Below are 57,533 nucleotides of genomic sequence, written 5' to 3' on the forward strand. Positions count from 1 at the left end.
GCGGGCCGTAGTCGCTGGGCTCCCGGAAGTCGCTCTGGCTGGCCTGCACCTGCACGCAGGCGGAGCCGGCCCGGCGCAAGGTGTGCTCGGCGGTGCCGGAGTCGCTCACCCGCCAGTACCGCTCGTCGGCGAACTTGTACGCGTACGCGGCGCGTTCCCGCTCCACCGGCCAGGGCGAGTGCAGGCCCGTCCGGGCGACCACGTCGAACGGGCCGCCACCGACCTTGCGTTCGAGTCGCACCGGATCCTGGGTCGCGATGCCCTGCGCCTCCACCGCGCCCCGGTCCCGGTAGCCGCTGCCGGTGCCGGTGTTCGGTGCGGTCGGGTCGTCGGCGTAGGAGTTGTCGAGCAGGTCGGTGTCGAGGGCGCCCCGCGCTCCTGTGTCGGCGGAGTCCCGGGCCGGTGAGCCCGCGCTGGTCTCCAGGTAGCTCCGCTGCATGCCGGAGACCCACGTCAGCTTCGGGTTCGCGGCGATGTCATGCGTGGCCTGCCCGGTCGCCTCGACGAACGAGGCCAGCGTCGGGTACTGGCTGCCGGCCCAGACGTAGGGCAGCCCGCCGCCCATCGGGTCGATCAGGTTGTAGTCCGTGCTGGTCTGCGGCAGCGACTCCGGGGAGACGGTGATGGCGGTGGCCTCCACCGAGTTCGGGCAGGTGGGACGACGCTGCCGGTCGGTGACCACGATGTTGTTGCGGATCGAGGCGCCCGGCGAGGCACCGGCCAGCTCGATGCCGCGCCGGCACTCGGTCCTCAGGGTGTTGCCGGTGACGGTGAGGCCGGGGGCGTCGGTGGCGACGAGGCCAGAGGCGTCGAGCTGACTGGCGGCGACCGTCGTGTCGGTCACGCCCGACTGGACGGTGACGGACGGGCCCGCGTAGTTGTAGACGTAGCTCCGGCTGAGCGTCACGTCGTCCGAGGCGCCACTGATCCGCACCCCGGCGGGCGCGTAGGAACCGCCATGGACGCTGAGCTTGTCGAGGCGGACGCGGCTGGAATCCTTCACCTCGACGTAGCCGCGGCCGTTCACGACGAAGCCCTCCAGCACCACGTCGTGCACACCGGCGACGTTGAGACTCTGCACCTGCGCCGACTGCCAGGAGACGTTGACCGACCGGAACGTGATCGGAGCGGCCTCGGTGCCGGACCGGGTGAACTTCACGGTCTCTTGGTACTCGCCCGGCTGCACCAGCACGGTCTGACCGGGACCGGCCACCGCCGCCGCCTCGGAAATGGTGCAGAACGGCTTTTCCGCGCTGCCGTCCCGGGTGGCCGGGGTGCCGGCCGGGCACCAGGTCTTGCTGACGTACAGCTCGCCGGCGGACGGGTCCGTGGCGGTGACCGGCGCGGGCGCCGCTACCGCCGCAGGCGCCGCCGGCCCCACCAGGCCCGCACCCGCGAGCAGCGGTACGAGCGCGAGCCGCGCCAGCATCCGTCCGGATGTCATCAACCACCCCCGTGATCAAGTTCTCTGAACGGAGACCGTACACCGACGGGCGCCGATGAGAGCAGCACCCGAAACGGCCACCTGGCCCCACCGTTCGGCGGGGTCCGGCGTTGACGTAAGCAACGACGACGCAGCGCGGTCGAGGGTTGACTGGCGGCGATTGATCGAATCTCCTGGCATTGTTGACGGCATGATCGCGCTGATTCGATCCCGTTTGACCAACTGGACCGTATTCATACCCATCCTCGCGGTCGTGCTGCTCGTCCTCACCTGGGGTCGCGACCTCTCCGGGGTCGCGGTCGCGCTGGTGGCCGCCTTCCTGGCCGGCGCGGTGCTCGCGGCCGTCCACCACGCCGAGGTGGTCGCGCACAAGGTCGGCGAACCGTACGGCTCGCTGGTGCTCGCCGTGGCCGTCACCGTCATCGAGGTGGCGCTGATCGTCACCCTGATGATCAGCGGTGGCGAGAAGACCCAGTCCCTGGCCCGGGACACCGTCTTCGCCGCGGTGATGATCACCTGCAACGGCATCCTCGGGTTGTCCCTGCTGATCGCCACGCTGCGTCGCCGGGTGGCGGTGTTCAACTCGGAGGGCACCGGCGGGGCGCTGGCCACCGTGGCCACCCTCGCCACGCTGAGCCTGGTGGTGCCGAGCTTCACCACCAGCCGCCCCGGGCCCGAGTTCTCCCCCGCCCAACTGGCCTTCGCCGCCGTGGCGTCACTCGCGCTCTACGGGCTCTTCGTCATGGTGCAGACCGGCCGGCACCGCGACTACTTTCTCCCGGTCACCAGCGACGGCACCGTGCTGGACGCCGACGGCGACGGGCACGCCGACCCGCCGTCGACGCGGACGGCATTGGGCAGCCTCGGCCTGCTGCTCGTCTCGCTGGTCGCCGTGGTCGGTCTGGCGAAGACCGTCTCCCCCGCCATCGAGTCGAGTGTCGCCGCCGCGAACCTCCCGCAGTCCTTCGTCGGCGTGGTCATCGCCCTGCTCGTGCTGCTCCCCGAGACCCTCGCGGCGGCCCGGGCCGCCCGGCGCGACCAGGTGCAGATCAGCCTCAACCTGGCCCTCGGCTCCGCGATGGCCAGCATCGGTCTCACCATCCCGGCGATCGCCCTCGCCTCCATCTGGCTGGAGGGGCCGCTGCTGCTCGGCCTCGGCGGCACCCAATTGACCCTGCTGGCGCTGACCGCGGTGACCGGGGTGCTCACCGTCGTCCCCGGCCGGGCGACCGTCCTTCAGGGCGGAGTGCACCTGGTGCTGCTGGCCGCGTTCGTCTTCCTCGCCGCCAGCCCCTGATCGGGCCGCATTACGGCGCAGCGGCCGCGTCCCGGTCGAGGAGACCGGGGCGCGGCCGCTGCGGACCGGCGGTGACCGTCAGCCCGGGGCGATGAAGTACCCGGACTGGTCCACGATGGCATGGGTCGTGCCCGAGCCCGCTGGTCGCGGGCCGGCTCCGGTCAGGGGTACGGGTCAGTACCCGGCGATGAAGTAGCCCGCCTGGTCCACGATCGCGTCGGCGTAACCGGGGCTGTTGTTCCAGACGGCCACCTGGTCGCCCTCGCCCACACCCACCATCACGAGGTTTGCGGCGGTCTCACCGGCGACGAAATTGAGGTTCGACGCCGCCGCCGGGACGACACCGTTCGGGTGGACGGTGAGGACGCCGGAGGCGGTCGGCCCGGTGACCGTCACGTTCGCCACCACCGCGGTCGCCTTCGGCGGGACGTCGCCGCCCATCGAACCGAGGTACGACGACTGGAAGCCGACACGCAGGGTCGGGTTGATCGGATCGCCCGGCCGGGTGTCGAGGATCCGCCTCGGGCTCAGCGGGACGAAGAGTTCGGTGGCGTCCCCGCCGAACCGGCCGAGCAGGTCCACGATCACGTGGGTGCTGCCGGAGCTGGCGTTGTGGACGAGCGCCTTGCCGTTCACCAGCGGCACCAGCACCATGTTCGGGATGGTCTGGCCGGCGACGAAGTTGAGGTTCGAGGCCGTCGGCAGCGACGCCACGTCGTACGGGTATACCTTCAGTACGCCGCTTGCGGTTGGCCTGGTGGCCGTGACGTTCAACGCCACCGCAGTCGTGCCGGACGGAACGCGACCGGTCAGGTCCAGCACCCGGGTGCTGTTCGCCGCCAGCGCCGTGTCACCGGTGCCACGGGTGTCCATCACCCGCAGCGGGGTCGCCGCCTTGAACCCGGAACCAGCGGCCCCGTAGAAGCCCTGGAGGTCGGCGACCACATGCACGGTGCCGGTGCTGGTGTTGCGGATCCGCAGGTTGCCGTTGGACATCGGCACGGTGACCAGGTTCGGCACCGTCTCACCGGTCACGTAGTTGACGTTGGACACGTCCGGCATGGTGCTGCCGTCCGGCCAGAGCCGGATGAAACCGGAGGCTGTCGGCTGGGTCACCGTCAGGTTGAGCACGACCGCGGTGACGTCCGCGGCCGGCACCCCGTTGACGCTCTGCATGGGCAGCACCAGCTCGGCGTTCGCGGCCAGCGGCACCGTGGTGCCCACTCCGATGGCGGCCCGGGTGTCCAGCACCCGGACCGGCGACACCGCGCCGTACCGGGCGCCGACGACCGCGCACCGAGGGGCCGGGGTGAAGATGACCTCATCGATCAGCCGGAAGCCCTGGGTGCTGGCGAACTGCTCGGCGCAGACCACGCCGGCCCGGCGGGCGCGGTGCTCGGCCGGCCCCGCCGGGACGGTGCGGTAGAACGTCTCCCCGTCCCACCGCCGCACGATGGTGCCGACCGGGCCGTCGGTGGGCCAGTCGGAGCTGATGGCGAGCGCCGTGCTGACATCGAACGGGTTGACCCCGCCGGTCCGCTGCACCTCGCCCCCGGTGACCGTCAGCTTGCCCTGGAGTTCGACTGCGCCCCGGTCGCGGAATCCGCCACCCGTGTTCGGCGCGGTCGGCGCGTCGGCATGCGCGTTGAGCAGCAGGTCGGTGGCGGTGGCGCCCTTCGCCGTCGGGTCGGCCGAGTCGACCGCGGGCGAGGTGGGCGCGAGCGGGTACCAGCCCCGCTCGGTGCCCTGCTCCGCCTGGAGCTGCACCGGCGCGGCCAGGTCGTCGGCGCCCTGCCCGGTGGCCGCCTGGAAGGCCGCCAGGTCGGTGTGGTCGGTGCCGGCCCACGAGTAGAGCGCACCGCCGCCGGCCGGGTCGATGAGGTTGTGATGGGCGGTCGACTGCGGCACCGAGTCGGCGGAGACGCTGATCGCCGTCGCGGCGGCCGGGTCGGCGCAGGGCTGCGGCTCGGGGACCGGCCCGTCGCCCGTCCGGACCAGGTTGTTCGCGATGGCGGCACCCGGCGAGGCGCCGGTGATCCGGATGCCCGCCGTGCAGTCGGTGACCACGGTGTTGCCGGTGACGACGGTGCCCGGCGCGTCGGTGACCAGCAACTGGCTGGTGCGGAACGTGTTGGCGGTGACCACCGTGCCGGTGACACCGGCGTCGACCGCGACGCCGGCGCCGCCGGTGCCGGCGAACCAGCCGCGGCTGACCGTGACGTCGCTGGACCCGCCGGTCACCCGGACCACGGGTCGGGTGTTGGCCATGCCGGCGACGCCGTCGAGGGTGACCCGACGCGCCCCCTCCACCCGGGCGACCTCCGTGGCGGGGGACCCGCCGAAGAGGGTGAGCCCCTCCACCCGGACGTCGTGCACCCCGCTGAGGGTCAGCGCTGGACCGTTCCAGAGCGGCCCGCTGAAGTTACCGACCCGGACCGTCTTGCCGGGCTCGTTGACCGCACGGAACACGATCGGCGCGGCCTCGGTGCCTGAGCGGGTCAGCTGCACCTTCTCCGGATAGCCGCCGGCCGCGATCCAGACGGTCTGGCCGGGCTGCGCCACCGCCGCAGCGGCCGAGATGGTGCAGAGCGGCGACTCCTGGGAGCCACTCCCGTTGGGCTTGCAGGTCGACTTGCTGGTGACGTACAGGTCGGATTCGGCGGCTGCGGCGGAGGGCGCCGCCAGGCCGGGCGCCGCCGGTGCCACCAGCGCTGCGGCACCCAGCAGCGGTACGACCGCCAGCCGCACCAGTCCAGATCTTCTCTTCATCGATCCCCCGTGACGTGTCTGTCGTCCGATGGTGCGGGCGACAGATTACAGCGACGACTGCTGATGCGGGTGCCGCCGATCGGGTGACCCGGCACGGCTGGAAGACGCGACCGGCCACCCGCCGCCGCCGCGTCCCGGTCGTGGGACGCGGCGGCTGCCGAGCGGTGTGCCGGTCAGGCCGGGGCGATGAAGTACCCGGACTGGTCGACGATCGCGTGGGTGTAGCCGCTGCTGTTGTTGAACGCCGCGACCTGGCCGTTGGCGCCGACCTTGACCACGGCCAGGTTCGAGGCCGTCTCGCCGGCGACGAAGTTGACGTTCGACGCCGTCGGCGCCGCCTCGTCCGCCGGGTACGCGGTCAGCACGCCCGCGGCCGTCGGGGCGGTGACGGTCAGGTTCAGCACCGCGGCGGTCGGCCGGGGGCACTCGCCGGAACAGCCCGTCTCGCCCTTCACCGCGAACGGTGCCTTCTGGTACCTACTGAGCTGGCCGGCGACCACCTTCATCCAGCCCGAGTCGTCCCGGGTGTCGGCGATCCGGGTCGGCCCGTACGGCACGTAGACCTGGTTGGCCCCCGAAGCGGCCGAGCCGAAGTAGCCGGCCAGGTCGGCGACCACGTGGGTGGTGCCGGAGCTGGCGTTGCGGATCATCACCTTGCCGGCGACCACCGGCACGATCACCAGGTTCGGGATCGTCTGCCCGGCCACGAAGTTGAGGTTCGAAGCCACCGGCACCGGCGAGCCGTCCGGGTAGACCTTCAGCACGCCCGCCGCGGTCGGCTTGGTGACCGTCACGTTCAGGATCGCCGCCGTCGCGTCGGCCGGAAGCCGGCCGGCGAAGTCCAGCTGCCGGTCGGCGTTCCCGGCCAGCGGCGTCGACGTCCGGGTGTCCAGCACCCGCACCGGGCTGAGCGGCTTGAAGCCGGAGCCCTGCCGGCCGTAGAAGCCCTGGAGGTCGGCGACCAGGTGCACGGTGCCGCTGCTGCTGTTGCGGAAGCGGATGCCGTCGCCCATCGGCACGGTGACCAGGTTCGGCACGGTCTCGTTGGCGACGAAGTTGACGTTCGACGAGCTTGGCGGCCAACTGTTGTCCCGGTTCGGGTACACGGTGATGAAGCCCGACGCCGTCGGCTTGGTGACCGTCACGTTGAGGACCAGCGCGGTGATGTCCCGGGCCGGCACGCCGGCGACGCTCGGGACCGGCAGGACGACCTCGCCCTTCGGCGGCACGGCGGTGGTGGTGGCGGTGCCGATCGCCGCCCGGGTGTCCAGCAGCCGGGTCGGCGCCACCGGCGTGTAGGGCGCACCGACCGTCGTGCAGTGGTAGTAGCTGTACTCCGGCGTGATCCGGAAGTCGGTGAAGCTGGTCCTGGTGAGGACACAGCTACGGCCACCGCGGCGGAAGGAGTGGTCGCGGGTCCGGTCGGTGGTCACCCGCCAGTAGCGCTCGTCGTCGAACTTGTACGCGATGGAACCGCCCACGCCGTCCGTCGTCCAGGCGTACTGCGGGGCGGCGATCGCCGTCACCGCGAACGGGTCGTCGCCGCGCTTGCGCTGGATGCCGACCTGGCCGCCGTTCACGCCGCCCTGGACCTCGAAGGCACCCCGGTCGTGGTACCCGATGCCGGTGCCGGTGTTGGGCACGGCCGGGTTGTCGCTGTGCGGGTTGCCGAGCATGTCGGTGGGGGTGAGCCCCTTGGCGGAGGCGTTCGCCGAGTCGACCGCGGGCGACGTCGCGCCGATCGGGCGGTAGTACCGCAAGAAGCCCATGAGGGATCCGATGATCGGGTCAGCGGCGATGTCGTGCTGCCCCTGACCGCTGGCGGCGCGGAAGGACGGCAGGTCGAAGTAGTCGGTTCCGCCCCATGAATAGAGGGCCCCGCCGGTGATCGGGTCGATCAGGTTGTAGTCAGCGATCGCTCCGTCGGCCGACTCCGGCGACACCGTGATCGCGGTGGCCGGTCCCGGAGCGGCACAGGCCGCACGGAACGGGTGGGTACGCACGATGTTGTTCTGGATCTGCACCCCGGGTGCGGTCCCGGCCACCGCGATCCCCTGCGTGCAGTTGGTCATCACCGTGTTGTTGGTGATCGCGGTGTCGGGGGCGTCGGTCACCAGCACGCCGCTGTTGAAGAGCTGGTTATGGACGACCACCGTGCCGGTGACGCCGGGGTCGACCCGTAGGGAGGGGCTCTGGGCAGGCGAGTTGCTGAGGTAGTTCCGACTGACGGTGACATCCCGGGAGGCCCCGGTGACGTGCAGCGTGCTTGTGGTGCGCGACGAGGACGCCCCGAGACCGTCGAGGGTGACCCGGGTGGACCCGTCGATCACGAGTGGCGTCCGTTCCGGCGTGCTCACCACGTAGAACCCCTGCACCACCACGTCGTGCACGCCGGAGAGGGTGATGACGGCGCCGATGACGTTGGTGGCGTCGACGTTGCCGATCCTGACCCGGCCGCCGTCCGGTCCGTTAACGGCCCGGAAGGTGACCGGCGCGTCGGCCGTGCCGGAGCGGGCGACGCTGAGCGCCTCCGGGTAGTCGCCCGGCTGCACCAGCACCGTCTGGCCGGGCTGCACCACGGCCGCCGCGGCGGAGATGGTGCAGAACGGCCTGTCGATGCTGCCGTCCCCGCCGGTCACGCAGTCCTTGTTGCTCACGTACAGCTCGTCGGCCACCGCCTGGGTGACCGGCGCCGGCGCGGCGACCGCCGCGGGCGCCGCCGGACCCACCAGGCCCGCGCCGCCGACCAGTGGTACGACCGCGAGCCGCATCCACGCACGTCTGTTCATCAACCGCCCCCGTGACAAGTCGATCATGTTGTGCGCGGAGCGTACCGTGACGCCGACCGATGTGAGCAGCGCCGATCGGTCAATGCCCCCGACCGTTCGTCCCGTCGTCAGTCCTGTCGTTCGGTGCGTTCGATCTCGGTGAACGCCGCCCCCAGGTAGCCCTCGACCGGCCGCCCGGTCACCGCGAGCAGGTCGGCGACGAGCAGCGGGGCGTGCCGGGCGATCGCCGCCGGATCGGGCGCGGAGTCGTCCTCGCCCGGGTCGTACACCCCGAGCGCGGAGGCCAGCAGGACCAGCACCACATGCGGGTCGACCTCGGGCCGCCACGGGGCCGCCGCCCGGACACAGTGCTCCAGCACCTGCCGGACGTCGTCGCCGTCCAGCCCGTCCGGGTGGGTCTCCTCCAGCAGCAGCCGCACCACCGCGCCGAGGACCAGGCCGGAGCGCTCGGCCCCGCCGAGCCGCCCGGTCGCCGCCTCGTACGCCGCACCGTCGCGGGCCTTCGCGGCCTCGACGGCGTCGGTGGCGGCGACGGCGATCTCGCGGGCCGATGCGGGCAGGTGTCGCCAGGTCACGCTCACCGGGCCAGCATGGCAGAGCCGACCGACACCGCCCGTGGACGTGCGCTTGATCACGTGGCAGGCGCGAGCGGCGGCAAAATGCGTCGCGACCTGTCAGACCCGGTGGAAAGAATCGCGGCATGCTGCGCCGATCCCTCCCCCGCCGTCCGGAAGCCCGACGCATCCTGCTCGGCACCCTGCTGTCGGCGATCGGTCGCGGCCTCACCCTGCCATTCCTGTTCATCTACCTGACCGACGTGCGCGGGCTCTCCGATCCGCGCGCTGGCCTGGTCATCGGCTGGTACGGCGCGGTCACCCTGGCGCTCTCCCCGCTGGGCGGGACGCTGATCGACCGGTTCGGCGCCCGCCGGGTGGTGCTGCCGTCCCTGCTGATCGAGGCGGTCGGCACCGGGTCGCTCGCGCTGGTCGACTCGACCGCCTCCGCGTTCGGGGTGGCCACGGTGATCGCGATCGGCAGCTCCGCGATCTGGTCGGGGCAGAACACCATCCTCGCCTCGCTCACCGCCGACGACGAGCGGCAGCGGGTGTACGGGCTGAACTTCGCCCTGCTCAACCTCGGCATCGGCGTGGGCGGCCTGACCTCCGGCGCCATCGTCGACGTCGCCCGACCGGCGACGTTCCAGGCGATCTACCTGCTCGACGCGCTCAGCTACCTGACGCCGGCGGTCATCCTGCTGACCCTGCCGCACGTCGGGCACCGGCTCGCCGCCAGCGCGGCGGGCGCGAAGACGGGCGGCGGGGGTTACCTCACCGTGCTGCGGGACCGCCCGTTCCGCCGCCTGGTGATCTTCGGCTTGGTGCTCACCACCTGCGGGTACGCCCAGATCGAGGTCGGTTTCACCGCGTACGCCATCCGGGTGGCCGAGGTGACGCCGCGCGTCGTCGCCTGGGCGCTGGCCGGCAACACCCTGATGATCGTGCTCTCCCAGCTGCTGGTGATCAGGCGGATGGAGGGGCGCAGCCGCACCGGGGCGCTCGCGGTGGTCGGCGCGGTCTTCGCGACCGCCTGGCTCACCCTCGGCGCGGCCGGGCTGATCGGCGCCGGCAACGCCCTGATGGCGACACTCGGCGTGGTGGCCTGCGCGGCGATCTTCGGGTTCGGCGAGACCATGCTGTCGCCGGTGATGCCGGCGCTGACCAACGCGCTGGCAACCGACGAGCTGCGCGGCCGGTACAACGCGATGAGCTCGATGATCTTCGGGATCAGCGGGGTGATCGGTCCGGTCACCGCCGGCCCGCTGATCGGCGCCGCCGACGGCAAGGTCTGGGTCGCCGTCGTGGTGGGTGGCTGCCTGGCCGCCTCGCTGATCGCCCTCTCCCTGCGCCCCCTGCTCACCGCCATCCAGGACGGCCGGCCCGCCCCCACCACCGACCGCACCCCCGAACCCACCCCCGCCTGACCACTCCCACTCCCACCCCGCCACGCGCCCACCCCGCAAGATCCACGCACTTTCACGGAAAGAGTGGCTATGGCGCGTTCCATAGGCCCGCTTTCCGTGAAAGTGCGTGCGCGGCGGGGCGGGGCGCGGCGCGGCGCGGAGACCGGGGGCGGAGACGGGGACGGGCCCCGGAGCGGCTGCTCCGGGGCCCGTTCGTGGGCGGGGTCCTGCCGTCAGGCGGCGGGGACCTCGGCGGTGGTGCGGATGCGGTCCAGGGCCGGCGCGCTGACCGGCGAGGACGCGGTCAGGTACGCCACGAAGGCATCCAGGTCGATCATGCCGGTGACCTGGTTGGTGCCGCTCTTGAGCGCGGTGAACCCGTCACCGCCACCGGCCAGGAAGTTGTTCACCGTGACCCGGTAGGTGCCGGCGTCGGTGACCGTCACGCCGCCGAGGGTGAGGCTGCCCCGGACGACCCGGGTACCGGCGCACGGGTCGGCGGTGGTGCCGGTGGTGCCGTTCACGTCGACCGTGTATCGGACCGTCGAGGACGGGTAGAGCGTCCGGCCGACGACGAACTGCTGCTCCAGCACGCAGTAGAGCTGCGCGCCGGTGAGGTCGAGCGTGACCAGGTTGTTGGCGAACGGCTGGACCGTGAACGCCTCCTCGTAGGTGACCTGGCCGGCGTCGAGGTCGGCGCGGACACCACCGGGGTTCATGAACGCGCCCAGCGCGCCCTGCTCGTTGTCGGTCGCCGCGAACTGCGCGTCGGCGATCACGTTGCCGAGCGGGGACTCGCCCTTGGCCGTACCGAACAGGGTCTCCTGCACGCGGTTGAGCGGCTCGGCGGTCTCGCCGACGACCTTGGTGGCGACCGGGCCGAGCGCCGTCTTGTAGCGGGTGATCAGCTCGGTCTGCGCCGCGTCCTTGGTGACGTCCCGGGTGACCACGACGTTGTTGGCCTTGGCGGTCAGCACGTCGCCGGTCTTCCGGTCGATCTGCAGGTCGATGTCGGTGACCAGGCGACCGAACGAGCTGGCGCTGGTGACCAGCTTGCCGTTGATCTCGCAGTTGTACGCCTGGTGGGTGTGCCCGCTGACCACCACGTCGATCGACGGGTCCATCCGGTTGGCGATGTCGACGATCGGGCCGGTGAAGCCCTTGCAGTCGTTGATGCCGCCGGTGGCGTCCTGCTGACCGCCCTCGTGCAGCAGCACGACGATGGTCTGCACGCCCTGGGAGCGCAGGATGCGGGCGTACTTGTTGGCGGTCTCCGCCTCGTCGCTGAAGGTGAGGCCGGCGACGCCCTCCTGGGAGACGATCTGCGGGGTGCCCTCCAGGGTCATCCCGATGAAGCCGACCTTGACACCGTCGACCTTCTTGACCGCGTACGGCGGCAGCAGCGGCTGGCCGGTCGCGGTCTTGAACGCGTTGGCGGAGAGGTACTGGAAGCCGGCGCCCTTGTACGGGGTGCCGTCCGCGCAGCCGTCGACCGGGTGGCAGCCGCCGTTCTGGATGCGCAGCAGCTCGTTGGCGCCCTCGTCGAACTCGTGGTTGCCGACGCTGGCGAAGTCCAGCCCGGCCATGGTGAGCGACTCGATGGTCGGCTCGTCGTGGAACGCGGCGGAGAGCAGCGGGGAGGCGCCGATCAGGTCACCGGCGGCGACCGTGATGGTGCGCTCCTGCTCCTCCTCGGTGGCGCCGCGCAGGGCGGCGAGCTGGGTGGCGAGGTATTCGGCGCCACCCGCGAGCTGGCCGGCGATGGTGCCGCTGGAGCCGGTCGGCGGTTCGAGGTTGCCGTGGAAGTCGTTGAGGGCGAGCAGCTTGACGTCGACCGGCTTGGGGCCGGCCTCGGCCTGGCTCGGATTGACGGCGACCGTGCTCAGCGCGGCCGCGGCGAGTGCGGTCAGGCCGATGGCGGCCCGACGCATCCCGGGGACGGACATGGAACTCCTCGTGAGGTTCGGCGTTGGACGCGGCACGAGCGATGGTTCGCCCGGCCACCCTGATCCGTGCCGTGACAGGGGGCGATCGCGGATGGCGGCGGTCGGGGGTCGCCGCTCCGTCAGGAGACAGCCTCTCATCTCCGCCCCCGCCGGTCGACTGGGGAAGTCGAACAGACCTGCGGATACGTGAGGTGACCCGGCCTGGACGTTCGGACCATTCCGACATGACGGGTAGGTGACAGCAGTCCGGCGGTCGGCGTCGGATTCGCGTCGGTGGCACCGACCAGGATGGGGAGACGACGACGAGGAGAGGATTCACGGATGACCGACGCGACCCTGGTGGTGGGCACGGTGCGCTCCGCCGACGGCACGACCATCGCGTACGAGCGCAGCGGCGACGGGCCGGCGATCGTGCTGGTGGGCGGCGCGTTCAACGACCGGACCACCACCCGCGCGGTGGCCGCCGCGCTGGCCGGGGACTTCACCGTGTTCGGGTACGACCGGCGCGGCCGGGGCGACAGTGGCGACACCGCCCCGTACGCGGTGCAGCGGGAGATCGAGGACCTGGCGGCGCTGATCGGGGCGGCCGGTGGCGGCACGGCGTACCTCTACGGGATCTCGTCCGGCGCGATCCTCGCCGCCCTGGCGGCCGCCGCCGGGCTCCCGGTCGCGGGGCTGGCCCTCTTCGAGCCGCCGTTCCGGGTCGGGCCGCACGACGGGTCGGGCGCGGCGCTGGCGCCCCGGCTGGCCGAGCTGGTTACGGCGGGCCGGCGGGGCGACGCGGTCGAGTGCTTCCTGCGCGACGCGGTGGGCCTCCCCGACGAGCAGGTACGCGGCATGCGTGACCAGCCGATGTGGCCCTGGCTGGAGATGATGGCCCCGTCCCTGGTCCACGACGCCACCGTCAGCGGGGACGGCAGTCTTCCCGCCGACCGGCTCGCCACCATCACCGCGCCGACGGTGGTGCTGGACAGCACGGGCAGCCCGCAGTGGCTGCGCGACGCGACGGGCGCGACCGCCGAGGCGGTGCCCGGTGGCCGGCGGGTGAGCCTGGAGGGCGGTTTCCACGAGGTGCCCGCCGACCGGCTCGCCGCCGAGCTGCGCCGCCTCCTGCTCGGCTGACCGGCCACAACGACGGCCACCGGCCGGGTGATCGCCGCAGACGTGGTCGACCGCCCCGGGCAGGGGCGGCGGCTCCCGGTGCGGAGGAGCCGGCGCCCGCTGCCCGGGGCGGTCGGATGGCGTGCCGGATCCCGCCCCTTTTCGGGATGCCGGCAGCCGGGCCCGCGTGCGGGTCGGTGGCCCGCCCGGTGGTTGATCAGCAGTCGGGCCGACCTCAGGGGGTCGGCCACGGAGTGGGCCGAGGCTATCGATGGGGTGGGGAAATTGTGGACCGTGAAACCTCTGCGGCGGCAAACAGATCTGCGAGTCCGGTGGGTCGAGACTGGACGGTGATCTGGGCCGACGCGATCGTCGGCCCCGGAGCAGCCCTTCCGCTGACGCCCGCCCGCCGACCGGCCGGCGACACGGCCCGATCGGCGCGCCGTCCGCCGGCTGCCCGACGGCGATCAGGTCATCGTGCCGGCGCGGCCGCCACCAGGTCGGTCAGGTCGGCGCGGGTCCAGTGCCCGGTCACGCCGGGGCGGTCGGCCAGGTAGGCGACGGTTTGCGCGACCGACCAGCCGTGCGCCGCCCGCAGCCCGGCCGCGATCATCCCCAGGTAGACCGGCGCCGGCGCGGTCCACGCCACCTCGCCCGCCCGCCAGGGCGCGGTGAAGGTCAGCATCGGCACCCCGTCGCGCACGCCGACCCGCAGCAGCGTCTCGTACCGGCCAGGGCCGAGGGTGGCCCGCCCCGCCTCGACAGCCACGGCGATCAGGTCGAGGTCGGCGCCGGGCGGGCGGTACATCTCCTGCGCGGCGATGTCGGCGAACTGCCCGGCGGTGAGCAGGTAGCCGCGCGCCGCCGCCGTGCCCGGCAGCTCGGGGTCGTAGAACGCCATTCCGCCCGTCCAGGCCCGGGACTCCCCGGCGAAGTAGACGCCGCCGGGGACCAGCACCGCCTCCGTCCGGCGCGGTGGCCGGCAGTCCCGACACCCGGGGTACGACCGCAGGCCGCCGGGTGGCCGGCCGCCGGAGAGGTACCAGCGGAGTCGCCCCGGGTCCATGTTCGACCCGTACGCGACGTACCAGAGGAGCTGCACCCGGCGAAGATCAGTAGCCGCAGGTCTGGCCGGCGGCGTGGCTGACCTGCACGGTGTGGGTGACGCAGCCGCCGTCGTCCACCGCGTGCAGCAGGAAGGCGGTCGGCTCGTCGACCCAGCCGATCTCGTCGTCGGCGCTCATGGTCAGCGACGCCTGCCGCCAGGTGCTCGGCGCGACGGTCAGCACGGTGCCGGCGTACGCGGTGGTCACCGGGCGGTGCAGGTGACCGGCGGCGACGCGTACCACGTGGGGGTGTCGGCGGACGACCTCGGCGAGCGCGTCACCGTCGGCGAGCCGGACGGCGTCGGCGGCCGGGACGCCGACGGCGACCGGCGGGTGGTGCAGGCAGACCAGGGCGGGTACGTCCGGGCGGCCGGCCAGCACCCCGTCGAGCCAGCCGAGCTGGTCCTCGCCGAGCCGGCCGCCGCCCTCCCCCGGGGTCAGCGAGTCCAGCACCACGACGGTCACGTCCGGATGATCGACGTGGTAGTACGCGGAGAAGCCACCACCCAGGTACGGGGTGCCGCCGAAGGCGTCCAGCAGTGACTCCCGGTCGTCGTGGTTGCCGGCGACCAGGTGCACCGGCAGCGGGTACCGCCCCATCACCTCGCGCAGCGTCGCGTACTCGTCGGGGCGACCCTGGTCCACCAGGTCGCCGGTGATCACCACGCAGTCCGGGCGGGGGCGCAGCGCCAGCACCCGGCCGAGCGCGCGGTGCAGACCGGCGGCAGGCACGGCGCCGAGGACGCCGGTGGTCAGGTGCGGGTCACTCAGCTGGGCGATGAGCATGGCTCCTCCACTGCGACCGGGACCTTCACGCTAACCCGGCGAGCCGTCGCGGGCGGGCCCGTCGCCCAGCCCACAGGCCGTGTCCACAGCCTGTGGATGGCACATGTGTACGAACGGCAGATGATCTTTCGCGTGGCGGACCGCCAGCGGCTGAGTACGCTTGATCGCAGCCCCGGCACCGGCCGGGCCCGCCCCCACCTGGAAGAACGTGGATCACGAGCGAGTCGTCCGCGACGTCACGGTCCGCCTGCCGATGGCGTCGACCGCCGTCGAGGCGTGCCAGTGGGTCGTGACCGCGCTCGCCCGGTACGCCCCCGCGACGATCTCCGTGCTGCTCCAGGTCCACGACCGGCTGCGCTGCGTCGCCGCCACCGGATCATGGCAGGTCTTCTCCACCGTGCCGCCGAAGTCCGGCATCGTCGGCCGGGTCTACGCCTCCGGCGTGGGGGCCACGGTGCCCGACGTCACCGCCGACCCGGACTACCTCCCGCTGCGCCCGGACGTCACCGCCGAGATCTGCGTACCGGTGCTCGACCCGGCGGGCCGCCCGATCGGGGTGCTCGACCTCCAGTGGAGCGGGCCGGCCGAGCTGGGGCGGTGGCGGCAGACCGCGGAACGGCTGGCCGGCCGGCTGGGCGCGCGGATCGTGGCCCTCGGCGGGCCGCCGGCCGAGAGCCGCAGCGAGAAGCTGCTGCGCCACGCCACCGCGTTCACCGCCGCCCCGACCGGCCGGGACCTGATGGCCGCGGCCCTCACCGCGGCCCGGGACGTCTCCACCCTCTCCTGCGCCGTGCTGGTGCTCGCCGGCCGGGGCGGCCCCCGCCTCGTCGACCCCACCGGTGCGCCCGGCGAGTTGGAGTCGCGCATCCGGGCCGAGCTGACCGAGGCCGGCGCCGGGCCGCTCAGCCGGATCGTGACCCGAACCCATCGGCACGGCACCGCGTACACGCTGGGCGAGGCGGGTCATCCGCCCACGGACGAGTACGCGCCGCTGGCCCGGGCCGGAGTACGCACCCTGGTGTCGGTGCCGGTCGGCCAGCCCGACGCGGGCGGGGTGCTGCTGGTCGCCGACGAGCGGCTGCTGCGGCCCGACCCGACCACGGTGAACCTGATCGAGCTGCTGGCCGGGCAGGCCTGGGGTGCGCTGGACCGGCTCCGTACGCTGGCCCGGCTCCGCGAGCAGGCCAGCTCCGACCCGCTCACCGGACTCCGGCACACCGGGCCGTTCGGCCAGCGGATCAGGGCGGCCACGCCGGGGCGTACCGCCCTGCTCGCCATCGACGTGGACGGGTTCAAGACGGTCAACGACACGTACGGCCACCAGGCCGGCGACCGGCTGCTGGTCGGACTGGCCCGGGCGCTGGAGGGCGCGCTGCGCCAGGGCGACGAGCTGTACCGGGTCGGTGGCGACGAGTTCGTCGCGGTGATCGAGGTGAGCCGCCCCGAGGAGGCGGTCCGGATCGCCGAGCGGCTGACCGAGGCGGCCCGACGTACCGGGCGCACCATCAGCGTCGGGGTGGCCCTCCCCCAGGCCGGCGAGTCCCCGGAACTCACCCTCCGCCGCGCCGACCAGGCCCTCTACGCGGTCAAACGCCACGGCCGCGACGGCGTCCGCCTAGCCGCCGCCTGACCAACCCCCGCGACTCCCCGCCGCACTTACAGAGAAAGAGGCCCTATCCAGGCGCGGATAGGGCCTCTTTCTCTGAAACTGGCCGCCCTTGGGCGGGGGGTCCGGTGGGCGGGGTGCCCGGGCGGGGTCAGGGGCGGGTCAGTTCCTTGGCGAGGAGTTCGGCGATCTGGGCGGTGTTCAGGGCGGCGCCCTTGCGGAGGTTGTCGCCGGTGACGAAGAGGTCCAGGGCGCGCGGGTCGTCCAGGGCGCGGCGGATCCGGCCGACCCAGGACGGGTCGGTGCCGACCGCGTCGATCGGCATCGGGAACTCGCCGGCGGCGGGGTCGTCGACCAGGATCACGCCGGGGGCGTTGCGCAGCGCCTCCCGGGCGCCCTCGGCGTCCACCTCGGTGGCGAAGACCGCGTGTACGGCCACCGAGTGGCCGGTCACCACCGGCACCCGTACGCAGGTCGCGGAGACCTTCAGGTCGGGCAGCCCGAGGATCTTGCGCGACTCGTTGCGGATCTTCAACTCCTCGGACGACCACCCGAAGTCGCCGAGCGACCCGGCCCACGGCACCACGTTGAGCGCCAGCGGCGCGGGGAACGGGCCGAGCTCGTCGCCGACCGCCTGCCGCACGTCGCCCGGGCGGGAGCCGAGCACCCGGTCCCCGGCGATCTTGCCGAGCTGGAGGTGCAGCGCGTCCACGCCGGCCTGACCCGCCCCCGACACCGCCTGGTACGAGGCGAGCACCAGCTCGCGCAGGCCGTACTCGCGGTGCAGCGGGGCGATCGCCACGATCATCGCGAGCGTGGTGCAGTTCGCGTTGGCGATGATCCCCTTGGGCCGGTTGCGTACCTGCTCGGGGTTGATCTCCGGGACCACCAGCGGCACGTCCCGGTCCATCCGGTACGCGCCGGAGTTGTCGACCACGACCGCCCCGCGGGCCACCGCGACCGGCGCCCACCGGACGGAGACGTCGTCCGGCACGTCGAACATGGCGACGTCGACGCCGTCGAACGCCTCCGGGGTGAGCGCGCCGACGGTCAACTCCTCGCCCCGGCAGCGCACCTTGCGCCCGACGGAGCGTTCCGAGGCCAGCAGCCGGATCTCGCCCCAGACGTTGCGCCGGGAGGAGAGCAGCTCGCACATCACGGTCCCGACGGCGCCGGTCGCCCCGACGACGGCGAGCGTGGGCTGCGCCGACACGGGCGCTACCGTCCCGTCCCCGCGTAGACCACGGCCTCGGAGTCGCCGCCGAGCTCGAACTGGTCGTGGATGGCCCGGACCGCCTTGTCGAGGTCGGTGTCCCGGCAGACCACGGAGACCCGGATCTCCGACGTGGAGATCATCTCGATGTTGACCCCGGCCGCGCCGAGCGCGGCGAAGAAGCCGGCCGCGACACCGGGGTGCGACCGCATGCCGGCGCCGATCAGCGACACCTTGCCGACGTGGTCGTCGTAGAGCAGGCCGCGGAACTTGACGGCGTCCTGGATCTTGCTGAGCGCAGCCATCGCGGTGGGGCCGTCGGTCTTGGGCAGCGTGAACGAGATGTCCGTGCGACCGGTGCCCTCGGTGGAGACGTTCTGCACGATCATGTCGATGTTGATCTCGGCGCCGGCCACGGTGTCGAAGATCCTGGCGGCGGCACCCGGCTCGTCGGGCACGCCGACAATCGTGATCTTGGCTTCACTGCGGTCGTGGGCGACCCCGGTGATCAGTGCCTGTTCCACGGGAAGGTCCTCCATCGATCCGGTGACCATGGTGCCGGTGTTGGTCGAGTATGACGAACGGACGTGGATCGGCAACCCCGCGCGCCGCGCGTACTCCACGCTGCGCAGGTGCAGCACCTTGGCGCCGCAGGCGGCCAGCTCCAGCATCTCCTCGTAGGTGATCTGCTTGATGTGCCGGGCGTTCGGCACGATCCGCGGGTCGGCGCTGAAGATGCCGTCCACGTCGGTGTAGATCTCGCAGACGTCGGCGCGCAGCGCGGCGGCGAGCGCCACGGCGGTGGTGTCCGAGCCGCCCCGGCCCAGCGTGGTGACGTCCTTGGTGTCCTGCGAGACGCCCTGGAAGCCGGCGACGATCACCACCGCGCCCTCGTCGAGCGCGCCCTTGAGCCGGCCCGGGGTGACGTCGATGATCCGCGCCCGCCCGTGCACCGAGGTGGTGATGACACCGGCCTGCGAGCCGGTGAAGGAGCGGGCCTCGTACCCCAGGTTGTGGATGGCCATCGCGAGCAGCGCCATGGAGATCCGCTCGCCGGCGGTGAGCAGCATGTCCAGCTCACGGCCCGGCGGCAGCGGGCTGACCTGGTTGGCCAGGTCGAGCAGCTCGTCCGTGGTGTCGCCCATCGCGGACACGACCACCACCACGTCGTCGCCGGCCTTGCGGGCGGCGACGATCCGCTCCGCCACCCGCTTGATGCGCTCGGCGTTGGCGACGGAGGACCCGCCGTACTTCTGCACCACGAGTGCCACGACGGTGCACTCCCTCCCAGCGACGACCCTGAGCGTGCCGACGCCGCCGGCCAGATGGTCCGGCGGCGCGTGTCAGACCTGTCCAGGGTATCGGGCGGTACGCGAGGACGGGTCGGGTGATCCCACCATCCGGCGGAAGCGGCCGGTCGACGCCCTGCCCAGGGCGGTTGCGCCGACGCCCGCCGACACGCCGGCCGTCGGCGGCGGCACGGGTCCGTGGGCGGCGGGCGGGCGGCGCAGAATGACCTGGTGCCTGCCCATCTGCGCGCGACGTGCCGGTCCACCGGCGTCCTGGTCCTGCTCCTGCCGGCGCTGCTCACCGCCTGCACCGCCGACCGGCCTGCCCCGCCACCCACCGCCGGGTCCGCCGACCCGGCACCGGCCGAGGTGGACGCGGCCCGGGACGAGTTGGCCGCGTTGGCGGCGGCGGCGCGGGACCGTCACCTGACCGCCCGCTACACGCTGACCGGCACGGACGGGCCGGCCCGCGACGTCACGGTGACCAGCGCGGCGGACGGCACCTGGCGGGTCGACGTCCCGGGGGGCGCGCTCGGCGGCACGGCGGACGTCTCGCTGGCCACCACCGCCGACGGGCTCTTCCAGTGCGGCCTGCCGTCGGCCGGCCGCCCCGAGGCGGCCAGCTGCGTCCGCCTCGGCGACCGGGACGACGTGGTGCCGCGCCGGCTGGACCCCCGGGTCCAGCACCCGTTCACCGACTGGCTGGAGGTGCTCACCGACCGGCGCACGCCGCTCGCGGTCTCCCCCGCCACCGCGCCGGCGGGCGTGACCGGCACCTGCTACGCGGTGGAGACCACCTCCGCCTCGCTCAACCCGCCGCTGGACGTCGGGATCTACTGCTACGAGCCGGACGGGACGCCCACCTACGTCCGGACCGCCCTCGGCACGCTCACCCTGGCCGGGCCACCCGAGCCGGGGCCGGCCACCGCGCCGCTGGCCGGGCCGGTGGTGAACGCCGAGCCGCTGGGCCTGGAGGCACCCGAGCCGAGCGCCAGCACGGGCGCGGGAACGTCCTGACCCGGCGCGGCGTTACGGGTGCGATTGACCACATTTGCCCCCACCCGCCCCTCGGGGCGAATCGCTCATACGGGACGCTCTTCGCATGGTCGACCTCACCCCGCTGCTCGCCTTCCGCTGGAGTCCCCGGGCCTTCGACCCGGCCGCCGAGCTGACCGGGGAGGAGGCGTCCTCGCTGCTGGAGGCCGCCCGCTGGGCCCCCTCCACGGGCAACGCCCAGCCCTGGCGGTTCGCCCTCGGCCACCGCGACGACGAGACCTGGAAGCGGACCCTGGTCAGCCTCCCGGAACCCGACCAGCGCTGGGCCCGGCACGCCGCCGCCCTGGTGGTGGGCGCACACGCCGGCACCGACCCGGAGCGGGCCGCATACGACCTGGGGCAGGCGATGGCCCACCTCACCGTGCAGGCCACCGCGCTCGGCCTGTACGTGCACCAGCTCACCCGCTTCGACCGCGCCGCGCTCTGCGCCGACCTCGACCTGCCGCCCGCCGTACGCCCGCTGGTGGTGGTGGCGGTGGGCCGACTCGGCGACCCGCTCGACCTGCCCGAGGAGCTGCGGCGGCGGGAGACCGCGCTGCGCCGCCGACACCCGGTGCACGCCCTGCTGCTGCGCTGAGCCGTCCGGCGCCACCCGCTGGCCGGTCGAAGGGAGAACCGCCGTCGGGCGTCACTCTCCCCGGCTGGCCCGCAGCAGTACCGCCGCCACGTCGGTTCCCCGGTAGAGCACGTGCCGCCCCTGCCGGACCCGGGAGACCAGCCCGGCGGCGTGCAGCGCGGCCAGGTGCTGGGAGACGTTTCCCGCCGACATCCCGGTCCGCCGGGCCAGGTCGCTGGTGGTGGCCGCGCTGTCGAGCAGCTGGAGCAGCGCCGCCCGGCCCGACCCGATCACCCGGGCCAGCGGGTCGCCGGGCGGTGCCGGGGCGGCCTCCCAGAGGGTGGCCACCGCCCGCACCGGGTACGTTCCGCCGGGCGGCGAGTCCTCCAGCAGGTTCCACAGCACCCGCTGGGGCGTGAAGACCCCCGGGTTCAACGCGATACCGCGACCGCCCAGGTGGAAGTCGAGCCGCCACGGGTCGTCGCTGACCACCCGGTCACCGGCCCAGCGCACGGTGGGGTGCAGCCCGGCGAGGGCCAGCCCGGCACCGCCCCCGGCGAGTTGGCTGCCCCGGTGCGCGATGTCCGCCTCCAGCAGGGCCCGCATCCTCGGCCAGTCCGGGGCGATGGCCACGTCGTGCCAGACCCGCAGCGCGATGACCAGTGCCGGCAACATCGCCTTCGGGTCGGTACGCAGCGCCTGGCCGAACGGACCGAGCGGCCGTTTCGGGGTGGTGGCCAGCAGGTCACGCACCACCACCGCCGGCGGCGTCGCCCGGACCTGCTCGAGGTTCTCCTCGAACTCGACGTCCGGGCCGGACGGGGGTGGCGTGAGGAAGTCGGGCAGCCAGGCGCGCGGGCGGGTCAGCTCCCGCAGGGGGCCCACCGCGACGGCCACCTCCGGGCGTGCGACGAACGTCCGGGCCCGGTCGATCCAGGGCAGGTGCAGGGCGTTGCGGATCGGGTCCCGCAACACCCACAGGCTGGAGACCGTCTCCCACACCGGAGAAACGCCGAACCGCACCCCGGCGACGTCCGCCGTCTCGAACCGCAGCTGCGACATCCTCCACCCCCGTCGAGAATTCGGCTCAGCCTAAAAGGCTCGACCGGTCAGCGGGGGGCACGGTTGGCTCACCGGCCATGGGAACCAGGGACACCATCCACACCGCCGTCCGGCACGTCGTGCCACCCGCCGGCCTGACCCGGGCCCTCGCCGTGCAGGCCATGGTCTACGCGGTCGGGAACGGCCTCTTCCAGGCCGGCAGCGCCGTCTTCTTCACCCGGGCGCTCGGGCTCAGCGCCACCCAGGTCGGGCTCGGCCTGTCCATCGCCGCCGGGGTGTCGCTGCTCGGCACCGTGCCGCTCGGCGGGCTCACCGACCGGTACGGCCCGCAGCGGGTCTGGCTGGCCGGCCTGGTGCTCGACGCGGCGCTCTTCGCGGCGTACCCGCTCGTGGGCGGTTTCGCTGGGTTTCTCGCGGTGGTGGTGACGCTGGCCGCAGTGGACGCCGCCACCGGAGTGGCCCGGCAGGTCTACTCGATCAACGCGCTGCCCCCGGCCGAGCGGGTCACCGCGATGGCGTACCAGCGCTCGTCGCTGAACGTCGGATTCGGCCTCGGGGCGGTGATCAGCGGCGTGGTGCTCGCGGTGGACACGATGGCGGCGTACCGGGGGATGGTCTGGTTCATCGCGGCGGTGTTCCTGGTCACGGCGGTCTTCGTCCGCCGGCTGCCCCGGCTGCCCGAAGTGGCCCGGCCGGCGGAGCCGATGAGCCGGCTGGCCGTGCTCCGGGACCGCCCCTTCATGGCGGTGTCCCTGCTCTCCGGGCTGCTCACCGCGCACCAGACGCTCTACCTGACGGTGATGCCGTTGTGGATCCTGAGCCACACCGACGCTCCGAAGACGGTGATCGCCGGGCTGGTGCTGCTGAACACGATCCTGATCGTGCTGCTCCAGGTACGGGCCAGCCGGGGCGCCGACACCACCTCCGGCGCGGCCCGGGCGTCCCGCCGGGGTGCCCTGCTGATCGCCGGTTTCTGCCTGGTCCTGCCGCTCTCCGGGCTCACCCGCGGCACTCTCACGGTGGTGGTGCTGGTGGCCGCCGCGACGCTGCTCATCGTGGCCGAGTTGATCGAGTCGGCGGGCGCCTGGGGGCTGACCGCCACCCTGCCGCCGGCCGCCCAGCGCGGCGCGTACGTCGGGGCGTTCCGGCTCGGCACGCAGTTGCAGTACCTGATCGCACCGGCCGGGCTGACCGCGCTCGGCGTCGCCACCGGAGGTTGGGGCTGGTACCCGACGGCGGCGCTCTTCGTGATCATCGGGTTGGCCGTGGTACCTGTGGTCGCCTGGGCTGAGCGGACCCCCCGCCTCGGGGAGGCCGCGTCGGAGCCGGCGGTGGGCACTGCGACTCCGGTCTCATAGTCCGGACCTGCCTTCCCACCCCCCGTCTCACCACGTAGGGTGACCCTGTCATGTGGCAGGCGTACCTCCTCCTTGGTCGCCGCGACGAGGCCTGACCGGCCGGCACCTCGTCGCGGAGTCGAACCGCGCCGTCCAGCACATCCGAACTTCCCCTCGGCACCGCCCGGGCACCGTCGCCCGGCACCCGCCGACACCTTCCGATTGCTGACGCCCGACATGACCCACGGGAGCACTCCGCCATGGCTCAACCCGCCACTGACGCCGAGACCGATCCGATCGCCCGGCAGCGCCCCAGCCGGATGCCGTTCCACCGCTACCAGCCGTACCAGCAGCAGTTCCGGATCGACCTGCCGGACCGCGCCTGGCCGACCCGGCACGTCGACGTCGCGCCCCGCTGGTGCGCGGTCGACCTGCGCGACGGCAACCAGGCCCTGATCGACCCGATGTCCCCGGAGCGCAAGCGCCGGATGTTCCAGCTGCTGGTGCAGATGGGCTACAAGGAGATCGAGGTCGGCTTCCCCTCGGCCAGCCAGACCGACTTCGACTTCGTCCGGCAGCTGATCGAGCAGGATCTGATCCCGGAGGACGTCACCATCCAGGTGCTCACCCAGTGCCGGGAGCACCTGATCGAACGGACCTTCGAGTCGCTGCGCGGCGCGCGCCGGGCGATCGTGCACTTCTACAACTCCACCTCGACGCTCCAGCGCCGGGTGGTCTTCGGGCTGGACCGCGACGGCATCACCGACATCGCCACCCAGGGCGCGCGGCTGTGCCAGAAGTACGCCGAGATCCACACCCCGGACACGGAGATCCACTACGAGTACTCGCCGGAGTCGTACACGGGCACCGAGCTGGAGTACGCGCTGGAGGTCTGCGCGAAGGTCATCGAAGTGGTCGACCCGACCCCCGACCGCAAGCTGATCGTCAACCTGCCGGCCACCGTCGAGATGGCCATGCCGAACGTGTACGCCGACTCGATCGAGTGGATGCACCGGCACCTGCCCCGGCGGGACAGCCTGGTGCTGAGCCTGCACCCGCACAACGACCGGGGCACCGGGGTGGCCGCCGCCGAGCTGGGCCTGCTGGCCGGCGCCGACCGGATCGAGGGCTGCCTGTTCGGCAACGGGGAGCGCACCGGCAACGTCGACCTGGTGACGCTGGGCCTCAACCTGTTCTCCCAGGGCATCGACCCGATGATCGACTTCTCGAACATCGACGAGGTCAAGCGGGCCGTCGAGTACTGCAACCAGCTGCCGGTGCACGAGCGACACCCGTACGCGGGCGACCTGGTCTACACCGCCTTCTCCGGCTCGCACCAGGACGCGATCAACAAGGGCTTCGACGCGCTGGCCGCCGACGCGGCCGCCGCCGGGGTGCCGGTCGACCAGCACCAGTGGGCGGTGCCGTACCTGCCGATCGACCCGAAGGACCTGGGCCGTACCTACGAGGCGGTCATCCGGGTCAACTCGCAGTCCGGCAAGGGCGGCGTCGCGTACATCATGAAGACCGAGCACCAGCTCGACCTGCCGCGCCGGCTCCAGATCGAGTTCTCCGGCGTGGTCCAGCACGTCACCGACCACGACGGCGGCGAGGTCGACCCGGGCACCATGTGGGAGATCTTCGCCCGGCACTACCTGCTCGACCACCAGAGCGACCCGGCCGTCACGCTGTCCGGCTACACGATCGGCACCGTCGACGGCAAGGTCGAGATCGAGGCCGAGGTGGAACTCGGCGGGGAGCGCCGCGCGCTCGCCGCGGTCGGCAACGGCCCGATCGACGCGTACGTCAACGCGCTCCAGTCGGTCGGCGTGGCGGTACGCGTGCTCGACTACCACGAGCACGCGCTCTCCTCCGGTGGTGACGCGCAGGCCGCCGCATACGTCGAGTGCGACGTCGACGGGCGGACGGTCTGGGGCGTCGGGATGGACGCCAACATCGTCACCGCCTCGGTGAAGGCGGTCACCAGCGCGGTCAACCGCGCCCGCGACTGAGGCGCCACGGCAGGGTCCGGCTCCGGCCGGGCCCTGCCGCACGCGCCCGGTCAGACCGGGGTGACCCCGGCCGACCAGCCGGCACCGAGCACCACCGCCTGGGCGACGACGACCCGCTCGCCGTCGAAGGTGATCGCCGGGGAGCCGTGCAGCCGGTAGCCGTCGGCCAGCGCCTCGCTGACCCGGCGGCAGAAGTCGGCGTCGTCCGGCCCGGTCAGCAGCCGGTAGCGCAGCCGGTCGTCATGATCGTCCACCCGCCGACCGTAGCAACCGACCCGTCACCGCTCGGGCGGGGTCGACGCGGGCAGCGACGGGCAGGGCTGGGACGGCGGGGCCTGCCGGGGCGGCCGGTGCACGAGCAGACCGGCCGTGACCGCGCCGGCCAGCAGCAGCCCGGCGCACCAGGCCAGCGCCCCCCGGTACGCGTGGGTCAGCTCGGCCCGCTGCTCGTACCCGCTGCCGGAGAGGCCGACCAGCAGCGGCAGCGCGGCCACCGCGAGCAGGCCGCCCACCCGGGACGCGGCGTTGTTGAAGCCGCTCGCCACCCCGGCGAACCGGTCCGCGACGGCGGCCAGCACCGACGCGGTCAACGGCGCCACCACCAGGGTCAGCCCCAGCCCGAAGAGGAGCACGCCGGGCAGCACGTCCACCCAGTACGACGCGCCCGGGCCGACCCGGCGCAGCAGCAGCAGGCCCGCGGCGGCGATCACCGGGCCGACGGTCAGCGGCAGCCGGGGGCCGATCCGCGCCGACAGGGCGCCGGCCCGGGCCGAACCGACCAGCAGCAGCACGGTCATCGGGACGGTGGCCAGCCCGGTGCGGACCGCCGACCAACCGACGACGTTCTGGAGATAGACGGCGAAGAAGAAGGTGAAGCCGCCGAGCGCCGCGTAGACCACCACGGTGAACAGGTTGAGCGCCGAGAAGAGGCGGCTGGTGAACAGCCCGATGGGCAGCATCGCCGCCTCCCCCCGGCGTCGCTCCACCAGCACGAAGGCCACCCCGCCGAGGACGCCGACCAGCGCGGCCAGCAGCACCGGCATCGAGCGCAGGCCCCGCGCCGGGGCGTCGATCAGGGCGTACGTGACGCCGGCCAGGCCGAGTGCGCCGAGCAGCGCCCCGGTCACGTCGAACCGCTTCCCCCCGCTGCGCGAGGCGTTTTCGTCGCGGCTCTCCGGCACCCAGCGCAGCGCGGCCAGGATCACCGCGACCGCCAGCGGGAGGTTGATGAAGAAGATCCACCGCCAGGAGAGCGCGTCGATCAGCCAGCCACCGATGAAGGGGCCGAGCGCGGTGGTCACGCCGGCCAGCCCGGACCAGGCGCCGATGGCCCGGCCCCGGTCGTCGGGGTGGAAGCTCGACTGGAGCACGGAGAGCGAGCCGGGGGTGAGCAGCGCCCCGCCGGCGCCCTGGAGGAACCGGGCGACGACCAGCCAGCCGGTGTCCTGGGCCAGGCCGCAGAGGACGGAGGCGACGGCGAACCAGACCACCCCGAGCAGCAAGATGCGCCGCCGGCCGAAGCGGTCGCCCAACGCCCCGCCGAGCAGCACGAACGCGGCCAGGGTCAGCAGGTAGCCGTTGATCGTCCATTGCAGACCAGCGACGGTCGCCTCGAGTTCGGCGCCGAGCCGGGGCAGTGCCACGTTGACCACTGTGCTGTCCAGGAAGACCATTCCGGAGGCGAGGATCGCCGCTGTCAGCGTGCCCCGACCCGCGCCGCTGCGGAGCCGGAGCGCGTGGGCGGGTGCGGTCATGGGTACCAATCTGCCCGCGCCGCGTGGGAGATTCCACGAAACGCCGAAACCGTGCCCGGGTACTGTGCGGGATCGCCGGGAGCCCGCAAGCTGGAGAGGTGTCGTCTGTGCGTACCAGATCAGGAGCCCGTGGGACGGTGGCCGTCGCGCTCGCCGCGGTGCTCGCCCTCGGCGTGGGCGGTTGCGAGGTCTCGCTCGACGAGCCGGAGGCGCCGCCGAGCAGCGCCGGCAACGTCGGTGAACAGCTGGCCGAGCTGACCGTCGCGAAGGCGGGCTCGATGCGGGGCTACAGCCGCGAGCGGTTCCCGCACTGGCGGGACACCGGCACCAACTGCGACGTCCGGGACAGCGTGCTCAAGCGCGACGGGGAGGACATCCGCCTCTCCGGCTGCAACGTGGTCGCCGGCCACTGGGAGAGCGTCTACGACGGGCGCACCTTCACCGATCCCTCCGACGTGGACGTCGACCACATGGTGCCGCTGGCCAATGCGTGGCGCTCGGGGGCGAACGAGTGGGACGACGCCAAGCGCGGGGACTTCGCCAACGATCTGACCCGACCGCAGCTCATCGCGGTTTCCGCGACCTCGAACCGGGCAAAGGGTGACCAGGACCCGTCGCAGTGGAAACCGGCGAACCGGTCGTACTGGTGCAAGTACGCGGAGGGCTGGGTGACGGTCAAGCATCACTGGCGGCTGACGGTGACCAGCGCCGAGAAGGCCGCCCTCAGCGACATGTTGGAGGGTTGCACATGGGCGAACAAGCCGTGACCGGCGCGGGGGCGACTCCCGCGCCGGAGCAGATACCGGACGCTGGCGGCACCGGCACGACGGCCGCGACCGCCGGGATGACCGCGGACGGCCACCCGGCGGCGCCCGCCGCCGTGCCGGGGGCCGGGATGAGCGCCGACGCCCGGCCGGACGCATCACCCCGGGAGCTGACCGCCGACCTGGTGGCCGGGCCCGGCGGGGTGATGACCGACGAGGCCGGCGTGGTGACCGGCGAGCTGACCCTGAAGACCCGGTACACCGACGGGCAGGTCACCCTCTCCGTGCAGTACAAGGACGCCGACGAGTGGTACGCGGTGACCGGCGGGAAGGCCGCGCTGGCCGACCCGGCCGGGCTGGACGCCGTCCACGCCGTCGCGGTCGCCCTGCTCAACCGCCCGGAGGGCTGAGACACGCCGAGGCCCCCGACCCCGCGCGGGGTTGGGGGCCTCGGCACGTGCTCACGGCGTCGGGATCAGCTCACCGGTGTCCGGCGCCCCACCGTCGTCCGGCCGGACCAGCTCCGGCTCCACCTCGTGCGGACGGATCCGGCCGGCCGCGATCTCCTCGGCGTAGTGGCAGGCGACCTTGTGCCCGCCGACCACCTCGCGCAGCGCCGGCCGTTCGTCGGCGCAGCGGGTCGGCTGCGCCCACGGGCACCGGGTGTGGAAGCGGCATCCGGACGGCGGGTTGGTCGGCGAGGGCAGGTCGCCGGCGAGCAGGATCCGCTCCCGGCGGTCCTCCACCAGCGGGTCCGGCACCGGCACCGCCGACATCAGCGCCCTGGTGTACGGGTGCATCGGCTCCCGGTAGAGGTCGTCGCTGGACGCCTCCTCCACCAGGCCACCCAGGTACATCACGCCCACCGTGTCGGCGATGTGCCGGACCACCGCCAGGTCGTGCGCGATGATCAGGTACGTCAGGCCGCGCTCGTTCTGGAGGTCCTCCAGCAGGTTGAGCACCTGCGCCTGGATGGACACGTCGAGCGCCGACACCGGCTCGTCGGCGACGATCAGCTCCGGGTTGAGCACCAGCGCCCGGGCGATGCCGATGCGCTGACGCTGGCCGCCGGAGAACTCGTGCGGGTACTTGCTCAGCGCCGACGCGGGCAGGCCGACCGCCTCCAGGGTGTCCCGCAGCCGCCGGTTCGTCTCCGCCTTGTCGTTGGCGAGGCCGTGCGCCTTGAGCCCCTCGACCAGCAGCGACTCCACCGACTGCCGGGGGTCCAGGCTGGACAGCGGGTCCTGGAAGATCATCTGCATCCGGCGGCGGGCCAGGCGCATCTTCTCGCCCTTGAGCTGCCGGACGTCGGTGCCGTCGAAGAGGATCTCGCCGTCGGTCGGCTCGACCAGCCGCAGCAGGCCCCGGCCCAGCGTCGACTTGCCGCAGCCCGACTCGCCGACCAGCCCGTACGTCTCACCCGCCCGGATGGCGAGCGAGACGCCGTCGACGGCGTAGACGTACCCGATGGTGCGGTCGAAGAGCAGGCCGCTCTTGATCGGGAAGTGGACCTTGAGGTCGCGCAGTTCGACCAGTGGTCCGGTCCGCTCGGTCACGGGACCGCCACCTCCTCGGAAACGGGGTTGTTGCAGCGAAGGTCGCCGCCGGTGGCGGTGGGCTCCAGCGGGGGCGGGCCCTCCAGGCAGGCGTCCACGACGTTGTCGCAGCGGGGCGCGAAGGCGCACCCCTCGGCCCACGGGATGTTGTCGGCCACCGAGCCGCGGATGGCGTGCAGCCGCTCGCCGCGCGGCGAGTCGAGCCGGGGCACCGAGCTGAGCAGCCCGTGGGTGTACGGGTGCCGGGCCCGGGCGAACAGCTCGTGCCGGGCCGCCCGCTCGACCACCTTGCCGCCGTAGAGCACGTTGACCGTGTCGCAGAGGCCGGCCACCACACCGAGATCGTGCGTGATCATGATGAGCGCGGTGCCGGTCTCGTCGACCAACTGCTTGAGCAGGGTGAGGATCTGCGCCTGGATGGTCACGTCCAGGGCGGTGGTCGGCTCGTCCGCGATCAGCAGCCGCGGCTTGCAGGCCAGCGCGATGGCGATCAGCGCGCGCTGCCGCATGCCGCCGGAGATCTGGTGCGGGTACTCCTTCAGCCGCCGGTCCGGGTCCGGGATGCCGACCGCGTCGAGCAGTTCCCGGGCCTCCCGCAGCGCCTTCTTGCGGTCCATCCCCTGGTGCCGCTCCAGCACCTCGGCCACCTGCACGCCGATCGGGATCACCGGGTTCAGCGAGGAGAGCGGGTCCTGGAAGATCATGCCGATGTCCCGGCCACGCCGGTCCCGCATGTCGTCCGGGCGGAGCGTGAGCAGGTCGGCGCCGTCGAAGAGCACCTCGCCGCTGACCTTGTTGCCCCGCTTGGGCAGCAGGCCCATGATCGCGAGGCTGGTGACGCTCTTGCCGCAGCCGGACTCGCCGACCAGGCCGACGGTCTGGCCCGGCTCCACGCTGAAGCTCACCTTGTCCACGGCGGTGAACGGCCGCTCGCCCCGCCGCTGGAACACCACGCTCAGGTCGCGTACGTCGAGCAGGCTCATCGGGTCACTTCCTCACTGCACTTGTCCTTCGCCCGCGACTGCGGGGCTCGCAAGGTCACTCCTCGCGCCCGCCGGCGGCTGACGCCGTCCGTGCTGGTTGGCCGCACCGCCCTCACCGCCGGTTCTTCGGGTCGATGGCGTCGCGCATCGCCTCGCCCAGCAGGGTGAAGCCGAGCGCGACCACGATGATCGCGAGCGCCGGGTAATAGGCCAGCTCGGGGCGGGCCTCGAAGTAGTGGACGCCGTCCACGCCGAGCATCAGGCCCCACTCGGCGCGGTTGATGTCCGGGTCGCCGAGACCCAGGAAGGAGAGCGCCGCCGCGTCCAGGATCGCCACCGCGAAGGTGAGCGTGGCCTGCACGATCACCGCGGTCAGCGAGTTGGGCAGCATGTGCCGCAGCACGATGTTGCGCTCCTTGACACCGAGCGCCCGCGCGGCGAGCACGTGGTCGCTCTCCCGCTGGGCGAGCATCGAGCCGCGCAGCAACCGGGCGAAGATCGGCACGCTGACGATGGCCACCGCGAAGATGACCGTCCACTGGCTGGACTTGCTGGCCATGGCGACCAGGGTGATCGCCAGCAGCAGGCTGGGCAGCGCCAGCATCACGTCGGTGAGTCGCATCAGGACGACGTCGACCCAGCCACCGAAGGCGCCCGCGATCGCGCCGAGCAGCACGCCGAGGGAGAGACCGATCAGGGTGGCGAGCACGCCGACGAAGAGGGTCTGTCGGCTGCCGTAGATGAGCCGGGAGAGGAAGTCGCGACCCAGCGGGTCGGAGCCGAGCGGGTGCCCGGCGGTGGCCCCCGGGATGTTCTCCACGGTCAGGTTCTTGGTGAGCGCGTCGAACTCCTGCGCCGGGTCGTGCGGCGCGATCAGCGGCGCGAAGACCGCCACGAGGATGAACAGCCCGACGATGACGGCGCCGACGATGGCGACCGGGTTGCGCCGGAGCCGCCGCAGCGCGTCGCGGAAGAGGCTGACGCCGCCGTTGTCGGCGGTGGCCCGGGCCAGCTCGTCCAGCCGCGCCTTCTTCCGGTCGCCGAGCAGGCCGATGTTCCGCTCGCTCACGCCGCCCGTGCGCTCGTCACCGGTACGGGGCGCCGGCGCCGTGGCGCCGGCCTGGGTGGTCGGATCGGTCATCGGACACGCACCCTCGGGTCGATGAAGGCGTAGGAGAGGTCGACCAGGAGGTTGACCACCACGAAGACCAGGGCGGCCAGCAGGATGATCGCCTGGAGCACCGGGTAGTCCCGGCCGCCGGTGATCGAGTCGACGATCAGCGTGCCGAGTCCACCCCAGTTGTAGACCTTCTCGGTGAGCACCGCGCCGGAGAGCAGCGCGCCGGTCTGCAGGCCGATGGTGGTGACCACCGGCAGCAGGGCGTTGCGCAGGATGTGCCGGCCCCGGATGGTGCGGTGCCGCAGGCCCTTGGCCTCGGCGGTGCGCACGTAGTCCTCGTTGAGCACGTCGAGCACGCTGGCCCGGGTGATCCGGACGATCACCGCCAGCGGGATGGTGGCCAGCGTGACCGCCGGCAGGATCAGGTGCCAGAGCGCGTCGGCGCTGGCGTCGAACTCCCGGGTCAGCAGCCCGTCGAGGACGTAGAACCCGGTGACGTTCGTGTTGTCCAGCCCGGTGGTGACCCGCCCGGACGGCGGGAACCAGTGGATGTTCTGGGTGAACACGTCCTTGAGCAGGTAGCCCAGGAAGAAGATCGGGATCGAGATACCGACCAGGGTGCCGGCGATCGTCAGGTTGTCGAGGGAGCGACCGCGCCAGCGGGCAGCGAGGTAGCCGAGCGGGATGCCCAGGCCCACCGCGATGATCATCGCGGCGAGAGCCAGCTCGATGGTGGCGGGGAAGGCGCGCCCGATCACCTCGCTGACCGGGTCACCGGTCCGGATCGAGTTGCCGAAGTCGCCGGTGAGGACTCGCTGCATGAACTTGCCGTACTGCACCAGGATCGGCTGGTCGTAGCCGAGCGCCTTGATCAGCAGGGCGCGGCGCTCGGGGGTCGCCCGCTCGCCGAGCAGCGCCTCGACCGGGCCGCCGGGCAGGTTCCGCAGCCAGATGAAGATCAGCGCCGACAGCGCTATCAGCGTCACCACCAACTGCAGCAGGCGGCGGACTATGACTCGCAACATCTCTCACACACCAGACTCTCGATGTTCGCGGAATCGGCCCGGGCCGGGATGGAGCCCCGGACCCGGGCCGATACGCGCCTACGGCGTCAGCCGACGTACGTCACTTGGTGACGCTGACCGTGTTGAACCGCTCGTCGGTCAGCGGGCTGGCGACCAGACCCTTGACGTCCTTGGTGACGACGATGGCCGGCGGGGCGTGCCAGACCGGCACGGCCGGCAGCCACTTGCTGGCGATGTCCCGGTTGACCTGCTCCCAGGCCGCCTTCTTGGCCGCCTCGTCGACGGTGCCGTCGGCCTTGGCGATGGCGTCGAACATCTCGGTCATCGACTGGTCGCCGAACTCGACCTTGCCGCGGCCGAAGAACGTGCCGACGAAGTTGCCCGGGTCGTTGTAGTCACCGGTCCAGCCCAGGATGTGCAGGTCCTGCTTGCCGAACTGCTGCACGTCGTCCTTGAAGCCACCGTTCCACGGACGCGGCACGCCGTTGACCTTGATGCCCACGGCCTGCAGGTCGTTGGCGAGGATCGTGAAGATCTCCTGGGGGTTCGGCATGTACGGCCGGGAGACGTCCGGCGGGTAGTAGAAGTTGAGGGTCAGACCCTCGGCGCCGGCCTCCTTGAGCAGCTGCTTGGCCTTCTCCGGGTTGTACTCGTACTTCTGCACGTCCGGGGCGTAGCCGAGCACGGTGTCCGGCATGAACTCGTCGGCGACCTTCGAGCCACCCGGGCCCTTGGTCTGCACGAGCTGCTGACGGTTGAGGGCGTAGGCGATCGCCTGGCGCACCCGCAGGTCCTTCAGCTTCGGGTTCTTCTGGTTGATGCCCAGGTAGAGGATGTTGAACGCCGGCCGGGCGACGACCTGGAAGCCCTCACCCTCGAGCGCCTTGCGGTCGGCCGGGGCCGGGAAGTCGATGCCCTGGACGGTGCCCGCGCGCAGCTCCTGCTTGCGGGTGTTCTCGTCCTTGATGATCTTGATGATCAGCTTGTCGACCTTGGCCTTCTCCCCGAAGTAGTCCGGGTTCCGGTTCAGGGTGACCTCGTTCTTGGCCTTGTCCCAGCCGCCGAACGTGAACGGACCGGTGCCGACCGGGCCGCTGGTGGCGAACGAGCTGTACTCGAACGAGTCGCCGTTCTGCTTGACCGTGTCGGCGTCGCCCTTCTTCAGGGCCTCCGGGCTGGCGATCGAGAGCGCGGTCAGCGCGAAGGCGCCGGGGAACGCACCCTTGTACTGGTTGAGGGTGATGACGGCGGTGCCGTCGTCCTTGGCCTCGCACTTGTTGTAGACCGGCTTGCCGGCGTCGGGGCTCTCGTTCTTCGCAAAGCCGCCGAAGACGTCCATGTAGTAGATCATCTGCGACTGGGCGGCGGCGCCCTTCATGTTGTACCAGCGGTCGAAGTTGAAGCAGACCGCCGAAGCGTTGAAGGCGGTGCCGTCGTGGAACTTCACGCCCTGGCGCAGCTTGAAGGTCCAGACCTTGCCCTCGGGGTCGTGCTCCCAGCTCTCCGCCAGGCCACCCTGAAGCTCCGCCGTGCCCGGCTTGTGCTGAATGAGGGTGTCGTACATCTGCCGGATCGGCCGGAACGACTCACCGTCGTCGTTGAAAATCGGGTCGAAGTTCTTGGGGTCACCGGCACCCGCGAAGATGAAGGTGCCGCCCGTCTTGGCCTCGCCGCTGTCGCCGCTGCGGTCGCTTTCCGCACAGCCGGCCGCGCCGACCGCCAGGGCTGCAACGGCCGCGAGGGTCACGGCCGTTCTAAGCCTTCTCGCCTGCATCTCTCACCTCTGTCATCCGCGTGACCACGCCGGTTTCATGGCCGGTCCGTGAGCGGGAGGCTATGACAAGGACTCACCGAAGCGGAACGGCCGTTAGGCAATCGCTATCAAGCCGACACCAAGCGGCCGCGTCTGACAGCCTCGGATCCGTCGACAAACGGACCTGTCACACCCTGCACCCCGCCCCGGACCGATCGCGCACCGCCGGCCAGAGGCCACCAAAGCACCGCAAACCACCCTCCGGACCACCGCCCGGCCCCGCCGGCTTCTTTTCGAGTACGCGGACACCCGCCCCACCTGCCGTCAGGCGGACGGATCGGGCCCGCCACCGGGGCGGGACGGTCCGGCGCGATGTCCGGTTCGTGCCCGGATCGGGCGCGCAGTCCCGTGACCGGCGGCACCCGCACGCCGGAGTGGTGGCCGGCCCGGGCTCGTTACACCACCTGGACGATCGCAGCAGCACCCGCTGGCCTGGCCCGAACGCGTGGCCGGCCCGGGATGCGGGCCCCCGGAATGATGGCGGGCCGCCGGTCGTTACACCTGGACCCGGCGCCCCCCCGCTCGTGAAGCCTGCCGGGCAGAGACTTTTTCCCTTGATCTTTGAGCGCCTGCTCGTGGTGCTTACGCCGCCTGTCACGTCGATCCCCCGGTCGACCGGCGGCGTCAACCCCCTGAAGGAGCTTCCCCCATGAACACCACCATTCTGCGTAAGAGCGTGCTGGGTATCGCTGGTCTGGCCTTCGCCGGTGGCGTCTTCGCCGGCCCGGTCACCGAGGCCCACGCCGCCCCCGCAGTCGACGCCAAGTCGGTTGCGGTGGTGCAGGCCGACAAGCCGGGCGTGGACAAGGGCAAGCTGATCCCGCACGGCGTGCAGGGCAAGCAGTCCCGCATCGACCTGGACAGCGAGCAGACGAAGAACGTCAAGGCGATCATCGCCGCCACGAAGAAGTCGGGCATGGACGAGCGGGCCGCCGTGGTGGCCATCGCCACGTCGCTGCAGGAGTCGAAGCTGGAGAACCTGGGTCACCTGGGTGAGCGCAACGACTACGACTCGCAGGGCCTGTTCCAGCAGCGCCCGTCCTCGGGTTGGGGCACGGTCGAGCAGATCACCGACCCGGAGTACTCCACGATGGCGTTCCTGAAGGGTCTGAAGCAGGTCGACGGGTGGAAGGACATGCCGCTGACCGAGGCCGCGCAGACCGTGCAGGTCTCGGCCTACCCGGACCACTACGCCCAGTGGGAGCAGCAGGCCGCCGACCTGGTCGCCAAGCACTGGAACAGCTGACCCACCTGAACGATCAACGCTGGCCGGCACCCCGAGCGGGGTGCCGGCCAGCGGCGTTTCCGCCCGGGAACCAACCCCCGTCCGACCGAATCCGTAGGAACGGCAACTGCCCAAGATCGCCCCGGGCCAGGGGGATGCCGCCGGGGGCAGGGTCCCGGGCGCGCTCTGATGGTGCGCCGGCGCCCCAGGGAACGCCGACGGGTCCACGCCTGTTCGCGTGGACCCGTCGGATACGACTCGGCCGTCCGTACGACGGCTCAGACCGCGCGGCGGCCCTCGAAGGCGCGGCCGAGGGTGATCTCGTCGGCGTACTCCAGGTCACCGCCGACCGGCAGGCCGCTGGCCAGCCGGGTGACCGAGATGCCCATCGGCTTGACCATCAGCGCCAGGTACGTCGCCGTCGCCTCGCCCTCGGTGTTCGGGTCGGTGGCCAGGATCAGCTCCCGGACCGTCCCGCCGCTGAGCCGGGTCATCAGCTCGCGGATGCGCAGGTTGTCCGGCCCGATGCCCTCCAGCGGGTTGATCGCCCCGCCGAGCACGTGGTAGCGGCCCCGGAACTCACCGGTCCGCTCGATCGCCACCACGTCCTTGGGCTCCTCGACCACGCAGAGCACCTCGTCGGTGCGGCGCGGGTCGCGGCAGATCCGGCACTGGTCGGACTCGGCCACGTTGTAGCAGGTGGTGCAGAACCGGACCAGCTCCTTGACCTTGCGCAACGCGCCGGCCAACCGGTTGACGTCGGCAGGATCCGCCGACAGGACGTGGAACGCGATCCGCTGGGCACTCTTCGGGCCGACGCCCGGCAGCCGCCCCAGCTCGTCGATCAGGTCCTGGATGGCACCTTCGTACATCAGCCGGCTCAGAAACCGGGCAGGCCGAGGCCGCCCATGCCGCCGGCGACCGGACCCATCTTCTTCTCGGTCAGCTCCTTGGCCGCCTCGGCGGCGTTGTGCAGGGCCGCGACGACCAGGTCCTCCAGGGTCTCCACGTCCTCCGGGTCGACCGCCTTCGGGTCGATCTTGATGCTCTTGATCTCACCGGCGCCGCTCACGGTCGCGGTGACCAGGCCGCCACCGGCGGTGCCGGTCAGCTCGGCCTCGGCCAGCTCGGCCTGCGCCTTGGCGATCTGCTGCTGCATCTTCTGCGCCTGCTTCAGCATCTGCTGCATGTTCGGCTGTCCACCCGGACGCACGGCGACTCCTGGGTCGAAGTAACGGTCAGTTCCAGCCTAGTGTGACCGGCCGCGGAGGGTTCCGCCGCCCACGACCGGCCCCCGCACCTCAGCCCTTCACGACCACGGTCTTGACGATCTTGTCGGCGAAGGTCTGCCGCTTGGTGTCCCAGAGCGGGAAGAGCCATCCGATGTAGCAGGTGAGGGTGTCGGCGACGTGGGCCAGGTCCCGGAGGAAGGCCTTGCCCATACCGATCGGCTGTCCGGTGCTCTCCCTCAGGAGCGAGACACCCAGGGCCTTCTTCCCCCAGCTCCGGCCGGTCTTTCCGCCCAGGTACCACCGGTTGTAGCCCACCAGCAGCACGCCCGGCAGGAAGAAGAGAACGAAGAGGGCCTGGTTGCCGGAAGTCGCGCCCGTGGTGGGATCGACCGTCGGTTCGAAGATCCGGGCGAGCAGGAAGAAGGGCGAGGCGATCAACCCGTCGATCAGGTAGGCGCCGGCCCGGGTGGGCCAGTTGGCGTAGTTCACGGTTACTCCTGTAGGGGTGGCTCAGCCAATGCCGAGCCGGTTGAGCTGACAGGCCCAGTTCGCGAGTGCGAGCAGGCCGAGACCCCACCCGAGATGCCGTCGAGCGCGCTGCGACCACGGCACAGGTGGCGGCAGCGCACCGATCGCCCGCAGCCCGAGCAGCGGTCCGACGACCAGGGCCAGGGCGGCCAGCGCGAGGACCGCCGGGTTGGCGGCGACGGAACCGGCGACGTCGCCGCGGACCAGTGCCACGGAGGCCGTGGTGAGTCCGCAGGCGGGGCAGGGCACACCGGTGAGCCAACGCAGCGGACACGGCAGTGCCACGCCGGTCGCCGAGACCGTGGCCGGCCAGGCCGCCGCCGCCGCACCTACGCCGAGACCGAACACGCCGAGGCGCTCCGGAACGGAGAGGTACCGAGGCACGTCGACCTGCCTGATCTTGGGTGGGGCCGCCGATGCTAGAGCACGATCAACTGCGCTGACCGGCCGGGACGTCGACGTCGCCGATTGGTGCCTCAGCGTCCGGATTCGTGCTCCGCCCAACCGCTGTGAGCGGCCTCGCCCTGCCCGGTGCTTCCTTTGACCCGGCATGCCGGCGGACGATCACGGGAGCGATCGGAAGGAGTCCGGATGTCCCGGGAACAGGCCGCCGCCGTCATGGAACAACAGGCGCACGCGTGCCGGAACATGGACGCCGCCCTCTACGCCGACCTGCTCGTCCGCGCCGCTGCGGACGCCCGGGCCGGTGGCGTGTGCGCCGAGGCCATCGCCGATTGGGTGGACGCGCCGGCCGCCGCCGCGGTGCCGCTGCGGCTGCTCGGCGGGGTGCACGCGCTGGTACTCACCGGCCGGGCACCGGAGCTGGCCCAGTTCTACCCGAGCGCCGGCGGGGCGTACGCGCCGGACGACGCGGAGACCTGCTGGGCCGCGTTCCAGGAGGTCGTCGCGGCCGAGCACGGCGCACTGCGCGGCTGGCTGCGGCGCCCGCCGCAAACCAACGAGGTCGGCCGGGCAAACCTGCTGCTCGCCGGCCTGCTGTACGCGGTCGACCAGGTGGGCGGGCTGCCGGTACGCCTGGTCGAGCTCGGCGCGAGCGCCGGGCTGAACCTGCGCACCGACCGGTTCCGGGTGGAGGCGCCGGACTTCGCCTGGGGGCCCGCCGACTCTCCGGTACGGCTGCCGGACGCCTGGCGGGACAGGGTGCCCGGCTGGCTGCGTGCCGGGGCGGAGGCGTACCCGGAGCTGACCGTGGTGGAGCGGCTCGGCTGCGACGTCACCCCGCTCGACCCGACCAGCGACGACGGGGGCCTCGCGCTGCGGGCGTACGTCTGGCCGGAGCACACCGCCCGGGCCGCCCGGCTGGCCGGGGCGCTGGAACTGGCCCGGCGGCTACCCGTCCAGATCACGCCGGTCGGCGCGGCGGACTTCCTGGCGCAGCTCGACCCGCAGCCTGGCACGCTCACCGTGGTGTGGCACTCGGTCATGCGGCAGTACGTGCCGTCCGCGGAGTGGGCTCGGGTGACCGCCGAACTGGACCGGCTGGCGGCGACCGGCATGCCCTTCGCGCACCTGCTGTTCGAGCCGTACCCGGTGAACGGCCGGCACCACTTCCAACTGAGGGCCCGGGTCGGCACCGGCCCGGAGCGGCTGCTCGCCGAGGCGCACCCGCACGGCCTGCCCGCCTGGGCCGAGTGACCCGTGTGACGCTGGGGTCTGGAGTGGCGGAGGGGCACGGCCCCGACCGCAGATTCTCCATGGCGTGAGGTGTGGACCGGACGGGCCTGGGCTGGCAGCCGTGGGCCCGTCCGGTGCTGGCGAGGACCGGTGATCGGCCCGGGAGCGTGCCGGTGGCGCTACCGAGCCAGGCTGGCTCCCATCGCCGCTGTCATCCGGGTGGCATGATCGACAGGACTTGGCCCTAGCGGGCGTCCACCTCGTCGATCTTCTCGGCGCCGAGCGCCTCGCGGAGCAGCCGTACCGCCTGCTCCTCGTTGGACTCCCGGGCCGTTTTCTCGTCGATCACGTCGTCCAGCGGCTCGTCGCCGGGGTCGAACCCCTCGTAGACCGGGGTCGCCGCCGGCGGCGACCCCGGTCGCCCGCCGCCGGACGGGACCGGCCCGTCGTAGTCGGGGTCGTACGGCGGTTCGCCCGCCCAGTCGCTGTCCGCGGTCGGCCGGGCCGGCTGGGCGGTACGGGGCGCGCGGCCGGCGGCGGCGGCGCGGGCGGCCGCGATGGCGCTGCTCACCGGCGCGCCGGTGCCAGCCGGGGCGGCCGGCTGCCGGGGCGTGGCCGGGGTGGCGGCTGCCGGGGCGGCTCCGGAGGCCGGAGCGCCCGCCGGGAGGCCCGGCCGGGTGGGCGGGCCCGCCGGACCGGTCGCCGCAGCCGGAGCGCTCACCGGGGCGCCGCCCAGCCGCGCCGGTTCGGGCCAGTCGTCGCCCACGTCGCCGGTGTCGTCCGGGCCGGATGCGGCCCTGCCGGGCCGGGCCGGCTCGGGCCAGTCGTCCTCGTGCTCGGCAGCCGGGGCGGGCCCGCCGCTTCCTCCGGTACGGCCCGACGCCGGGCCACCGCCCGGGCGGGTCGAACCCGCCGGACCACCCGTGGTCGCGCCCTGACCGCCGTTCAACGCCGGACCGCCCGTCGTCGCGGCCAGACCGCCGGTCGCCGGACCAGCCGGAGGCGCAGCGGGCGGCGCGGGCCGGGCGGGGGCGGCTGTCGCGGCCCGGGGCGGCCCGGAGAGCGAGACGCCGCCCCGCTCGCCCGCCACCTCGCAGCGGATCTGCCAGCGCCCGCCCAACTCCTCGTAGAGCGCGTCGGTGAGCACCTGCGCGTGGTCGGACATCATCTTGGCCAGCACCGACGACTTCACGGTCAGCACCAGGGTGTCGCCGTCCAGGTCCCGGACAACGGCATCGCGCATCAGGGCGGCGATCCGCTTGTTGGTCCGGTTGACCTTGCCGACCACGTCCGGCCAGACCCGGCGTACCGCGACGGCGTCCAGCGCGGCCGGCGAGCCGCTGCCCGGCCGGGGTGGTGCGGGGGTCGCCGGGTCGGGCATCACCGCCTCCGGCGGCACCCGCCGGGGCGCGGCCGACGGGGTGACCGGGGCCGGCGACACGGGGCTCGCCGCCGGAGCGGGGACGTCCTGCGGCTCCACGGCGGGGGCGGGCGCGCTCGGGGCGGCGGGGGCGGGCTCGGGGCGTACCTGGGAAGCGGGGGCGACCGGCGCGGGGCCGGCGGCGGCCGGCGGCAGCTCGGCGGCACCCAGGGTGAGCCGCCGTTCCATCCGCTCCAGGCGCTGGAGCAGGCCGCCGGTGGAGTCGTCCGCGCCGGGCAGCATCATCCGGGCGCAGATCAGCTCGAGCAGCAGCCGGGGCGCGGTGGTGCCGCGCATGTCGACCAGGCCGTTGTGCACGATGTCGGCGCAGCGGGACAGGGTGCCCGGGCCGAGCCGCTGGGCCTGGGCCGTCATCCGCTCGATCTGGTCGGCCGGGCCGTCGATAAGGCCCTTGGCGGCGGCGTCCGGCACCTGCTGGAGGACGATCAGGTCGCGCAGCCGTTCCAGCAGGTCCGAGGCGAACCGGCGCAGATCGTGCCCGGCCTCGGCGACCCGGTCGACGGTGGCGTACGCGGCGGCGCCGTCCCCGGCGGCGAGCGCGTCGCACATCTCGTCGATCAGCGCCGAGTCGGTCACGCCGAGCAGCGCGGCGGCCCGAGCGTAGCCGACCCCCTCCGGGCCGGCGCCCGCGATGAGCTGGTCGAGCACGGAGAGGCTGTCCCGCATGCTGCCCCCACCGGCGCGCACCACCAGCGGGAAGACCGCCGGCTCGACGGTCACCCCCTCCGCCTCGGTGAGCTGCTCCAGGTACGGCCGGAGCACCTTCGGCGGGAACAGCCGGAACGGGTAGTGGTGGGTCCGCGACTTGATCGTGCCGAGGACCTTCTCCGGCTCGGTGGTGGCGAAGATGAACTTGACGTACTCCGGCGGCTCCTCGACCAGCTTCAGCAGGGCGTTGAAGCCGGCCGACGAGACCATGTGCGCCTCGTCGATGATATAGATCTTGAAGCGGCTGCCGGCCGGGGCGAAGAAGGCCTTCTCGCGCAGCTCCCGGGCGTCGTCGACGCCGCCGTGACTGGCCGCGTCAATCTCGATGACGTCGATCGAACCGCCGCCGTCGGGGGCCAGCGAGCGGCAGGACCCGCACGTCCCGCACGGCTCGGGGGTGGGGCCCTGCTCACAGTTGAGCGAGCGGGCCAGGATCCGGGCGCTGGAGGTCTTGCCGCAGCCGCGCGGGCCGGAGAAGAGGTAGGCGTGGTTGAGCCGGCCGCTGCGCAGCGCCTGTGACAGCGGCTCGGTGACCTGCTCCTGGCCGATCATCTCGGCGAAGGTACGCGGCCGGTACTTGCGGTAGAGCGCCAGCGTCACGCGTACCGCCTCCTCTCGACCGAGCCATTCTGCGCCGGTCAGGCGCGGGTGACCACCCACCACCCCGTGACCCGACCCGCAGGTACGGTACCGGCGCCCGGAGACAAAAAGGCCTCCCGTGCACCCGGCAGAGCTCGCTTATCCTTGCTGCCTTCCGGCCCTGGGGAGGTTCACGAGGTACCGCCGCACGGGAGGTGACACCCAGCCTACCCGACTCCGGGTGGATCATCAGGGGGTGGTGGGGTGGCCGGCCCGCCGGGGACCTGTATTCTGGCTCGCGGAGGATTCGCCTAGAGGCCTAGGGCGCACGCTTGGAAAGCGTGTTGGGTTAACACCCTCACGAGTTCGAATCTCGTATCCTCCGCTCGACAGAGCGACACGAAGGGCCGGCCCCCGCATGGGCCGGCCCTTCGTCGTAAGCAAGAAAGGTCACCCGCGGGCGCGGGCCCAGGAGACGAACCGGTCAATCAGGGCCGCCGGAGACGTGTCGTGGTCGGAACCGGCCAATTCTTCCGCGGCCTCGGCCTGGAGGGTCGCCAGATAGACGGTGAGCGCGGCCCGGTCGTGGCGGTACTCGGCGAGCAGCCGCAGCTTCGCCGCCGAGCAGGGCCAGGCGATCCCGCACGCCTGGCAGCGCCAGGTGGGTCGGGTGGGGACGTGCTCCCGGCGGCGGCTCACCGCGACGGCACCTCGACGGCGACGGCCCGATCGACCCGGACGAAGGCGAAGCGCTGGCGGATGCGGAGCGTGCCGTCCGGGTTCACCTCGTGGCCGCGCAGCTCGGCCCAGAGCGCCCCCTCGAACCGGCCGACGCTCAGCACCTCGGTGATCCACAGGGTCAGCGGGCCCTTCCCGAAGCGGTACGCGTCGGCCGGGACGCGGATCGTGGCGCCGACGGTGACGCGGGACCTGGGCGGCATGGGCGGGCCTCCTTCGCGGTGGAGAGGGCCGCCCCGCCTCCCCGTCGAGGCGGCCCCTGACTGACGCCGGCCGCCGGGCTGGATCACCTCCACCGGCCGCGCCGTCCTGTGCGACCACCCTTCCGCGCGTCACCGGACAGGTACACCGCGTAGCTATATGGTCGGCGGATATTCGAGACATCCGATGGAGGGGCCGTGAACGACGCGCTACGGGCGGCGTTGAGCGACACCGGGCACACCACCGAATCCCTCGCCGAACGCGTCGGCGTCGACCCGAAGACGGTCGCACGCTGGCTGACCGAGGGCCGCATCCCGCACCCTCGGCACCGCTTCACGGCGGCCGAAGCCCTCGGCCGGGACGTAGCGGACATATGGCCGGACACATCGAGACGTCGTGACCCGATCTGGTTCCGCCCCTGGCAGGAGGTCGAGCGTGAGGCGATGTCGCTGCGGTCGTATGAATCGGTCGTGCTGCCCGGCCTCCTTCAGACCGAGGAGTACGCCCGTGCGGTGCTCGCGGGCGCCGGCCAGCTTCCCCGGGGCGACGTGGAACGGCATCTGGCGGCCCGGCTCGCCCGGCAGGGCATCCTCCGGCGGGACGACCCGCCGCAGTTCACGGCCGTCGTCGACGAGGCGGTCCTCCGCCGGCCGGTCGGGGGCCGGGCGATCATGCACGAGCAACTGCGGGCCCTGGTCACGGCGTGCGCCGAGCCGCACATCCGGGTGCACGTCGTGCCGTCCACGGTGGGCGCCTACGCGGGTCTCAACGGGCCCTTCGTGATCGCCACCAGCCACGACCACCGGATCGCCGGCTACCTCGACAACCAACTCCAGGGACAAGTGGTTAGCGACCCGGAGGACATCGCGGCGATGATGGCAGCGTGGGAGAACGTGCGCGGCGAGGCCTTGTCCCACTGGCAATCAGTCGATCTCATCACGGAAGTGGCGGAGACATGGAGCTGAACGGCGCGCGGTGGCGCAAGAGCAGCCGCAGCAGCGGCAATGGCGGCAACTGCATAGAGGTCGCCGACAACCTGGCCGGCATCGTCGGCGTACGCGACTCGAAGGACCCGACCGGGCCGGCGCTGGCCTTCGCGCCGGCGGCCTGGCGGGCGTTCGTCGTCCGGGTCGCCGAGCGGGCCTGAGCCGAGCCTCAGCGGAGAGTGCCCGAAGGGGTCAGGCGCTGTTCCGCTGCAGTCTGTCGACCTCATCGCGGAAAGGGCGGAGACATGGACCTGATCGGCGCGCGGTGGCGCAAGAGCAGTCGCAGCAGTGGCAACGGGGGCGACTGTGTCGAGGTCGCCGACAACCTGCCCGGCATCATCGGCGTACGCGACTCGAAGGACCCCACCGGGCCGACGCTCGTCTTCGCGCCGGCGGCCTGGCGCGCATTCGTCGCCCGGGTCGCCGAGCGGGCCTGACCCGAGCCGGAGCGGGAGCGCCCCGGACGGGGCTCCGGCCAGCACGGGGCGGATGGCCGACGATCCGGCAGGTACCGTCCGGTGATCTGCGGCGGCACCGGATCCCTCGTACACATGTTCCATCCACAGGCTGTGGATGCCGGAGGGCTCGGATGAGTTACCAGCTCAGCGCGGTGGTCGCGGACGTCGAGTTGCTCCGCGAACAGACCGCCGAGCTGGACCACGCCGTCCTCGCCGCGCTCCGCCAGGACTTCGCGCTGCTGCCGGTGACCCCGCAGCTCGTGCAGGAGTTGACCGGCGCGCTGCCCGACTTCGCCACCGACGAGCCGAGCGCGGAGCAGCCGTTCCAGTTGCTCCTCTCGCCGGCGTTGACCGAGCTGCTGGCCGGCTGGTCACGGCGGGGGCCGGTGGCGTACCTGGAGGCGGAGTTCGCCGGGGGCCTCGGCTACCAGTCGGCGGTCATGTGGCTGGGCGGCGAGGTGAGCTGGGGCCCGCGGGTCGACCGGCTCCTCGACGGGCCGCGTGCCGAGTGGCCGATCAACGCGGCGCTGGCCCGGTTGGGCGCCGAACCCGGCCCGTGGATCGACCCCTTCGCCGAGCTGGGTCTGCACCTGGAGCGGCACACCGACGGCTGGCTGGCTCACGGACGGCGCGGCCTGTCCGCCGACTACTGGGACGAGCTGGCCGAGGAGTGGGAATACCGGCAATCCGGCGAGGAGCAGCAACCTGAGCGGCCCCGTTCCGTTGGGGACTGGGGGATTCCATGAAATTGCGACAATTCGTGTTCATTGCCACGCTGCTGACGGCTGCCTCGATCTCGGGGAGCGGGGTCCGTCCACAGGGGCCGGACGTGCCGGCCCGCCCGGTCGGCGACACCGAGGTGGTCCACCTGAGCGGACTGGACGAGATCGAGTTCGGCGACACCGAGCAGGAGCTGACCCGCCGTGGCGTGCTGCGCGCCGAGGTCGACGCCTGCGGCCCGACGCTGGCCGGGCACGGGGCGGCCAGCCCGATCTTCGTGGACGACCGGCTGGTGCTGCTCTGGCTGGACGACCCGATGAGCACGCCGGAGGGGATCACCGTCGGCACGCCGGTCGACGAGGTGCTGATCAGCTATCCGGAGGCGATCCGGCTCGACGCTCCACAGCAGACGTACCGGTTCGATGGGCTGCTGGCCCGCGACGGCGACCGGGCGTACCTCTTCCTGCACGACGGCACCTCGGTCCGGGAGATCATCGCCGGGTACGCGGACTGGGCCCGCCGGCTCTTCGACGAGGGCTACGGCCCCTGCTGAGCGGGCCCCGACCCGGCCCTCCGGACACTTTGTGATTGTCGGAGATCGGTGACCGTGGAATCATCTCCTCGCCCGCCCACTGGCGGGAATCACGGGGGGAGTTGATGTGAAAACCACCTTGCCCGCCCATCGAAGGATCCGGGTCCGGACCAAGCTCTCGCCGCTCGCGCTGGTCGGGGCGGCCACCATGATCATGTCGGGCGTTCTCGTGGCACCCGGCGCCGCCGGCGCGGCACCCCGGCCGGCACCGGCCGCCGCCGCTGAGTCAGCCACACCGGCCGGGTCCACCACGCGCACGCCGCCGCCGACCGACCGGACGACCGCCGGGGTGACGACAGGCCCGAGCCGCACCCGGTCGGCCACCATCACCCCGCCGGTGAAACCGCCGCGCACCAAGCCCCCCGCCTGCGGTGGGAAGCTGACCTACGGCAAGGTCGCGACCTGCGCCGCCATCACCGGAGCGCAGCAGAACGCCTGGACCTTCACCACGACCGTCGACTCCGACACCCTGTACGCCCGCCTGAACGCGGTTTCGGGCACGGGTGTCGGCGCCCGGGTCACCGACCGCAACGGGCAGGTCCTCTGCTACATCGGTCCCTACCTCAACGAGTGTCGGCTCGGTCTCGCCGGCTCGTACACCCTCACCGTGTCGACCACCTACGGCACCGGCGAGGGGGCGTACACCCTCTCCGTGGAGTCGATGCGCACGCCGTCGGAGTGTGACAACCTGCCGGAGGCCTTCTTCTCGTTCGCCTCGGCAGGCGTGAGCGGCACCCTCCCGGCCGGCCTGGCTGCCCGCTGTTTCACGTTCCACCAGCCCACCGGCAGCCGGCTGCACCTGGTGGATCCGAGCAGTGCCGGCGACGTGCAGGGAACCATCCTCGACAGCGGGTACGAGCCGATGGGGTGCCCGATCCGGTACACCACCGAATGCACCTTGACCGGACCCGGACCGTACCGGCTCTTCCTCCAGGAGACGTACGGCAACGAGGCGGCGTACACCCTCAAGATGCCGCGCCTCTCCCAGGCGGTCGGCTGCCCGACGGTGCCGATCGCCCCGTTCGGCGATCCCGGCGCCGCGGTCGGCCGGGGCTCGGTCGTCGAGCGGGACGAGGTCGCCTGCCACTCGCTGACCTCCAGCACCCCCGGCGCGGTCGTGGTCCGCTTCAACCGGTACCAGGACCAGTACCTGTCCTGGCGAGTGTACGACGCCGCCGGCCGGCGAATCTGCGACGAGTACTCGTCCGCCCGGCACTGCGCCCTGCCCACCGCCGGGACGTACACCCTGCTGGTGCAGAACCAGAACGACTTCGGCACCGTCGTCGACTACCAGGTTGCCGTGACCGCGCTGCACCGTACCGACGGGTGCGCGGTGGCGACCGGCACCAGCTGGGACGGATCCGCCCTGGTCCTGCACCAGACCTCGCCGGTACAGACCAACTGCCAGCCGTTCCAGGCCGAGGCCGGTGACCGGATCCTGACGTACACCGCCCCGGATCGGTACAACGATGCGGTGGCATGGCTGGTCGACGCCGACGGCACGGAGCTCTGCACCGAATGGTCGGAGCAGGATGGCTGCGTGCTGCCCACCACCGGGACGTACCGGGTCGTCTCGTACCTGGCCAACTGGTCCGACGACAGCACCGACCTGACGTACCGGATGCAGGTCAGGCGGCTCTCCGACGCAGTCGGCTGCCCCACCGTGACGCTTGGCGCCTATGGCTCGGCGCCCACCGGCGGTCTCGGCGGAATCCGTTGCCGCACCCTGGATGCTCCGACAGCCGGAACGTACCGGCTGCGCGCGGTCGACGATGACAACTACGAGCGCTACGGACGGGTGTACGACCACGCAGGGCTGCGGGTCTGCGACACCGGCTGGTGCGAGCTTCCCGCCGCCGGCAGGTACACCCTGGTGCTGGGCGACCCGGGACCGAACCTGGTGCTCGACAACGACGTCCGGCATGCCGTCGTCCTGCTGCCGTGGACGCCGTCGAACTGCACGCCCGTGTCGGACGCCGGTTGGCGGGACGCGCCGCACCGGGGCGGCTTCCCGGTCTCCGGACAGGTCGACTGCCTCCAGCTGCCCAGCCCGGCCGGCTCCCGGATCGTCCAGTCGCAGCCCGGCGAGACCAGCTTCGACGCGAGCCCGGAAATCACCGTCGTGGACGCCACCGGCGCGTACCTGTGCGACTATTCGTCACTGCGCCAGTACACCTGTCAACTGACCGGCGAGGCACCGTTCTACGCGGTGCTGACCGGCCCGGAGGGCAGCCCCGTCAGCGAGTACGCAATGGCCTTCAGCCGGGTCGACGGTCCACCGGCCTGTCCGGTACTGCCGCGTGACGGCGCGGGGGCCACGGCCACCACCGGCGCGGACCGCTTCGTCGCCTGCTGGTCGGTCCCCGCGGACCAGCACGCCGCCCGGGAGACCTTCACCTGGACCCGGACCTCGGGCACCGGGGATGCCCGCCTGTCGATCATCGACACTCAGGGGATCCGGTACTGCGGTCCGACCGGGTACGCCGTCGAGCGGACGATCACCTGCACTCTCCCGGCGGGTCCGGTCACGGTGCTGCTGGAGTCGGACGCGGTCGACGCCACATACCGGTTGACCCACCGGGACGCCGCCGCGCCGTAAGCGACGGCGGGCCGGCCCTCTCTCCGGTCGTGCCTGCCCCGCCCGGTCTGAAGAACGGAAACGCCCGGCCGGTCCATCAGGACCGACCGGGCGTTCTCGCACTGACCTGACGACCCGATGAGTATTCCGCCGGCCGGTAAGGCGGATTGTCGAAGATCACCTTCCGTGGAACCATCTCTTCGCCCGCGCGTTGCCGCGCGGCATTTCATGGGGGAGTTGATGTGAGAACAACCCTGTCCGCCTGCCCAGAGAATCGGCCGCGTAGGGGTGTTTCCCGATTCGCGCTGGTCGCTGCGGCGGTGCTGACCGTCCCGGCGTTCCTGGTCGGACCGTCCGCCGCAGGCGTCAGCGGCACGACGCCGACCGCAGTCACCGCCCATTCGTCCGTCGCCACCGCGCCCACCGGAGCCGCGTCCCCGGCGTCGTTGCCGACGGCTACCGCGACCACCCGGGCGTCGTCGCCGACCACCCCGGCCCGCGTCACGTCTCCCACGCCCGCGCCGTCGTCGACAGCGACGGTAGCCGGGCTGACCACGGAGCAGACCCGTACCCGGTCGGCCACGATCACCCCGTCCCCTCGGAAACCCCGCTCGTTCTGCGGCGGCGAGCTGACCTTCGGCACCGTCAACAACTGCGGCCTGATCATCGGCCAGGCGCAGGACACCTGGACCCTCACCACGACCGCCGACTCGGACGTGCTGTACCTCCAGGTCGTGGAGACGCCCGGCGTCAGCCTCACCATCCGGGTGAACCACCAGGACGGCTGGAAGGCCTGCGAGATCAACGCCTACCACGAATACCTCGACGAGTGCCGACTCGGTCCCGCCGGCCCCTACACGCTCACGGTCAGCACCACGAACGGCAGCGGGAAGGGGGGCTACACCCTTTCGGTCGAGTCGAGGCGGACGCCGTCAACCTGCGAGCAACTGCCGGCGGACGCCTTTTCGTGGGCGTCGGCAGGGGTCAGCGGCACCCTCTCGGCCGGGTCGGCCGCTCGGTGCTTCACGTTTGACCAGCCCATCGGCAGCAAGCTGTTCATTGCCGAGCCGCATCTGCGTGATCTCACCGGCCTGCGGGCGGAAATCACGGACGCGCGCCACCAGCAGCTCTGCCAGTCCCACGTCACCTACGCCGATTGCACGCTGAGCTCGGCCGGGCCGTACCGGGTCTTCATCGAGCACATCGACGGCAAGGCGACGGCGTACAACCTCAGGCTGCCGCGCATCTCCCAGGCGGTCGGCTGCCCGACGCTGCCGCTGGCCCCGTTCGGCGACCCCGGCGCGGCCGTCGGCCGGGGCCGGCTGGAGCCGAACGAGCGGGCCTGCCACTCGTTCTCCACCACCACCGCCGCTCAGGTCACGGTCCGCATCGACCCGTCCGCGATGGAGTGGAGACTGTACGACAACGTCGGGCGGTACATCTGCGATCAGTCCTCCGTCGAGTACTGCAACCTGCCCACGGCGGGGCAGTACACGCTGCTGCCGTGGAGCGGCAACGACACCAGGGCGCGCGACTACCAGGTGGCGGTGACCCCGCTGCACCGCGTCGACGGGTGCGGGGCGAGCACCGGCACCTCCTGGGACCAGCCGACCCTGCACGTACGGCTGACCTCACCGGTGCAGACCACGTGCCATCCGTTCCAGGGCAGGGCCGGCGACCGGGTGGTCGCGTACACCGGGCCGGTCGAGACAATCGAGTGGCTGGTCGACCAGAACGGCACCCGGATCTGCACCACCTTGTCCCCGAACGACTGGTCCCCCGCTGACGGCGGCTGCGTGCTCCCGGCCGACGGCACCTACCGGATGATCTGGTTTCCGTCGCGGTGGGTCTCCGACAGCCTCGACCCCACGTACCAGGTGCAGATCCGGCGGCTCACCGACGCCGCCGGCTGCTCCACCCTCCGACCCGGCAGCTACGACGCCGCGCCGGCACTGACCGGGATCCGCTGCCGCACGGTGGAGATCGCGGAGGCCGGCAGCTACCGGCTCCGCACCGTCAGCGCGACCAATGACGCCGTGATCAGCTTGGTGTTCGACCGCGATGGGCGGCCGATCTGCCACGTCGGCCGCTGCGACCTTCCCACCGCCGGCCGGTACACGCTGGTGTTCGAGCCGCATGGCGTGGTCGAGAACGACGTCCAGCACGCCGCCACGCTCGTTCCGTGGACGCCGTCGGACTGCGCCACGGTGTCGGACGCCGGCTGGCGGGACGCGCCGCACCGGGGCGCGTTCCAGGTCGCCGGGCAGATCAACTGCCTCCGGCTGACCAGCCCGCCCGGCTCCCGCGTCGTACGGTCGGAGCCGGTCGAAGGGTTCCTGGACAGGCGGACGGAGACCAGGGTGGTGGATGCCACCGGCACCGAAGTGTGCGACTGGCCGAACACGACCAGCTGCGAGCTGATCGGGCAGGCCCCCTTCTTCGCCCTGATCAACGGCGTCATCAACAGGCCCACCGCCACGTACGCGATGGCCTTCTCCCGGGTCGACGAGCCGCCCGCCTGCCCGGTGCTGTCCAGGGACGTGGAGACCGCGGTGACCGCCGGGGCGGACCGGTTCGTGGTGTGCTTCTCGATCCCGGCCGACCAGCACGCCGCGATGGAGAGCTTCACCTGGAAGCGCACCGCCGGCACCGGAGTCGCCGACGTGTCGGTCTTCGACAGCCAAGGCCGCTGGAGGTGCGGCCGGAACGGACTCGAAATCGAAGGGACGCGGACCTGCAGCCTGCCGGACGGGCCTGTCACGGTGCTGTTCGAGACGGACGGGAAGGATGCCACGTACCGGCTCACCCACCGGGACGCCAGCGCCCCGACCACGTGAGCCTCGGTGGGCCGGCCCTGCGGGGCCGGCCCACCGACCAGGCCGTACACGCGAAGAACGCCCGGCCGGTCCTCATGGACCGACCGGGCGTTCCGCATTTCACGAGCGTTGGCGGCAGGATCTGCCGGTGGTCGCCGCCTGGGCGATCACCGTCGCGGCGCGACCCCGGTCGTGGGTTGCCGGGTCGTGGCGGTGGTGAACAGGGACACCTGCACGGTGACGGACCGGCTGGACGCCAGGTGGCCGGCGTCGCCGGGGAAGGTGACGGTGTAGGTGTTCGCCCCGCCGAACCGCGGCGTGTCGGTGAAGGAGAACGTCCCGTTCGCGGTGGTCGTGACGCTCGGCAGGACGTGGGTGCCGAAGAGGTCCCGCTTCGCCACCTGGAGCGTCCACGGCGACGACACGGCGACACCGGTGAACGCCAACGTGCCGGTCACCGTGACCTTCGTCCGGTACGTGCTCGACGGCGTCGACAGGGTCAGCGAAGTTTCGGTCTTCGTGAAGTCGGTCAGCAGCCGGAGGGTCGGGTTGGTGCCGGTGTGGTCGGTGGTGACGGCGTAGAGCGTGCGGTTGTCGGCGCTGACGGCGAGGCCCTGCCGCTCGACGTGGGTGTCCGTCGGCAGCTTGTAGCTGCGCACGTGGCTCCCGTCCAGCCGCTCGACCCGGACAGTCGAGGACGTCTCCGCCGACCTGTTGGTGTTGGCGACGATGACGAAGGAGCCGTTCGGGGACGTCGTCACGGCCGTCGGCCAGGTGCCGGACGGGTATTCGCCCGCCGCCGACAGGTCCGCCGTCGAGAACCCCGCGTGCTGGGTGGCGGCCGCCGTCTGGTCGCCGTTCAGAAATGAACAGCCCAGGATCACCCTGCTCGCGTCGGGCGTCAGCGCCGCGTCGTGCAGGCCGGTGCAGGTGTCCGACGGCATGGACGCGACCAGCGCAGGAGTACCGGACGAGACGTCGTACACGGTCGCTCTGCCCGGGAACGGGGTGGTGACGGAGGACCGGTCCGCCACGACGAGCAGATCCGGGTCGGCCGGGCTGCTCCGCAGCAACGGGGGCCGGACGAACGTGCCGCCGAGCGGCAGGCCGAGGGCCATGACCGGCGCCTCTCCGCGCAGGTCGAGCGAGCCGAGCAGGCCCTTGCCGTACGTGCAGCCGTACCCGAAGTAGAGCTTCCCGCCGGCGGGCGCGAGCCAGGTGGGACAGGTGCCGGCGCCGATGCTGTAGCGGCGTGTCTCGGTCAGCGTCCTGGTGTCGATCGCGGCGATGGCGCCCGCCTCGATGAGCGCCACGTGCAGCGTCGCCCCGTCCGGGCTCAGCGCCATGCCCGACGCGTCCGGCAGGTTCGGGATCGTCGTCTGCGAACCGCCCGCCAGGTCCGTCACCCGCACGCCCGTCCCCGTCCGCCCGGGGCTGAAGAAAAGATGCCCGTGCGCCGAGTCGACGACCATCTGCGCGTACGTCCCGATGCCGAGCCCGACGGCGCTGTCGGCGTGCGCCAAGCCGGAGTTCAGTGGCGACACGACGCCGAGCGTCGCGCCGAGCGCCACAACCATGAGCCGTGCCAACTGCTTGACGCGCACGTCCCACCCCCTCGAGACCAAGATCCACGATTACGTGCGGAGCAAGTTTAGGGGTAGGCGCGGGCGCGGCGAGGCCCGGCCGGCACCGTCGGGACGCTAGTGGCCGAAGGTAGGAGGACCGGCCTGCCGGATCAGATGATCTCTTCGTGGTGACGGCAGTCGTGGGTGGGACACCGGACCGGATGACGGACGCCCGGTCGGTCCACCTGGACCGGCCGGGCGTCCGCGCAGGTGGTGCCGTCAGTAGATCCCGCCGCCGCTCTGCGGCCCGGCAATCCGCAAGCCGTACCGCTGAGGCCAGACCCGGTCGGTACGCAGGCTCGCGCCGCTCCACGAGACGAACTGCGGTACGAGCCCACCGGTGGAGCCGTGGAACGGCACGATCGAACCGGACGGGTACCCGGCGGGGTCGCCGGCCACCTCCTCGCCGGTCGATGCCACGACGGCGTCCAACGGGCCGGTGCCGTTGAGGTTCAGCACCGCGACCGATGCGCCGAACTTGTCACCGCGCTCGACCGTGCCCGGGATGTTCGGGTGGTTCTGATCGAAGGCCTGCGCACCGCTACCGGTGATCCCCGAGGCGGAGCCCTTGAGCAGGGTGACCACCCCGCCCTCGTCCGTCGGGCCGACCTCCTCGCCCGGCGAGCCGACCAGCACGTCCGCCCGGCCGTCACCGGTCACGTCACCGGTCGCCAGCGAGGCGCCGAAGCGGTCGTTGTCCTCGGGCTCGCCCGGCACCCCGGCGGTGCGCTGCGTGACGACCCGGACCGCACTGGCGGACAGTCCGGCGGTCCGCCCCGTGAACACGGCGATCAGGCCGCCGTAGATGTTCGGGGTCTGGGCGCTGGGCGCACCGGCCACGACCTCGCCCAACCCGTCGCCGTTCACGTCCCCGATGGCGAGCGTCTCGCCCAGGTACCAGGCGATGGTGCCGGTCTGGCCGATCGAGCCGAGGATTCCCGCGCCGGTGACCGCGGTGGCGCCGGTGGACGACACGCCGGTCGGCGAACCCCACATGAGGGTCACCATGCCGGTGCCGTTCCAGGACGTGCCGTCGTTCTCGAAGGGCGCGCCGATCACCAGGTCGTTGTAGCGGTTGTTGTTGACCTTCCCGATCGCCAGCGAGAAACCGAACTTGTCGTTGCGTTCGGCCGCACCCGGCACCCCGGCCTGATCCTGCTGCAGGAACTGGGCACCGGTGGCGGTGAGACCGGTCGACCCGCCGTAGAGGACGGTGACCGAGCCGGCCTCAGTCTTGGTCCCGACCGCCTCCCCCCACGCGCCGATGGCCAGATCCTCGCGGCCGTCCCCGTTGATGTCGCCGGCCGCCAGCGTCCCGCCGAACCGGTCCTGGTTCTCCGCCGCACCGGGCACGCCCGCCGAACTCTGGTTGAAGTGCTTCGCCGAGCTGAAGACCAGGCCGCTGCTGCTGCCGGGGACGACCCACACCCCACCGGCGTGGGCCTTGTTGCCCGCATCGACCTCGTCGGAGTCGCCGATCGCCAGGTCGTCGTACCGGTCTCCGTTGAAGTCGCCCGCCGCCAGCGCCAAGCCGAAGCAGCCGCAGCCGCCGTCACCGGACAGCACTCCGAAGTAGTAGTCCACCTGCGGAGCGGACGAGTAGCGCACCACGACCACGCCGGTCGGGTAGTGGGGCAGGTTCATGTTGGAGGGATCACCCATGGCGGCCACGTCGTCGATGCCGTCGCCGTCGAAGTCGGAACGGGTACCACCGGTACCCCGCACCGGCGTGGTCGCCTTCGCCACCCGGTGATGCTGGAGGACGATGCCGTCCCGGCTGAGGGTCTGGACGTCGTCCGCCGCCTGCGCGGGGGCACCGACCGCGAGTCCGGCCAGCACCGCCACCAGCGGCACGCTCATAGTTCTTCGGCCCACAGAATCCCCCGATCGTCGTGGATTGCCTCGACACGTTAGAGGCAACGACGAATGGCGATAACTGGGCGAACGGGCAGGTCGGGCCGCGACCGGGTGGCACCGTCCGTCGAACGGTCGATGCGGCCGTACGACCTGGCCCGGACGCGGGAGTCGGCGCGCCGTGCCGGAGGGCGGTGAGTCGGAGCAGGGGTGCCTGATCCGTCCGCCGGAAAGCGGAACGCCCGGCCGATCCTCGCGGACCGACCAGGCGCTTCCGTCGATGGCGCAGCCGGTCAGTACCTACCGCCGCCGCCCTGCGGCCCGGCGACCCGGACGCCGTAATGCGTGGGCCAGATCCGGTCGGTACGCAGGCTCGCACCGCTCCACGAGACGAACTGCGGTACGAGCCCACCGCTGGAACCGTGGAACGGCACCATCGAACCGGACGCGTACCCCACGGCGTCGCCGGCCACCTCCTCCCCGGTCGACGCCACGACGGCGTCCAACGGGCCGGTGCCGTTGAGATTCAACACCGCGACCGACGCGCCGAACTTGTCACCGCGCTCGACCGTGCCCGGGATGTTCGGGTGGTTCTGATCGAAGGCCTGCGCACCGCTACCGGTGATCCCCGAGGCCGAACCCTTGAGCAGGGTGACCACCCCGCCCTCGTCCGTCGGGCCGACCTCCTCGCCCGGTGAGCCGACCAGCACGTCCGCCCGGCCATCACCGGTCACGTCACCGGTCGCCAGCGACGCGCCGAAGCGGTCGTAGCCCTCGGGCTCCCCCGGCACGCCGGCGGTGCGCTGCGTGACGATCCGGACCGCACCGCCGGACAAACCGGCGGTCCGCCCCGTGAAGACCGCGATCAGGCCGCCGTAGATGTCCGGCGACTGGGCGCTGGGCGCGCCGGCGACGACCTCGCCCAACCCGTCCCCGTTCACGTCGCCGATCGCGAGCGTCTCACCCAGGTACCAGGCGATGGTGTCAGGCTGGCCGGTCGCCGGGCGCACCGCCGCTCCGGTGACCGAGGTGGCGCCGGTGGACGACACGCCACTCGGCGAACCCCACATCAGGGTGACCATGCCGCTGCCGTCCCAGGACGCGCCCTTGTTCTCCAGCGGTGCGCCGATCACCAGGTCGTTGTAACGGTTGTTGTTGACCTTCCCGATCGCCAGCGAGAAGCCGAAGTAATCGTCGCGCTCGGCCGCACCCGGCACCCCGGCCTGGTCCTGCTGGAGGTACTGGGCCCCGGTGGCCGTCAGGCCGGTCGCGCCACCGAAGAGGACGGTGACCGCGCCGGCGCCCGTCTTGGCCCCGATCCCCTCCCCGTACGCGCCGATGGCGAGGTCCTCGCGGCCGTCCCCGTTGATGTCGCCGGCCGCCAGCGTCGCACCGAACCAGTCCTGGTTCTCCGACGCGCCCGGGACACCCGGTGAGCTCTGGTTGAAGTGCTTCGCCGCATCGACCACCAGGCCGGCACTGCTACCCGGGATGACCCAGACCCCGCCGGCGTGGGACTTGTTTCCCGGGTCGAACTCGTCCATGTTGCCGATGGCCAGGTCGTCGTACCGATCGCCGTTGAAGTCCCCGGCGGCGAGCGCCCACCCGAAGCCGGTGCTACCACCTTCGGGCGTCGCGCCACCCACGAGGTAGTCGACCTGCGGCGCGGACGAGTAACACACGACGACCAGACCGGTCGCGCCCGAGGGCAGATTTTCGTTGAGAGGATCAGCGGTGGCGGCGATGTCGTCGACGCCGTCGCCGTCGAAGTCGGAACGGGTACCACCGGTCCCCCGCATCGGCGTGGTCGCCTTCGCCACCCGGTGGTGCTGCAGTACGACGCCCTCCCGCGTGATGACTCGCACGTCGTCCGACGCCTGCGCGGGGGCACCCACCGCCAGACCGGCCAGCACGGCCACCAGCGATGCACTCATAGTTCTTCGACCCACCAAAACCCCCCGATCGTCGTAAAGTGCCCCGACACCGTAGAGGGATGGACGATCGGCGATAACTGGGCGAACGGGCAGGTCGACCACCGACCGGCCGGCACCGTCCGCCGATCGGTCGATGCGCGGCAGGCTCGGCTGTCGCCACCCGCACCGCAAACGGAGAACGCCCGGCCGATCCTCGCGGATCGTCCGGGCGTTCTCGCTGTTCACGAGCGGTGGCGGCGGGATTTGAACCCGCGGAGGGCGTAAACCCTCACACGCTTTCGAGGCGTGCTCCTTAGGCCACTCGGACACGCCACCGCCGACGAGGGTACAGGACCGCCGGTCTGGATGCCGAACCGGTATGCCCGCCTCCGGCCTGGCAGGATCTTTGCCATGAGTACGCACATCGGCGCGAAGCCGGGAGAGATCGCCGAGCGGGTCCTGATGCCGGGCGACCCGCTGCGGGCCAAGTGGATCGCGGAGACCTACCTCGAGGACGCCACGTGCTACTCGACGGTCCGGGGCATGCTGGGCTTCACCGGCCGCTGGAACGGCGTGCCGGTCTCCGTCCAAGGCTCCGGCATGGGCATGCCGTCCGCCTCCATCTACGCCCACGAGCTGATCAACGAGTACGGCGTGAAGACCCTGATCCGGGTCGGCTCCTGCGGCGCCCTGACCGAGGACCTCCAGCTGCGCGACGTGGTCGCGGCGATCGGGTCGTCAACCGACTCGAACATGAACCGGATGCGGTTCGACGGGCTGATCGACTACGCCCCGGTCGCCGACTTCGGGCTGCTGCGTACCTCGGTCGAGGTGGCCGAGCGGCGCGGCATCAGCATGCGGGTCGGGCCGATCCTGGCGGCGGACGCCTTCTACACCGACCGGCCGGACCTCTACGACACCCTGGCCGACTACGGCGTGCTGGCGGTGGAGATGGAGTCCGCGGCGCTCTACACGATCGCCGCCCGGTTCAAGGCGCGGGCGCTGACCATCCTGACCGTCAGCGACCACATCAAGACCGGCGAGAAGACCACCGCCGAGGAGCGCGAGCAGACCTTCAGCCAGATGGTCGAGATCGCCCTGGACACCGCCATCGCCTGATTCCCTTTCCTTTCTCGGCGCCCCGTCATCCGCCCCGGATGGCGGGGCGTCGCCGTGTCGGAGTGACCACGGTCACCGGACGAACAATACGACCGGTCGTGCTTTTTGGTTAACCTCTCCCCATGACAGTCGACGGACGCGTCGCCCGCGGCGACCGGACCCGGGGCGCCGCGCTGGACGCCGCGGTGGTGCTGGCCACCGAGGTCGGACTGCACGGGCTCTCGCTCGCGCAGCTCGCCGA

The 57,533-nt window shown here is 72.2% G+C and carries 48 protein-coding genes, 2 tRNA genes and 1 other RNA gene (2 of these 51 running past the window's edge); 22 read left to right on the plus strand and 29 right to left on the minus strand.

The window, feature by feature from the left end; genetic code table 11:
* Positions 1-1,444, minus strand: the 5' portion of a protein-coding gene (locus ACTWM8_RS29395) for a hypothetical protein (RefSeq protein ID WP_446211765.1). Its footprint begins 1,145 nt before the window's first position; 1,444 of the gene's 2,589 nt are visible here — the first part of the coding sequence; the start codon lies at positions 1,442-1,444; its stop codon lies off the left edge, out of view.
* Between the two features lie 190 nt (positions 1,445-1,634).
* On the opposite strand from ACTWM8_RS29395, the gene ACTWM8_RS29400 reads away from it, so the two are divergent.
* The gene (locus tag ACTWM8_RS29400) at positions 1,635-2,741 is read left to right on the plus strand and encodes a calcium:proton antiporter (RefSeq protein ID WP_446211766.1); all 1,107 of its coding nucleotides are present in this window, start codon (positions 1,635-1,637) and stop codon (positions 2,739-2,741) included.
* A gap of 174 nt (positions 2,742-2,915) precedes the next feature.
* Here the strand turns inward: ACTWM8_RS29400 and ACTWM8_RS29405 are convergent, their stop codons facing one another.
* The 3 genes from ACTWM8_RS29405 to ACTWM8_RS29415 all read right to left on the minus strand — a co-directional run bounded on the left by ACTWM8_RS29405 (position 2,916) and on the right by ACTWM8_RS29415 (position 8,880).
* Positions 2,916-5,510, minus strand: a complete 2,595-nt coding sequence (locus tag ACTWM8_RS29405; RefSeq protein ID WP_446211767.1) for a DUF1565 domain-containing protein — start codon at positions 5,508-5,510, stop codon at positions 2,916-2,918.
* A gap of 173 nt (positions 5,511-5,683) precedes the next feature.
* Complete coding sequence (locus ACTWM8_RS29410; RefSeq protein ID WP_446211768.1) at positions 5,684-8,299, minus strand: NosD domain-containing protein; 2,616 nt, start codon at positions 8,297-8,299, stop codon at positions 5,684-5,686.
* Between the two features lie 107 nt (positions 8,300-8,406).
* Positions 8,407-8,880: a hypothetical protein gene (locus tag ACTWM8_RS29415; RefSeq protein ID WP_446211769.1), complete on the minus strand. Its 474-nt coding sequence runs from the start codon at positions 8,878-8,880 to the stop codon at positions 8,407-8,409.
* Positions 8,881-8,999: 119 nt separating this feature from the next.
* Between ACTWM8_RS29415 and ACTWM8_RS29420 the strand changes: the two genes are divergently transcribed.
* Positions 9,000-10,280 carry an MFS transporter gene (locus ACTWM8_RS29420; protein WP_446211770.1) on the plus strand — a complete coding sequence of 427 codons (1,281 nt, stop codon included), beginning with the start codon at positions 9,000-9,002 and terminating at the stop codon, positions 10,278-10,280.
* Positions 10,281-10,492: 212 nt separating this feature from the next.
* Here the strand turns inward: ACTWM8_RS29420 and ACTWM8_RS29425 are convergent, their stop codons facing one another.
* A complete protein-coding gene (locus tag ACTWM8_RS29425; RefSeq protein ID WP_446211771.1) occupies positions 10,493-12,205 on the minus strand; it encodes a bifunctional metallophosphatase/5'-nucleotidase in 1,713 nt (570 codons plus the stop codon).
* 321 nt (positions 12,206-12,526) lie between these two features.
* Here ACTWM8_RS29425 and ACTWM8_RS29430 point away from each other — a divergent pair, with 321 nt between their 5' ends.
* Entirely contained in the window at positions 12,527-13,327 is an 801-nt protein-coding gene (locus ACTWM8_RS29430; protein ID WP_446211772.1) for an alpha/beta fold hydrolase, read from the plus strand.
* A 451-nt stretch (positions 13,328-13,778) separates the two neighbouring features.
* Here the strand turns inward: ACTWM8_RS29430 and ACTWM8_RS29435 are convergent, their stop codons facing one another.
* Both ACTWM8_RS29435 and ACTWM8_RS29440 read right to left on the minus strand, forming a co-directional pair.
* A complete protein-coding gene (locus tag ACTWM8_RS29435) occupies positions 13,779-14,408 on the minus strand; it encodes a histone deacetylase (protein ID WP_446211773.1) in 630 nt (209 codons plus the stop codon).
* Between the two features lie 10 nt (positions 14,409-14,418).
* Positions 14,419-15,198 (minus strand): phosphodiesterase, encoded by a 780-nt coding sequence (locus tag ACTWM8_RS29440; protein WP_377605254.1) that lies wholly within the window; start codon positions 15,196-15,198, stop codon positions 14,419-14,421.
* 208 nt (positions 15,199-15,406) lie between these two features.
* Here ACTWM8_RS29440 and ACTWM8_RS29445 point away from each other — a divergent pair, with 208 nt between their 5' ends.
* The gene (locus tag ACTWM8_RS29445) at positions 15,407-16,828 is read left to right on the plus strand and encodes a diguanylate cyclase (RefSeq protein ID WP_446211774.1); all 1,422 of its coding nucleotides are present in this window, start codon (positions 15,407-15,409) and stop codon (positions 16,826-16,828) included.
* A 127-nt stretch (positions 16,829-16,955) separates the two neighbouring features.
* On the opposite strand, the gene ACTWM8_RS29450 is transcribed toward ACTWM8_RS29445, so the two are convergent.
* Both ACTWM8_RS29450 and ACTWM8_RS29455 read right to left on the minus strand, forming a co-directional pair.
* Positions 16,956-18,017: an aspartate-semialdehyde dehydrogenase gene (locus ACTWM8_RS29450; protein ID WP_377605252.1), complete on the minus strand. Its 1,062-nt coding sequence runs from the start codon at positions 18,015-18,017 to the stop codon at positions 16,956-16,958.
* 5 nt (positions 18,018-18,022) lie between these two features.
* Positions 18,023-19,288: an aspartate kinase gene (locus ACTWM8_RS29455; RefSeq protein WP_238452216.1), complete on the minus strand. Its 1,266-nt coding sequence runs from the start codon at positions 19,286-19,288 to the stop codon at positions 18,023-18,025.
* A gap of 249 nt (positions 19,289-19,537) precedes the next feature.
* On the opposite strand from ACTWM8_RS29455, the gene ACTWM8_RS29460 reads away from it, so the two are divergent.
* Both ACTWM8_RS29460 and ACTWM8_RS29465 read left to right on the plus strand, forming a co-directional pair.
* Positions 19,538-20,323: a hypothetical protein gene (locus ACTWM8_RS29460; protein WP_446211775.1), complete on the plus strand. Its 786-nt coding sequence runs from the start codon at positions 19,538-19,540 to the stop codon at positions 20,321-20,323.
* 85 nt (positions 20,324-20,408) lie between these two features.
* Positions 20,409-20,939 (plus strand): nitroreductase family protein, encoded by a 531-nt coding sequence (locus ACTWM8_RS29465; protein ID WP_088959871.1) that lies wholly within the window; start codon positions 20,409-20,411, stop codon positions 20,937-20,939.
* Between the two features lie 51 nt (positions 20,940-20,990).
* On the opposite strand, the gene ACTWM8_RS29470 is transcribed toward ACTWM8_RS29465, so the two are convergent.
* The gene (locus ACTWM8_RS29470; RefSeq protein ID WP_446211776.1) at positions 20,991-21,980 is read right to left on the minus strand and encodes an ArsR/SmtB family transcription factor; all 990 of its coding nucleotides are present in this window, start codon (positions 21,978-21,980) and stop codon (positions 20,991-20,993) included.
* A 77-nt stretch (positions 21,981-22,057) separates the two neighbouring features.
* On the opposite strand from ACTWM8_RS29470, the gene ACTWM8_RS29475 reads away from it, so the two are divergent.
* Entirely contained in the window at positions 22,058-23,338 is a 1,281-nt protein-coding gene (locus tag ACTWM8_RS29475) for an MFS transporter (protein ID WP_446211777.1), read from the plus strand.
* A gap of 239 nt (positions 23,339-23,577) precedes the next feature.
* Positions 23,578-25,329 (plus strand): 2-isopropylmalate synthase, encoded by a 1,752-nt coding sequence (leuA, locus tag ACTWM8_RS29480; RefSeq protein ID WP_446211778.1) that lies wholly within the window; start codon positions 23,578-23,580, stop codon positions 25,327-25,329.
* Positions 25,330-25,379: 50 nt separating this feature from the next.
* Here the strand turns inward: leuA and ACTWM8_RS29485 are convergent, their stop codons facing one another.
* Both ACTWM8_RS29485 and ACTWM8_RS29490 read right to left on the minus strand, forming a co-directional pair.
* Positions 25,380-25,583 carry a DUF1737 domain-containing protein gene (locus ACTWM8_RS29485; RefSeq protein ID WP_446211779.1) on the minus strand — a complete coding sequence of 68 codons (204 nt, stop codon included), beginning with the start codon at positions 25,581-25,583 and terminating at the stop codon, positions 25,380-25,382.
* 24 nt (positions 25,584-25,607) lie between these two features.
* Positions 25,608-27,083 (minus strand): MFS transporter, encoded by a 1,476-nt coding sequence (locus ACTWM8_RS29490; RefSeq protein WP_446211780.1) that lies wholly within the window; start codon positions 27,081-27,083, stop codon positions 25,608-25,610.
* A gap of 107 nt (positions 27,084-27,190) precedes the next feature.
* Here ACTWM8_RS29490 and ACTWM8_RS29495 point away from each other — a divergent pair, with 107 nt between their 5' ends.
* Complete coding sequence (locus tag ACTWM8_RS29495) at positions 27,191-27,850, plus strand: HNH endonuclease family protein (RefSeq protein WP_446211781.1); 660 nt, start codon at positions 27,191-27,193, stop codon at positions 27,848-27,850.
* Entirely contained in the window at positions 27,832-28,257 is a 426-nt protein-coding gene (locus ACTWM8_RS29500; RefSeq protein ID WP_446211782.1) for a hypothetical protein, read from the plus strand. The genes ACTWM8_RS29495 and ACTWM8_RS29500 overlap by 19 nt, the downstream gene beginning before the upstream one ends.
* Positions 28,258-28,308: 51 nt before the next feature.
* On the opposite strand, the gene ACTWM8_RS29505 is transcribed toward ACTWM8_RS29500, so the two are convergent.
* The 5 genes from ACTWM8_RS29505 to ACTWM8_RS29525 form a co-directional block, all read right to left on the minus strand.
* A complete protein-coding gene (locus ACTWM8_RS29505; RefSeq protein WP_446211783.1) occupies positions 28,309-29,403 on the minus strand; it encodes an ABC transporter ATP-binding protein in 1,095 nt (364 codons plus the stop codon).
* Positions 29,400-30,386: an ABC transporter ATP-binding protein gene (locus ACTWM8_RS29510; RefSeq protein WP_238450267.1), complete on the minus strand. Its 987-nt coding sequence runs from the start codon at positions 30,384-30,386 to the stop codon at positions 29,400-29,402. The genes ACTWM8_RS29505 and ACTWM8_RS29510 overlap by 4 nt, the downstream gene beginning before the upstream one ends.
* Positions 30,387-30,498: 112 nt before the next feature.
* The gene (locus ACTWM8_RS29515) at positions 30,499-31,527 is read right to left on the minus strand and encodes an ABC transporter permease (protein WP_238450268.1); all 1,029 of its coding nucleotides are present in this window, start codon (positions 31,525-31,527) and stop codon (positions 30,499-30,501) included.
* Positions 31,524-32,531 (minus strand): ABC transporter permease, encoded by a 1,008-nt coding sequence (locus ACTWM8_RS29520; RefSeq protein WP_377605230.1) that lies wholly within the window; start codon positions 32,529-32,531, stop codon positions 31,524-31,526. Before ACTWM8_RS29520 ends, ACTWM8_RS29515 begins: the two co-directional genes overlap by 4 nt.
* Positions 32,532-32,631: 100 nt before the next feature.
* Positions 32,632-34,305, minus strand: a complete 1,674-nt coding sequence (locus ACTWM8_RS29525; protein ID WP_446211784.1) for an ABC transporter substrate-binding protein — start codon at positions 34,303-34,305, stop codon at positions 32,632-32,634.
* Positions 34,306-34,993: 688 nt separating this feature from the next.
* Here ACTWM8_RS29525 and ACTWM8_RS29530 point away from each other — a divergent pair.
* Positions 34,994-35,590: a hypothetical protein gene (locus ACTWM8_RS29530; RefSeq protein WP_446211785.1), complete on the plus strand. Its 597-nt coding sequence runs from the start codon at positions 34,994-34,996 to the stop codon at positions 35,588-35,590.
* Between the two features lie 257 nt (positions 35,591-35,847).
* Here the strand turns inward: ACTWM8_RS29530 and recR are convergent, their stop codons facing one another.
* The 4 genes from recR to ACTWM8_RS29550 form a co-directional block, all read right to left on the minus strand.
* The gene (gene recR, locus ACTWM8_RS29535) at positions 35,848-36,441 is read right to left on the minus strand and encodes a recombination mediator RecR (RefSeq protein WP_179802253.1); all 594 of its coding nucleotides are present in this window, start codon (positions 36,439-36,441) and stop codon (positions 35,848-35,850) included.
* Positions 36,442-36,449: 8 nt separating this feature from the next.
* Positions 36,450-36,758, minus strand: coding sequence for a YbaB/EbfC family nucleoid-associated protein (locus tag ACTWM8_RS29540; RefSeq protein WP_218896632.1), 309 nt, complete (start codon positions 36,756-36,758; stop codon positions 36,450-36,452).
* Between the two features lie 112 nt (positions 36,759-36,870).
* The gene (locus tag ACTWM8_RS29545) at positions 36,871-37,290 is read right to left on the minus strand and encodes an RDD family protein (RefSeq protein ID WP_446211786.1); all 420 of its coding nucleotides are present in this window, start codon (positions 37,288-37,290) and stop codon (positions 36,871-36,873) included.
* A 21-nt stretch (positions 37,291-37,311) separates the two neighbouring features.
* Positions 37,312-37,713 carry a DUF2752 domain-containing protein gene (locus ACTWM8_RS29550; RefSeq protein ID WP_446211787.1) on the minus strand — a complete coding sequence of 134 codons (402 nt, stop codon included), beginning with the start codon at positions 37,711-37,713 and terminating at the stop codon, positions 37,312-37,314.
* Between the two features lie 207 nt (positions 37,714-37,920).
* On the opposite strand from ACTWM8_RS29550, the gene ACTWM8_RS29555 reads away from it, so the two are divergent.
* Positions 37,921-38,985 (plus strand): DUF2332 domain-containing protein, encoded by a 1,065-nt coding sequence (locus tag ACTWM8_RS29555; protein ID WP_446211788.1) that lies wholly within the window; start codon positions 37,921-37,923, stop codon positions 38,983-38,985.
* A 223-nt stretch (positions 38,986-39,208) separates the two neighbouring features.
* Here ACTWM8_RS29555 and ACTWM8_RS29560 read toward each other — a convergent pair whose 3' ends face one another.
* A complete protein-coding gene (locus ACTWM8_RS29560) occupies positions 39,209-41,713 on the minus strand; it encodes a DNA polymerase III subunit gamma and tau (RefSeq protein WP_446211789.1) in 2,505 nt (834 codons plus the stop codon).
* A gap of 107 nt (positions 41,714-41,820) precedes the next feature.
* An RNA gene (ffs, locus tag ACTWM8_RS29565) (signal recognition particle sRNA small type) lies at positions 41,821-41,910 on the minus strand.
* An 82-nt stretch (positions 41,911-41,992) separates the two neighbouring features.
* Between ffs and ACTWM8_RS29570 the strand changes: the two genes are divergently transcribed.
* Positions 41,993-42,077 (plus strand) — tRNA-Ser (locus tag ACTWM8_RS29570).
* 65 nt (positions 42,078-42,142) lie between these two features.
* Here the strand turns inward: ACTWM8_RS29570 and ACTWM8_RS29575 are convergent.
* Positions 42,143-42,391: a flavin reductase gene (locus ACTWM8_RS29575; RefSeq protein WP_446211790.1), complete on the minus strand. Its 249-nt coding sequence runs from the start codon at positions 42,389-42,391 to the stop codon at positions 42,143-42,145.
* Positions 42,388-42,633: a hypothetical protein gene (locus ACTWM8_RS29580; protein ID WP_154941285.1), complete on the minus strand. Its 246-nt coding sequence runs from the start codon at positions 42,631-42,633 to the stop codon at positions 42,388-42,390. Before ACTWM8_RS29580 ends, ACTWM8_RS29575 begins: the two co-directional genes overlap by 4 nt.
* A gap of 195 nt (positions 42,634-42,828) precedes the next feature.
* Here ACTWM8_RS29580 and ACTWM8_RS29585 point away from each other — a divergent pair, with 195 nt between their 5' ends.
* The 7 genes from ACTWM8_RS29585 (at position 42,829) to ACTWM8_RS29615 (ending at position 50,802) form a co-directional block, all read left to right on the plus strand.
* Positions 42,829-43,596 (plus strand): helix-turn-helix domain-containing protein, encoded by a 768-nt coding sequence (locus ACTWM8_RS29585; protein WP_446211791.1) that lies wholly within the window; start codon positions 42,829-42,831, stop codon positions 43,594-43,596.
* Positions 43,587-43,778 carry a DUF397 domain-containing protein gene (locus tag ACTWM8_RS29590; RefSeq protein WP_446211792.1) on the plus strand — a complete coding sequence of 64 codons (192 nt, stop codon included), beginning with the start codon at positions 43,587-43,589 and terminating at the stop codon, positions 43,776-43,778. The genes ACTWM8_RS29585 and ACTWM8_RS29590 overlap by 10 nt, the downstream gene beginning before the upstream one ends.
* Positions 43,779-43,862: 84 nt before the next feature.
* Complete coding sequence (locus ACTWM8_RS29595) at positions 43,863-44,054, plus strand: DUF397 domain-containing protein (protein WP_446211793.1); 192 nt, start codon at positions 43,863-43,865, stop codon at positions 44,052-44,054.
* A gap of 152 nt (positions 44,055-44,206) precedes the next feature.
* The gene (locus ACTWM8_RS29600; protein WP_446211794.1) at positions 44,207-44,821 is read left to right on the plus strand and encodes a hypothetical protein; all 615 of its coding nucleotides are present in this window, start codon (positions 44,207-44,209) and stop codon (positions 44,819-44,821) included.
* Between the two features lie 32 nt (positions 44,822-44,853).
* Entirely contained in the window at positions 44,854-45,348 is a 495-nt protein-coding gene (locus ACTWM8_RS29605; protein ID WP_446214713.1) for a hypothetical protein, read from the plus strand.
* Between the two features lie 106 nt (positions 45,349-45,454).
* Positions 45,455-47,986: a hypothetical protein gene (locus ACTWM8_RS29610; protein ID WP_446211795.1), complete on the plus strand. Its 2,532-nt coding sequence runs from the start codon at positions 45,455-45,457 to the stop codon at positions 47,984-47,986.
* Between the two features lie 299 nt (positions 47,987-48,285).
* Positions 48,286-50,802: a hypothetical protein gene (locus ACTWM8_RS29615; RefSeq protein ID WP_446211796.1), complete on the plus strand. Its 2,517-nt coding sequence runs from the start codon at positions 48,286-48,288 to the stop codon at positions 50,800-50,802.
* A gap of 146 nt (positions 50,803-50,948) precedes the next feature.
* On the opposite strand, the gene ACTWM8_RS29620 is transcribed toward ACTWM8_RS29615, so the two are convergent.
* From ACTWM8_RS29620 to ACTWM8_RS29635, 4 genes are all read right to left on the minus strand, one after another.
* On the minus strand, positions 50,949-52,385 hold the full coding sequence (locus ACTWM8_RS29620) for a hypothetical protein (RefSeq protein WP_446211797.1): 1,437 nt from the start codon (positions 52,383-52,385) through the stop codon (positions 50,949-50,951).
* Positions 52,386-52,625: 240 nt separating this feature from the next.
* Positions 52,626-54,266, minus strand: a complete 1,641-nt coding sequence (locus ACTWM8_RS29625; protein WP_446211798.1) for a hypothetical protein — start codon at positions 54,264-54,266, stop codon at positions 52,626-52,628.
* A 287-nt stretch (positions 54,267-54,553) separates the two neighbouring features.
* Positions 54,554-56,419 carry a hypothetical protein gene (locus tag ACTWM8_RS29630; protein WP_446211799.1) on the minus strand — a complete coding sequence of 622 codons (1,866 nt, stop codon included), beginning with the start codon at positions 56,417-56,419 and terminating at the stop codon, positions 54,554-54,556.
* 3 nt (positions 56,420-56,422) lie between these two features.
* A tRNA-Ser gene (locus ACTWM8_RS29635) sits at positions 56,423-56,509 on the minus strand.
* A 75-nt stretch (positions 56,510-56,584) separates the two neighbouring features.
* Between ACTWM8_RS29635 and deoD the strand changes: the two genes are divergently transcribed.
* Positions 56,585-57,292, plus strand: coding sequence for a purine-nucleoside phosphorylase (deoD, locus tag ACTWM8_RS29640; protein WP_446211800.1), 708 nt, complete (start codon positions 56,585-56,587; stop codon positions 57,290-57,292).
* A gap of 122 nt (positions 57,293-57,414) precedes the next feature.
* Positions 57,415-57,533, plus strand: partial view of a TetR/AcrR family transcriptional regulator gene (locus tag ACTWM8_RS29645; protein ID WP_446211801.1) — the beginning only. 520 nt of this gene lie beyond the right edge of the window; only the first 119 of its 639 coding nucleotides appear in the window; it begins with the start codon at positions 57,415-57,417; its stop codon lies beyond the right edge, outside the window.

It is taken from the genome of Micromonospora sp. IBSANI012 (assembly GCF_052814045.1).

Excerpts from the sequence above, each read along its gene's own strand:
- ACTWM8_RS29400 (WP_446211766.1), top strand. The coding sequence starts at position 1,635 with ATGATCGCGCTGATTCGATCCCGTTTGACCAACTGGACCGTATTCATA.
- ACTWM8_RS29405 (WP_446211767.1), bottom strand. The coding sequence starts at position 5,510 with ATGAAGAGAAGATCTGGACTGGTGCGGCTGGCGGTCGTACCGCTGCTG.
- ACTWM8_RS29410 (WP_446211768.1), bottom strand. The coding sequence starts at position 8,299 with ATGAACAGACGTGCGTGGATGCGGCTCGCGGTCGTACCACTGGTCGGC.
- ACTWM8_RS29420 (WP_446211770.1), top strand. The coding sequence starts at position 9,000 with ATGCTGCGCCGATCCCTCCCCCGCCGTCCGGAAGCCCGACGCATCCTG.
- ACTWM8_RS29425 (WP_446211771.1), bottom strand. The coding sequence starts at position 12,205 with ATGTCCGTCCCCGGGATGCGTCGGGCCGCCATCGGCCTGACCGCACTC.
- ACTWM8_RS29430 (WP_446211772.1), top strand. The coding sequence starts at position 12,527 with ATGACCGACGCGACCCTGGTGGTGGGCACGGTGCGCTCCGCCGACGGC.
- ACTWM8_RS29440 (WP_377605254.1), bottom strand. The coding sequence starts at position 15,198 with ATGCTCATCGCCCAGCTGAGTGACCCGCACCTGACCACCGGCGTCCTC.
- ACTWM8_RS29465 (WP_088959871.1), top strand. The coding sequence starts at position 20,409 with ATGGTCGACCTCACCCCGCTGCTCGCCTTCCGCTGGAGTCCCCGGGCC.
- ACTWM8_RS29470 (WP_446211776.1), bottom strand. The coding sequence starts at position 21,980 with ATGTCGCAGCTGCGGTTCGAGACGGCGGACGTCGCCGGGGTGCGGTTC.
- ACTWM8_RS29475 (WP_446211777.1), top strand. The coding sequence starts at position 22,058 with ATGGGAACCAGGGACACCATCCACACCGCCGTCCGGCACGTCGTGCCA.
- leuA (WP_446211778.1), top strand. The coding sequence starts at position 23,578 with ATGGCTCAACCCGCCACTGACGCCGAGACCGATCCGATCGCCCGGCAG.
- ACTWM8_RS29490 (WP_446211780.1), bottom strand. The coding sequence starts at position 27,083 with ATGACCGCACCCGCCCACGCGCTCCGGCTCCGCAGCGGCGCGGGTCGG.
- ACTWM8_RS29500 (WP_446211782.1), top strand. The coding sequence starts at position 27,832 with ATGGGCGAACAAGCCGTGACCGGCGCGGGGGCGACTCCCGCGCCGGAG.
- ACTWM8_RS29510 (WP_238450267.1), bottom strand. The coding sequence starts at position 30,386 with ATGAGCCTGCTCGACGTACGCGACCTGAGCGTGGTGTTCCAGCGGCGG.
- ACTWM8_RS29515 (WP_238450268.1), bottom strand. The coding sequence starts at position 31,527 with ATGACCGATCCGACCACCCAGGCCGGCGCCACGGCGCCGGCGCCCCGT.
- ACTWM8_RS29520 (WP_377605230.1), bottom strand. The coding sequence starts at position 32,531 with ATGTTGCGAGTCATAGTCCGCCGCCTGCTGCAGTTGGTGGTGACGCTG.
- ACTWM8_RS29525 (WP_446211784.1), bottom strand. The coding sequence starts at position 34,305 with ATGCAGGCGAGAAGGCTTAGAACGGCCGTGACCCTCGCGGCCGTTGCA.
- ACTWM8_RS29530 (WP_446211785.1), top strand. The coding sequence starts at position 34,994 with ATGAACACCACCATTCTGCGTAAGAGCGTGCTGGGTATCGCTGGTCTG.
- recR (WP_179802253.1), bottom strand. The coding sequence starts at position 36,441 with ATGTACGAAGGTGCCATCCAGGACCTGATCGACGAGCTGGGGCGGCTG.
- ACTWM8_RS29540 (WP_218896632.1), bottom strand. The coding sequence starts at position 36,758 with ATGCAGCAGATGCTGAAGCAGGCGCAGAAGATGCAGCAGCAGATCGCC.
- ACTWM8_RS29555 (WP_446211788.1), top strand. The coding sequence starts at position 37,921 with ATGTCCCGGGAACAGGCCGCCGCCGTCATGGAACAACAGGCGCACGCG.
- ACTWM8_RS29580 (WP_154941285.1), bottom strand. The coding sequence starts at position 42,633 with ATGCCGCCCAGGTCCCGCGTCACCGTCGGCGCCACGATCCGCGTCCCG.
- ACTWM8_RS29590 (WP_446211792.1), top strand. The coding sequence starts at position 43,587 with ATGGAGCTGAACGGCGCGCGGTGGCGCAAGAGCAGCCGCAGCAGCGGC.
- ACTWM8_RS29595 (WP_446211793.1), top strand. The coding sequence starts at position 43,863 with ATGGACCTGATCGGCGCGCGGTGGCGCAAGAGCAGTCGCAGCAGTGGC.
- ACTWM8_RS29600 (WP_446211794.1), top strand. The coding sequence starts at position 44,207 with ATGAGTTACCAGCTCAGCGCGGTGGTCGCGGACGTCGAGTTGCTCCGC.
- ACTWM8_RS29625 (WP_446211798.1), bottom strand. The coding sequence starts at position 54,266 with ATGAGCGTGCCGCTGGTGGCGGTGCTGGCCGGACTCGCGGTCGGTGCC.
- deoD (WP_446211800.1), top strand. The coding sequence starts at position 56,585 with ATGAGTACGCACATCGGCGCGAAGCCGGGAGAGATCGCCGAGCGGGTC.